The organism is Sporolactobacillus sp. KGMB 08714, assembly GCF_036598985.1.
GTDB lineage: Bacteria > Bacillota > Bacilli > Bacillales > Sporolactobacillaceae > Sporolactobacillus.
The window spans coordinates 1-57,671 of the sequence record NZ_JAUUBW010000011.1 but is presented as its reverse complement, the minus strand read 5'-3'; the positions used below and the strand labels follow the sequence as shown (position 1 = coordinate 57,671).

Genomic DNA, 57,671 nt, shown 5'->3' with positions numbered 1-57,671 from the left:
ATTTACACTTCTTTATCTGTATAAGAAAAAACAGGAGCATACTTCCGGCTTCCGCTGTTCATCATATCTTTGTCCGTCCGTTTGAACTTTTTTCGAGAATCATTTGACCGGTTCAAAGGTCCTGCAATCTGTCTCTTCATGATCGGAAGCCTGTTTGCCTTTATGGCTGACAACATAAATGGTATCGGCCGCACATTTGTTCCCGCTACCCCAAAATGTGCAGTTGCTCACTTCACAAAGTACGTCTTTAGCCAAGTTTCTCACCTCCTCGGCGCTTAGTATAAGCCGGGCCGGGAAGATTGATTCTTTAAAAGCTATAAAAAGCACTCGAACCGTTGCGGCGTTCCGAACATTTGCATCAATAACTGAGCCCGTGCCGATGATGGTTATGTTCTATATGCCGGTGTTTCAGAGAAGGAAAAATACATTTATCAAAAATGCCGACCAGCGGGCCCTGAAACAAGAGCGAAAAAATGGTGCCCACATTAACTGCAAAAAGATGGTACGTCGTGATCCAGCAAACGATAATCACCAGGATAGGCGGTACAAAAGTAACTAACTGAGCAGCAGGCGCACTTCCCCTCAAGTACTTAAAACGGACAATCTGCATGAGATCGTCACACGGATGAAGCAGCCAATTAACCCGCTGATAAATCGAAACGGCCAGGGAAATAAGACATATACCTGCGACATCCAAAATAATCCGCACAGTAAGAGGCAGTGCATCGATGCCCAGACCGTTTAAGAAGACGCTGAACATCCCGATCAGATAGCTGAACGGGCCTAAAAAAACAAGATTACCCAAAACGCGGCGCCAATCAAATCTGCCGATGATCAGCACGTTGATCAAGATAACGATAAGGCCGTAAACAAAAAGAACTAAGTCCAGGGGAACGCCTGTCATTTGCGTAAAATTAACTGCCGAAGCGGTCCATAACGCACTTCCCAAATTTAACGAAACCGTCAATGCATTTCCCAAAGCATTGAAGAAAATTGACATCGTAAAATAAGCGATGTTCTCAACGTTTCCCATTTGTACAGAATGTTTAGCTAACACGCCTATTTCCTTTCCGTATCAAAAAATATTTCAAGCTGCCTTTCCGTTTTCTGCAACCTTTTTATAGTTTAATCCTTTTCCCTTGAACCGTTCAATACTTGATTCCGCAAAATTATCCGCTCCGACTACGGCCGCCCGCTAACCCCTTTAAAAATCGATACACAAAACGCCCGCTTGATTCTCTGCGGCCGTTTCAGAAACAGCATGCATACTGATTGAAAATGAAGTATCGGCCGTTTGTTTTTTTCAGGCAAAATAAATTTTTACAAAGGGGAAAACGTACTCGGCTTGACGGTGTCGCAATGAAGCACATTTTTCTGACACACAGCTTCGAACCAGTTGACAAGATTAAGCGGGCATTATACCATAGTTCTATGAATATAGAACAGCAAGATAAGAACCAAGTACTCGTGCCTTTATTTAAGGCTTTGGCTGACGAAACACGATTAAATATTGTTCGAACGCTACGCGACACGACTGGAGAATTAAGCTGCGGTGACATCGGCGAAAGGATGAACATTGCAAAATCGACCGCCTCCTATCACTTCCGGACGCTGAGAGAAGCCGGACTGATCAGCACACGTAAAGACGTCCGAACCAAATATGTCAGCCTGCGCCGCGATGTTTTTGATGCTTGCCTGCCGGGTTTCCTGGATTCCTTGTGAATCCGGGTATTTATTTATTCGTTAGTTCCATTATTGTAGAACAATGAAATAATAAGGGAGATCCTAATGAAAAAAATTCCGCTGCTATTTTTTACGACCACATTTATCATCGGAACTGACACATTCCTCATTTCACCGCTCTTACCGGTACTTAGCCATATATATCATACGCCGTCCAATCTCGCGGGCTGGATGGTCAGCGCCTATGCATTAGGCTACGCTCTATTTGCATTGATTGCCGGTCCGTTATCCGACGGTATGGGCCGCAAAAAAGTCATGATCTTCGGTTTGTCTGGTTTCACCCTGGCTACCTTCTTATGTGCCGTCTCCCCCAGTTTCCCGACAATGATTCTTTTCAGGTTCCTGGCCGGCATTAGTGCCGCTTTTGTCACCCCGCAAATCTGGGCAGCCATCCCGCAGCTTGTCGCGCCAAAATCAATCATAAAAACAATGGGCGTCGCGACGGCCGGACTTTCTGTTTCCCAAATGATCGGTCTTCCCGCAGGCAGCTATCTTGCCGTCTTTTCATGGCGGGCCCCTTTTCTGGCCCTTTCTTTTTCTGCACTGCTTCTCAACTTTGCGATTGGGTCCCTTCTGCCTTCCCTTTCGACCGTTCGAACAAATAGGAACAGGCACATCGACCGGATTTATAACTCTGTTATGAAGGCGCCTCACGTCTTTAACTATTTTGCAGGCTATTTCATGTTTCAAACCGGTTTTTTTACCTCATACGCTTTTTTAGGCATCTGGTTCACTCAGGATTTTTCTCTGAATGTCGCTTCTATCGGCACGAACATGATCCTGCTTGGGCTTGGCAACTTAATCGGATCGCTTTTCGGCAGCAGACTCGTCGCCAGAGCGGGCGTGGCAAAATCCGTCCTTTTTTCCTTGATTTTCCTATCCATCACTTACGTACTCCTTCCGCTCTCGGGATCACTGTGGATCGCCGAAGGCCTGTTCCTCCTCATTTTCTTAGTCGGCGGCTTTATTTTCCCCGTGCTGATGAGTACTCTTCAATCGCTCGCTCCATCGGCCCGAGGCACAATTTCTGCCTTAGCAAGCGCCGTGATGTACGCCGGCACTACAGTCGGAGGCGTTATCGGCGGGTTCTTGTTTGACTGGTTTCACGGTTTTATCGGAATCGGACTTTTTGCTGCAGCAATGAATGTGATCCCTCTCCTTTTCTTTCAAAGAGCAGGGCTGTTTCATGATAAGAAAGAAAAAGGCATGCGCCGATAGTGCCGGCGGCATCCCATTTGACATTCCGCTGCTTCCGGTAGTTAAATGTTTTGTAGAGAGCGCTGTTAATGATCCGGGCGGCACAGCTTTACCCCCCTGCCAGTGTCCCTTTCATACCGTTCATGATGCGGATCAACAATCTGTTAAGCCGCGTTCAGGCGGCGTTTCCCGTTATCGCGATACATATCAAAGCAATCATTATTACAATTAGGAAAGGAAATTATATCTTGGCAACTTATCTGCGCAGAACGACCGACAATGATCTACCCGAGATCGGCAGAATTATTGAGAGTGCTAAATTACTGCTGAAAGCAAACGGTATTAATCAATGGCAGGACGGTTATCCGGACGAGACAGCTTTACAGAACGATATTAGGCAGCAAGTCAGTTACGTGTTGATCATCGACGGTCAAATCGCCGGTACCGGCGTCATCCTGAACCAAGTAGACCCGTCCTATGAAGAAATTGAAGAAGGCAGCTGGGCGGGGCCTGAAAAATCCGCTTACAGCTCAATTCACAGGACCGCCATGTCTCCTGAATTCCGCGGCCGCCACTTATCCTCGCTATTGATGGGATACCTGATCTCCGCAGCCGGATTAACAGGGCACGCTGATATCCGGATTGACACGCATCCTGACAATCAGGCGATGCAGCGTGTGATCAGAAATGCCGGATTTGATTACCGGGGCATTATTTATCTAAATAAGCCCGATGGCAAACGCCGGGCCTACCAGCTCTTATTGCCTTAATTCCGAAACAGGAAGGCACCCGGATCGGGCATCGTTCCATTCATCAAAAGCATACTGCTCCGGAATTGAAAAATGCAAAACATGTACACGAGACCGATTCTCTGCGACATCCGCACCGATCGAAAAACTGCGCTCAACGACCGATGAATCGAGCGTGACGGCCGATAAGCTCCCGGCGGCGACCGATACCGGGCATATAATGACCGATAAACTGTTCAGAACGACCGATAGACTCCGGTGATGATCGATAAACTTCCGGAAGGCGATCAATAAACGGTCCTTAACGACCGATGAATCGGGCACACTGGCAGTCTATTCAGATCTGCAGGTTGAAAACTAACTAACGTTAGTTTATAATTGGTATTAGCAATAATAGAAGGTGAAAAGTTGAGTACAAAGCAGGATATTTTTGATTGTGCACTGGCTCTTTTTTCAAAAAGCGGTTATAACGGCGTATCGATGCGGGACATTGCAGGCAAAGTCGGTATTAAAGGCAGTTCAATCTATAACCACTATGCGGGAAAAGAGGCGATCATGGATGACATTTGCCAGGCTTTTGTAAGAACGCTTGCCGTTTCGCGCCCTCCTTTGGAGAAAGTGGCCGAGAGTATAGATAAGACGAACGCCGCAGATGTATTCAAATCTTTAATCGTCGCTTATGGCAGACGGATCAATGAACAGTGGACACAGATGGCACGCTTAGTCTTTTCGGAGCATTTCTACAACCAAAAGGCCGGGGACATATTTGTCAGAGAAATTCTTGAAAATAATGTTTCCTATTATGTATCCGTTCTGGCAGAGATGGAACGTAAAGGAAAAATCAAGAAGATCGACAAGCCATTCATCGCGGCTCTGTTCAATAATGAGCAAGTCATGCTTTCCATGCAGTATGCACACTGTCAAACGGATGAACAGAAAAAAAAGGTCGCTGAACTGATGATGAAAAGTGCGGATTATTTCTTTCAGAGATTGGAGACGAAAAAAGATGCAGGCAGCAGGCAATAAAAAATCGGCATCCTGTTATGTATTGATCCTTTTACATTTTTTACTGGGCATCGGGGCATTGATAGGCGGGGGATTATTAATTTTAGCTCCGGACGGATCGCTTCTCAGCATGCCGCTCTCGCTTTTAAAATACAGTACATTTCACTCTTTTTTAATCCCGGGAATGATCTTATTCCTTGCGCTGGGCTGTTACCCCCTGGTGGTCGCCTTGTTTCTGATCAATGAAAAACCGTTCCGTCTTGCAGAGATATTCAATTTATATAAAAATACGCATTGGGCCTGGATGCATTCGCTGTATGTCGGTTTCACGCTCATTATCTGGCTGACCATTGAGATTTATATACTGCAGGGAATTGGCATCGTTCATCTTGTTTATATGTTTCTTGCGCTGGCTATTCTGGCCGTTACCCTGCTTCCTTCAGTAAAAAGATATTACACGCATTCCTGATTCCGGACGGCGGAAATACAATCATACTGAAATTATAGAAGAGGACGTCTCAAGAGTTGATGGATCAACGATGGGACGCCCTCATTTTATAAACAGAGGTCAATCAAAGATTTTGATCGTCCATCTCATTCATCAACGGCTCTATTCGGCAGAACAGCACCGCATTCTGCCGTTGAAAAAAGCGGCCGCAGCTATTAAAAATTCACTTGCTCACGATCCGTTAATCTATTTTTAATTTACAACATGTATCTTTAAGAAGATTTATTTGTATTGTCCATTTTAGGAGAATAAAACACCCGATCGTTTTTAAATTCGTCTATGCGCCTTTTTTACTTTCAATCAAGAATTCCGAGGGTGATCTATCACTTAGCATTCCTGCAGGTCCTCCGGCTTCCGTTCTGTCCATCTTCAGGGTACATGGCGAAGTGACCTGTTCCTGCAGAAAACCGTCGCAGAATTTCCGGGTTTTGTTTCTCAATCGCTGACTTTCATCAGCTATGTTTGCTTTCAATTCACTATTGTGTTCCTTATGCTTTATCCGTTCATAATGAGCACACGTTGAAAATCCGATCCTTCTGTAAAATCTTGTCGGAACATGATCGGAGGCGTCCGGGCATAAGCTTTAATCTATGTATAAGGGGAAGATCTGAAACTCACAAATGAACAAAACGGCATTTTTCAATGAATGGCGGTGATCGGAACCATAAACGCTTCCCTCTTAACGGCCGGATCTCCTTTTCCGTGAGAAGAAAGACAGCAAATAGAGGAAACGGACATTGGCTCGGCCTTAACGACACTGAGGAGACCTGTATACCAATTTCTTATATCGCCTAACAGAATTCAGGAAAAAACGAAACATTCCGAGGGGAAGTGAGATTATGAAAAAATACCGCCGGGTCATGTGGCGGAAACTGCTGATTGCTTCGATGATTATCGCTGTCCTAATCGGACTGCTCTGGGCAGGCGGATCAGGCGTGTGGAATGTTGCCCTGACTGTATTAAACTTAGTGTTCCAGCTGTTTTTTGCCGTACTGATGATTATTATCCAATTTGCCGCGCTTTTTTGGTTCCTGGCCAGAGGCCGGACATACTGGATCATGCCCGGCGAAACCGGATCAAACTGGAATGATTACCGGGGCAATCCTGAAATCGTTGAGAATGCCAAACGAATTGTCACCTTGCTTAAAGGGGTCAGAGACTTTAAGAAAATGGGAGGCGAAGCGATACGGGGTATGCTGTTGTGCGGATCTCCGGGGACCGGCAAATCCTATCTTGCCCAAGTGATCGCCAATGAAGCCCAGATCCCTTTTGCTTACGCATCGGCTCCAAGTTTTCAAAACATGTTTTTTGGCGTCGGCAATTTAAAAGTCATGAGCCTTTATAGAAAAGCGAGGAAACTGGCCAGGACATACGGTGCCTGCATCATTTTCATCGATGAAATCGATGCGATCGGCATGTCGCGGCAATCAAGCGGCGGCAGCGGCGGTCTCGGAGCGCTGTTCGGCATGGGCGGTTCCGGTTTGCTTAACGAATTGCTTCTGCAGATGGATCCGCCGAATCTCGATCATTCACGTTTCGCCAAATTTCTCCGTTCGCTTGGGCTCCGCCATAAAAAAGCGGAACGGAGCGCCGTTCTGACAATCGGCGCCACGAATCTGCCCGACGTGCTGGATCCGGCCCTGCTTCGTCCCGGCCGGTTTGACCGCAAACTCTGGGTTTATCCCCCGGACTATGACGGGCGGGTGGATGTGTTCGACTATTATCTTAAAAAGGTGAATCGCAATCATACATTAACTCCGCAAAAGGCGGCACTGGACACGATCGGCTACAGTCCGGCGCAGATTAAACATATTGTCAATGAAACGATTATCATTGCCCACCAGCGCGGTTCCAAAGACGCCGGCTATAATGACTTCCGGGCGGCCATGGAAACTTATGAGTGGGGTCTTCAGCAGCCTCTTCGTTCCATGAGTGCCGACGAGCGGCGCAACGTAGCCTATCATGAGGCGGGCCACGCGGTTGCCCAATATCTGCTGAAACCCCATGAGCGTGTCTGGAAAGTGACCATTATCCGCCGGGGCGGTGCGCTCGGCATTGCTGCAACAAAGCCGACACAGGAGCGGTACAATCAAAGTGACAGCGAAATGCTGGCAGAAATTCAGGTCTGCCTTGCTTCACGGGCGTCCGAAGAGCTTTTTCTGGGGAAAAAGCTAAATGGCGTCACGTCCGATCTGCAGCAGGCGACTCTGCTTGCAGGCGCCTACCTCGGCGCGGTCGGAATGGGCGATGAATTATTCAGCTGGCTGTCCATAGGTTCACAGACCGATGCGCTCAAACAGTTGCGTCCGAAGATCAATGTCCTGTTAAAGGATCAAATGAATCAGGTGAAAATTTTAATTAACGAACAAACGGATTTCGTTCATGCCATTGCCGAAGAATTACTGAAACGCGGAGGGCTCACGGGAGAAGAAATTGACGAAATCTACGTCGGGCTGAACGGCCACTCGCGGCCTGAAGTACCTGAAATTGCATGGGTCGATAGCGCCGATACGGAAGCGCCGTCTGAAAAAGTCGCCGATCGGGAATAGCGGCAAGGGCGATCATTTCTCAAAGCCGGAGAAATGATCGCCCTTTTTTGCTTGAATTTTTCCTCGCCTTGCGGCACGCCGCCCGGATCCGCTGTCCATTCTCTCATGTCTTCCGCATTCAGGATCGATCCCGATTTCTTTTTTCTTTCAAAAGGTTTTGAAACTCCATTTCCAATTCTTCAGACGGCTCGATGCTTAAGCGGCTGAGCACTTCTGTTATTTTGGTCTCGAGTAAAAGCCGCCGGTCATTCTGATTATCCTGATTCTTTTTCGGCTGATCCTGCTTATATTGCCGATAGGTGCCCTCAAATAAATGGATCTTCTGATCGCGGATTTCCAGAATGCGTGTCGCAAGCCCGTCAATGAAGCGGCGATCATGGGAAACGAAGAGCACGCTCCCCTCATACTCTTTGAGAAGCGACTCTAATGCGCGGGCAGCCTCTATATCAAGATAATTCGTCGGTTCATCTAAAATCAGCATATTAACGTCACTTAAAAAGAGTTTGGCAAGCGCCGCCCTTACTCGCTCACCGCCGCTCAAAACCGCAACAGGTTTAAAGACATCCTCTCTAAAAAAATGCATGCGTGCAAGAACCGTCCGCACCGTCGATTCGTCCTGCTTTGAAGTCGAGCGGACGTTCTCAATAATCGTCTTTTCTTTATCCAATATGTTTAGATTTTGGCTGAAATAGCCTGGTTTCAATGATGGTGAGCATGTGATGCCGGGCGCCCGGCCGACGATCTTTCTGACCAACGTCGTCTTTCCGCTGCCGTTGGGGCCGATAATCGCAAGCTTCTCGCCGCCGCGGACAAAAAAGCTTGTTTTTTCCCAAAGTACCCGTTTGCCGATTCGTCCGGATATATCCTCCGCACGAAGAATGATCCGATGCTTAAATGTTTCTGCATTCGGCAGATCCATCTTCAGCGGCTGAATCTCTTTCACTTTTTCTGCCTGTTCAAGTTTTTCCAATCGCGTTTCCATTGCATTCGCCGTTTTCTGCAGCTTCTTTTGTTTCTTGGCATAGTAAGGTTTGGCCGCCCCTGATTCCACATGACCGGGCCTCTTTGCGGCCCGTTCTGCTCTTCTCTCCTTTAACTTCAGTGCTTCTTCCAGCTGCCTCTTCTTTTTCACATAAGTTTCATAAGCGATTTGTTCCTGATGACGTCCGGCTTCTTTTTGTTTTTCATAATCGCTGTAGTTGCCGGCATACGTGTTTATCCTGCCTTCATCGATTTCCCAGATCGTTGTGCACAGGGCATCCAGAAAAGCACGGTCATGGGAAACGAGGACAAATGCTCCCTGCCGCTCATTCAGTTTCTTTTCCAGCCATTCGATATGGTCCGCATCAAGATTGGTTGTCGGTTCGTCTGCAAGCAAAAGTTCCGGATTTTTAGCAAGCACCTCCTGAATGTATTTCTGCGTCACTTCACCGCCGCTTTTTGCTGCCGCCGTCCGCTTCAGCTGCGGCAGCAGCTCACATGATACATGCCGGATCACGTTTCCCTCTTCAGACGGACTTTTTCCCGCCAAAATGCGAAGCAGCGTCGTTTTCCCGCTTCCATTCCGGCCGATAAGGCCAACCCGGTCATTTTTATGAACCCGTAATTGATCGACAGCAAACAGCAAACGGTCTCTAACGTACTGTTTTATATTCAATGCTTCTAACAAGATCATCGAATCATCCCCGCTTTTTCATTTTTCAGGGACGCAAAAAGTCCCCCATCCGTTCTTTCAGAATAGGAGGCACCTATAGGCAAATACCAAAAGAAGAACGCCCTTTTGGCTCAGCCGCCGAAAACCCATCCTATCCTGAAAACTCCGATTGAAGACATGGAAACAGACTTACTCCTTTTCTTCCAGACGCCTTCAATAATCGGATTTCAAACATAGGATCAGTTTTTCATTGGCCTTGATTCACCCTTCCGTTCGTTCGATTACATTTACTGTATGCGATTAATAAGGCATTGTCAAATGCTGCAGGAGAGACAGGCCGCTTCATCCCAATGGGGACAGTCATTCTCCGAAAGACGTTTTATGCATAAAAGCGGTACCTGGCAGTTTGAATGCTTTCACACATGCCAATCTTAAGACAAAGTTACTGTGATAAAGCTTAGACTGATTTACAATAAACGGATATTGCGCAACAGCCCGGATCGGATTCTGGACCCAAGCATTGAAAAAGCGTCCGAACATGAGCGGTCGCTCCGATCTGATCAAGGGCGTCCGAATTGCTGGATAGTCGCTCCGAACCGTCGGAAAGTTGGGACCAGAATCCGGGCAGCCGCTCCGAAGCATCGGAAAGTGGCGCCGGAATTTTGAAATGCTGTACCGAATAGGAGCAATCGTTCGGTTTGATTCGATCGGCAGGCTTGATCGTTAAGCCAGCCGGTTTCGATTTCTTTGAAGACACTCTGTGCTACCTGATCGAAAAAAGACTGAAAGATTAAGAACTATTGTATGCCTTCCAGAAAACAAAACGGGAAGGGCTTTCTGTCCTGTTTTATCTCCCATTCACACCACCTTCTTTATCTGTTACCTCTTGTAATAGGATAATCCGTGATGTATTAATAAAATAACAGATCAGAGGAGGCACTAGAATTGCAAAGAGTTGTTATCACGGGAATGGGAATCATTTCACCGCTCGGAAACGATGTCCGTACGTTTTGGAACAACTTAATTGCCGGGAAATCAGGTATTCGAAAAATTGATACATTCGATACAGAACCATTTAAAACAAAAATTGCCGGCCTTGTAAGAGACTTCGATCCAGCGGACTGGATTGGAAAAAAGAATGCAAGGAGGCTCGATCCCTTCTGTCATTATGCACTGGCTGCCGCACAGCAGGCCTGGGACGATGCTCAGCTGAACAGTACCGGGATCAGCTCCGATCGCTTCGGCATTTTTGTAGGTTCGGGAATCGGCGGAATTCAAACTCTGCTCAACAATGCCGAGAAGCTGCGCGCCCGTGGTCCGCGGAGGGTGAGTCCGATGCTTATCCCGACAATGATCGCCAATATGGCGGCTGCCGAAATGAGTATCAAATGGCATGCGACAGGGCCTACTATGGCCCCTATTACTGCCTGTGCAATCGGCAATACTTCAATCGGAGAAGCCTTTAAGCTCATTCACAGCGATGAAGCAGATGTCATGTTCGCCGGCGGAACAGAAGCTGCGGTAACAGAACTTTCGTTGGCCGGTTTCGAAAATGCGACTGCCTTGTCAACAAGAAATGAACAGCCCGGAAAGGCGAGCAGGCCCTTTGATGCGGGCAGAGATGGATTCGTTATGGCCGAAGGGGCAGGAATTATTATTCTGGAATCACTGACCCATGCCTTGAACAGGCAGGCATCCATTCATGCAGAGATCATTGGCTATGGGGCCAGCTCGGATGCTTATAACAGAGTCGCTCCCGATCCGGAAGGTAAGGGAGCATACTCGGCTATGAAAAAAGCACTTGACGACGCAAGAATATCTACCGGCGAAGTAGACGTAATCAGCGCGCACGCAACCAGCACAAAATCGGGTGATTTATCGGAAACTGCGGCTATTAAACATCTGTTTGGGAAAAGAGCATACGACATCCCGATTACAGCCAACAAATCAATGACCGGCCATATGTTCGGTGCAACCGGCGGTGCAGAAGCCATTGCGCTTGTAAAAAGTCTACAGAATGACATTATTCCTCCGACCATTAATCAGGAAGAGGCAGACCCCGAATGCGATTTGGATTATACTCCGAACATCGCTCGAAAGCAGAAACTGAATATAGGCCTCTCCAATTCTTTTGGATTCGGCGGACACAATGCTGTTATCGTCTTAAAGAAATATTCCGTATAAATGAAGCTTCATACGTTTAAACAATTTTAAAAGCTGCCTTTAAAAGGGCAACTTTTTTAATGACTTATCGCAGTACTGCGGCTATATTAAACTAATTAAATAAACAATTGTTTAATACGCGGTTATTTCAATTCCGCACATAAAATCCTGTACTGAAAACACAGCAATCGGCTGAAAATCGACAGTAAACGGACCGGAATCAATAATTGCAAATAATCAGAGCAGTAAGATCGCCCTTGATTGATGGATCAACTGCGGCTGGAATTTTATTAACTTTCGGCTGAATTCGCAAGGTTATCGGCCGTTGCCCCGCTCCTTCCGGCCAAATTCAGGGTCCTATCGGCCGTTGCCCCGCTCCTTCCGGCCAAATTCAGGGTCCTATCGGCCATTGCCCAGTCTCTTCCGGCCAAATTCAGAGTTCTATCGGCCGTTGCAGGGAGTTTATCAGTCGTTGCGTCCGATTCCGTAGCACCCGATCAAATCATTGCAGAAGTTTGATCGCGGACACGCTCTTCGTCTCTCAAGAGATTGATGGTCTCAGGGAAAGTCGATCATTATCTGACGGCCCGGCAGGAAAATGAACTGAAGAGAGATATCCGCATTACTGAATTTTATCGGTCATTCTGAGATGGTATCGATCTTCAAACAAATATATTAACCATTATGGACATTGCCTGTCCCACAATATTCAGTTCTTTTACAGCATAGCTTTTTTTATTCTCTCTTCCTAACATTCTTTTCCCTGCTCATAACGTAAAGGGCAGATGCCGTCAAAACAAGAGGATCCATATACCCGGGCCTTTTCTTGCCCCGAAAAACTTTATGAACCGGGACAGCTATTGCCGTTCTAAAATAATGATTGATAAGAAAATTCGGCATTTATATTGACAAGAAACATTTCTGCAGGTATATTATTTAATTGATAATGATTATCGTTACCAAATAAAACTGTAGGAGGTTTCTAACTTGTCTCGACGACTGAATATAAAATCCGTCCTTGTTCTTGCAGGCGCTTTGATCATCATAGGTATTTTGACTTGGCAGGGCATTATTTACGGAGGAAATCCGCCGGATCCGTCGGAACAGCATATGAGTGAAACTGCGGGTATTGTCAATACAGGCATTCTTGTTTTTCGTGAGGGCCTGGAAGCAATCCTTGTACTCTCCGCGCTTACCGCAGGCCTGATGCGTACAAAACAAGTATTCTGGAAACCGATTGCTTTCGGATCCGGTGTCGGCTTTGCGGCTGTACTGACAACTTGGTTTGTTTTGGTCGGCATTATTTCGCTTGTTGCCGCGACGACATCGGAATATACTATTCAGGCTGCTACAGGATTATTAGCCATTGCCGTACTTTTACTGGTCATGAACTGGTTTTTCCATAAAATTTACTGGACGGTCTGGATCGGCGCACACAATAAGAAAAAGAGTGAACTGATCAGATCTTCTTCTTCCAAGAGTGCGTCGGCTACATACATGGGCCTGGCAATGCTCGGCTTCTCAGCTATTTATCGTGAGGGATTTGAAGTGGACCTCTTTCTCCAGACAATCCGCATGCAGGCAGGAGGAGAAATTGTTTTACTTGGTGCCATTGCCGGCCTTTTCCTGACGCTCATTGTCGCAGCGCTTACTTTCGTTGCTCAGCGAAAATTACCCTACAAAAAAATGCTGGTATTTACAGGTATTATGCTCGGCATGGTTTTGATCGTCATGGTCGGTGAGAATATACAGGAAATGCAGCAGGCCGGCTGGATCGGGACGACCGGTATCGGATTCTCACTTCCTTCCTGGTTAGGCATGTGGTTTGCCGTTTTCCCGAACTTCGAAGGGATTACCGCTCAGATTCTGGCTGCCTTCTTTGTGATTGCTTCTTATTTTGTCGCAGAATACATGCGGTCATGGAGGCCGCGGAAACAGGCCAGGCTTAATCAGGCCCATTAATGCATCGTCAGGAGTGCACAGTGCTTTTTCGTCCTGCTTTTTGATTGATTGTCAGCAGCGGGCGTACAGATTATCGCTTAGTGACCGGCTCGCCTCTGCTCAGCAGGCCTAAGCCTCCATGATCCTGCGGAAAAGGTAAAATTTGATTTTTAGGTTGAGGTTAAATTCTCATAAGTTGATAATTGAAGGAAACAAAAAGGTGTCATTCAAATGGCAGAATGACATCAAAAAAGAAGAACCGAAGAGGAATTCTCTACAAATTTCTCTCCGGTTCTTGAGTTTTAAAAGGCTTTTAAGGAAGCTTCTTTTGCAACAAAACAGGTTCACACTATCAAATTGGCCATTTTATGTTCAAATTTTCAATAATCGATATAGATGGCCAACCCGAAGCTTAGTTAATTTTACTGAACGGCAGCCGCTTTGCCAATGACCGCGCCGTTTTCAACCATGCCTTTGGACGCATCGACTCTCAATTCTTTGAGTGCCTCGGAATTTGTAAAAACAATCATGACCGTGTCTTCTTTTTTCGCCGCCCTGACTTGATCCAAATCCATGAAGGCCAATTTGTCGCCGCCCTTAACCGGCTGCCCCTCTTTAACAAAGACTTCAAAGGGAGCCCCCTTCAAATCAACCGTGTTAATGCCCAGGTGGACCAACACTTCGAGCCCATTTTCCATTTTTATGCCGATGGCGTGTTTTGTCTCAAAGACGGTCATGATCCTGCCGGAGACGGGACTTGCAATCGACCCATCAGCAGGTATGATGGCAAATCCATCTCCCATCATTTTAGATGAAAACACCGGATCATTCACTTCTGCCAATTGGATGAGTCTTCCGCTGGCAGGAGCGTATATTTGATCATCCGCAACAGCCGTTTTACGAAAAAGTTTAAACATGAAGATATCTCCTATACTTTGCTGATTTTTCTGCAGAAAATGTGTTTCATCTGATTGGGGCCGGACCTTTTCTGAGGCCTGAATGTATCCCTATCCGGTTTATTTTACCCCGGCGTGCCTTTTTTGCGATCATCTGTAAAAAGCCGATCTTCCCTCATCCGCTCGCTGCCGGAGATCGAAAGTTTCCTCCCCAACGATTATGCGGCACAGAACCTGTATCAATGCCGCCCGCTTCTTAAAAAGTGAATGGATCAGCTGTTTTCTTTATGAAAAAAAGTTTGAATATTAATTTTCGACTCTCTGAGCATATTCATGATTTTCTTGGAATGCCGATTTGCATAAGCGTAATACAAAACGTCAACCGTGAACAATTGTGATACCAAAGAAGTCGTCGCGGCACTTCTTAGCATGACCGCTTCACCGCCGCTGTGAATAATAGGCAGATCCACCAGTTTGGCCAAAGTGCTGTTTCTGTTTTGCGAAATGCCGACCGTGCAGAATTTTTTTTGTTTAGCAATCTGTGTCAGTTTGACCGCTTCATTGGTTTCTCCTGAATTTGATATGGCGACAAACATGTTGCGGCCTTCAGCACTGATTAATGAAGAACTGAGCAAATGATGATCAAGCATATTCACAACGGGTTTGCCGATTCTGGAAAATTTCTGCATGAAATCTTCGGCAACGACGTGTGAAGCCCCCAGTCCATAAACATAGATGGTTTTACATATATCAATCATTTCTGCCATTTTTTTGATGCTGTCTGTATCCAGATTATTGGATGTTTGCGAAATAGACTGATTGAACCGCAGGGCCAGTTTGTCTACGATCACCCGTTCATCCTCATCCGGTGTGATATCGGTGTACAGTCCTTCATTTACATCGGAAGCGTCGGCATACAGGCGGATTTTCAATTGGGAAAAACCCGATAAGCCGATCGAGCGGCAAAAGCGCACCACTGTGGCCGGACTGACGCCTGCTTTTTTCGCCAGTTCGCTCGTATTATCGCTGACGGTTTCCACCGAATGACGAAGAACATATTCGCCGATTTTTTTTTCTGTCTTGGAAAGTTCGTTTAATTTCGATTTGATTTGCAGAATAATATTTTCTTCCACAATGATCCATCCACTCGTTTACTTTGATTCTTCAATAGCATCCTTTGGAATGCCAAAGAAGTAAGTGACAACAAAACCGCCGACATACCCGGCCAGCAGACCGATGACATAGCCCAGCCAGTGCCCGTTCGCAATAAGCGGGATTAAGGGAATGCCGCTCGGGCCGATGGCAATCGCGCCGATATTGCCGATGCCGCCGACAACGGCACCGCCGATCCCGCCGCCGATGCACGCGGTGATGAACGGACGGCCGAGCGGCAGCGTAACCCCATAGATCAACGGTTCTCCGATCCCAAGGATGCCGACCGGCAGAGCCCCTTTAATCAACTGAACCAGTTTTTTATTTTTTCTGCATCTGATCCATAATGCGAAAGCCGCTCCGACCTGACCGGCACCGGCCATCGCCAAAATAGGCAAAAGGGGCGTCGCACCGGTTTTATTAATCATTTCAATATGGATCGGAGTTAAAATCTGATGCAATCCGAACATGACCATCGGCAAGAATAAGAGACCTAATATAAACCCGGAGAAGGCACCGCCGACATGCAGCACCCAAGTAATCGATCCGACCAAGGCACTGGACACGACGCCCGCAACCGGCATGACAATGAAGATAGTAAAGAGTCCGACAACGAGCAGGGCAACGGTGGGCGTGACAATCATATCAATTGAATCGGGAATGATCTTGTGCAGTCTTTTTTCAATAATTGCCAATATCCACACTGCAAAAATAACACCAATAATGCCACCCTGTCCAGCCGTCAGGGCGTTGCCGTTAAAAATATTGATCAATGGGGCCTTCAGATCCATTCCTGTCAGCAGAACGGAGGCGCCGATAACCCCGCCCAGGCCCGGTGTTGCGCCGAATTCATTGGCGCTGTTTATGCCGACGTAAATAACCAAAAATGAAAACAGTCCGTTTTTAATCACGTTTAATGTGGTGACGGTGCCCGCCCAGTTCTGCCCAATGCTGCCGGCAGTCATCAGGTTGGACAGGATCGCTGCAATACCGGCAATCATACCGGCACCGACGAAGGCAGGAATCAGCGGAACAAATATATTTGAAATCGACTTTAATATCCTTTTAAAGGAAGAATTGTTATTATGTTTCGCTTTCTCGCGTGCTTTTACCTTTGCGGCGATCGCTTCTACCTGCTGACGGTCCGTTAATGCCGGCCCGTTCTCCGGCTGTCCGGCCGGATGATCGGGGAAGGGTTCTCCCAGCTTAACGCCTGCTTCGGCAACCATAATGTTGGCTACTTTATTGACAATGCCCGGGCCTAAAACAACTTGTAAAGTTTCATCCTCGACAATGCCCAAGACGCCGTCCACCGCTTTAAGGCCATCCATATCTACTTTATGATCATCCTTAATGGTCATGCGGACCCGCGTCATGCAGTGAATCAGCTTGGTGACATTATCGATACCGCCTACATTCGCATAGATTTGCCGGGCTAATCTTTGTTCTTTAGATTCCGCCATTTTGTTCTCCCCCTCAAACGATTTTCCTGATGAAGCCCTTAGCTTTATTTAGTCTCTGCTCTGCTTCTTCTTTTGAAAGATCTGTCAGCACCATCACAATCGCCAGTTTAACGTTTTCATCGGCCGCGTGAAATGCTTGATCAGCCGTGGCATAATCGCACTCTGCGGCCTGCATAATAATCGATTTGGCCCGTTCCACCAGTTTTTCGTTTGTCGGTTTAACGTCAACCATTAGATTTTTATACACTTTGCCGATGCCGATCATTGCGGCCGTGGAAATCATATTTAAGACTAATTTTTGTGCGGTTCCGGATTTCAGCCGTGTCGATCCGGTTAAAACCTCAGGACCGACCGGTATCTCTATAGCCGTGTCCGCATGTTTGCTTATTTCGGCATTTTCATTGCAGGCAAGACTGGCCGTTGCCGCGCCGATCTGGCACGCGTAATCCAGAGCCCCGATCACGTACGGTGTCCTGCCGCTCGCAGCTATGCCGAGTACAGTATCTTTTTCCGTCAAATGAATATTTTTCAAATCCTCCGCGCCCAAAATCGGAGAATCCTCTGCTCCCTCGACAGCTGCAGTCATCGCACGAGGGCCGCCGGCAATTAATCCCTGTACCATGGAAGGATCCGCACTGAAAGTCGGCACACACTCAGCCGCATCCAGTATTCCCAGACGGCCGCTTGTTCCCGCACCGACATAGATCAAGTGCGCACCGCTGTTAAAGGACTGTTCAGCCGCTTCAACGACCTGTTCAATTTGCGGCAAAGCCTTTCTTACACTCAAAGGAACGCTCTGATCTTCTTCGTTCATAAGGCGCAGTACATCAAGGGCCGATAAGGTGTCCAGGTTCATGGTGCTTTCGTTGCGCTGTTCGGTTGTAAGCTCTTCTAAATTCATGGTTCGTCCTCCTGGAATGTCGGTTATCTTAAATTTTGTACCGGATTGTATCAATTCGAGAAGCGGAAGGTCGCTGTCAATGATCTGCCCGATGACATTGACCCTGATATCGGAAGGCAGTTCTTTCTTTACAATTTGCAGTTCGCCCTTATATCTCTTGTAAAGATTATTATCGATTGTGATGCTTCCTTTTCTTCTGAGCTCCGTATTTTCCGGCTGAATATCTTCATGTCTGTTCCTCATCCTCGACGTTTCGCTGCGTATGACATATTTGCCCGGATCTGTTCTGTTCCGATGTTCTCTGTACATGTACGGATCCCATTTTTTACAGACAGAAGCGGCATGCAGAAGCAGGACGTTATGGTCAAGATACTCGCGGAATTGACCACGCGATACATTGGATAGATCCGGATCGCCGATATAGACACTGTCAACCTGATAATTGTTCATCAGCGACAATGCCGAAGCCAGCGGGCTCCGATGTCTGTGGATCTCTAAAGTAGGGAGCGTCTCATAAAGCGGCAGACGCAGCGCCTCGTCACCCGGTGCGAACGCGGTAATTTTAAAATGCCTGCTTTTCAGCCGGCGATTTTTTTCCAGGAACCATGTTTCATCCAGTCCTGTCTCGGGTCTCGGATAGTAATTATGCCAGGCTTCAATATTGTTAAAATCGGCATGGTATTGCACGAGCTGATGATAATCGTTTTCGGTTAATGTACTGGCATTTAAGCCGACGGTCAGACGGTTTGAAAGTCCGGCAATCGCTTTCCAGCTAATGCCGCCATCCATTCTCAAGCCATTGATTCCGCTTTCAAGGACATGCAGAGGATTATCGATTGAAAGACCGATATGCTTCAGCGCATCCCCGGAAATGTCGATCATCAGTTTTAAATCTCTTCTTTTTGCAATTTCCAACAGATGGGTCAAACGATCAAGATATTTCGAAACATCGTCTTCCGGGATATGAAGGGAAGTAAAAATCCCCTTGAATCCACAATCAGCCATTTTGTGAATATACTTTTCTTTCTCTTGTGACCAGTCATTAAGATATACGGAAAAACCAAACACATTCTCACCCCCCTTTTAAGCGTTTTCATTATAGCATGTATGAAATATAGTTTCAATAAAAAGATAATATTATATCATTTATAGAAATATGATTTCAAAAACAAATTGATACTGCTGCTCATTCAATACAAACCATTTAAAATGGTCCGCCCAGTTTCTTTTATCTCTTGAGATACTGAATTTCATGCAGCCTGATAAAAAATGATCCGTTTCATCGACCGTTGCGAATCACCGCGCCGGCTGAAACGGACTGGGAAAAACTTATTTGTCTGTCAAGTGCTGCTCTGCTTAATACAGATATTGTCTTTTTTAAGCCGTTTGATTGCGGAGGATGCCGGATCGAACGATTTTTTCGTTTCATTTATGATATCTGCAGAGCACGGCTCTCGCCGATCGCTGACACAGATCCAGACGAGGAACACCCCTTAAAAGATGTCTGGATACAGTAAAAACCAGCGCTTTTTTTAAGCGCCGGCCATAGAAATTTATCGTGTTAGGACAGATCGGCAAAAGACGTTCGGATTGTTGCTGTTCAGCAATTTTTTATTCTGCCGCTTTTTTTGAATCGTCTTTTATAAAGAAAGACCAGATAATAACGATAACCAGGAAGGAAAGGATTCCTATGGTGATGCCCAGCTGGCCAAGGTGCCCGATATTACCGAGGATGATGCCGCCGAACAAATAATCAGTATCGGCAAACGTCGAAGCCGCCAGTCTTAAGCTTCCCAGTACCGGGAGAATAAACAGAGGCAGCCAGCTGATGAGCAGGCTGTTAACAGCCGAGCCGATGACTGCCCCCCGACGGCCTCCGGTTGCGTTTCCGTAGATTCCCGATGCTGCGCCGCAGAAAAAGTGACCGACGACGCCCGGTATGATTACGACGGTCTTGAGAGCAATCATGACAAACATGCTCAAAGTTCCGACGATAAAGCTTACAAAAAAACCGATCAGAATGGCATTCTGCGCATAGGGAAAGATAATCGGCACATCCAGAGCAGGTTTGGCATTGGGCACGATTTTAGTAGCGATACCCTGAAAAGCCGGGATGATTTCACCGAGGATCATCCGGACGCCTGCCAGGACAACATAGAATCCGGCGGCAAAAGTACCGGCCTGAGTGAGCGAATAAACAAGATAATTCGTGCCGGCGCTCAGTTTGGATTCAATAAACTGCGGACCCGTGACCAGCGCCAGTATCAGGTAAACGACACCCATAACTAAAGTGATGGAAACCGTTGAATCCCGGAGAAAACCAAGATTTTTAGGAAATTTGATGTTCTCTGTAGATTTGCTTGCATCACCGAACCATTTTCCTATTAAACCGGCTGTTGCATAGCCGATATTGCCCGTATGTCCCATCGCAACCTGATCGCTTTTCGTAATTTTTCTCATGAACGGCTGGCAAATGGCAGGCGTAACGGTCAACAATGTTCCTTCAAAAATTCCGCCGAGAATGATTGTCCAGGGATTAACCTTCATGCCGGTAGAAATGAGAACGACGGCTGTGAGACAGGACATATATAACATAGCCTGGCCCGTCAGGAAAATATACTTGAATTTTGTAAATCTGGCCAGCAGCACGTTAACGATCATACCGGCCAACATGATCAGGGCCGTCGGTGTGCCGTACTGCTGCAGGGCAATAGCAACGACGGCTTCGTTCGAAGGAACGACGCCTTGAACGTGAAGAGCGAATTTAAACATGGCCGCAAATGGATTCAATGCATTCACAAGAATTCCCGCGCCGCCAACAAGCACCAAAAAACCAACAAATGTCTTAATCGTTCCTTCAACAATCTTCGTTGCCGGTTTTTTTTGAATCCATAATCCCAATAACGCAATTAATCCGACAAGCAGTGCAGGGGTACTCGCGATTGAAACAAAGAAATTCAGAATGGCCTGCATAGTATTCACCACCTATTTTTTTCATTCATCAGGAATGTGGGATGTTTTCTTTATCGAGTATCTCATTCACCTTTCCTCTGAGTTCCTCTTTGTCGATCAGGCTCTTGAGCAGATAAACCCGATCCTTGGGAAGGCCCGAAGCCCGATCTTCCAAGTCGCTGCCAAGGAAAAAATAATCGGCAGCCTGTTCGTTTAATCCGCCCGTATCAAAATGAACCACTTCAATATCGCCGGTATCTACATTTTCTTCTTTTAAAACATTTTCGATATTCATCTGAACCATAAAACTGGAACCTAATCCGGATTGGCAAATCGCGGCAATTTTCATTTTTGGGCTTCCTCCTTAAATTGTTCAGCCATTTCAGCAACTGATGCGGCATTTTCAAGCTTCTGTACGTTATTTGAATCTTCGAGTAAAGTAAGCAGTTCTCTTAACGCCTGTAAGTGTTTCGTATTATCCACAGCTGCCAATACGAAAAACAGCTTAATGGGGTGATCCGCATTGACAAGATTAACAGCCGGTTCGACCTTCATGAGGGACATACCCATTTCATTGACCCCATTTTCAGGGCGGGCATGAGCAAGGGCAATATAGGGCCCGATATTAATGTACGGGCCATTTTTTTCAACCAATGAAATCATTGTCTGAACGTACGACTTCTCGATTTTGCCTGTGTCGAGCAATGGTTTGGCCGCTTCCTTAATAGCCTCGCGCCAATCAAGATGATGTGCACGCTGAATTTGGATGGTCCGTTCGGTTAAAAGGCTGGATAACATATCTGCTCCTCCCTTCTCCTTTTTCGTTACAAGATGATCATACAGACTACATAGAACGCTTACAAGTAAAGCCGGTTCATTCAGATCAGTGCAAGTATTGAACCCCTTCGGTAAAAGAATTATTATTAATTTGAAAGTGTCTTTGTATGACCCTTCCTTTCGCCAGTGAATCGGAAATGTCCCGTCCCAGACCGGATCCTGTTTTTTAACCTCGGATGGGCGGATTCATGGCTCAATCGTATTCTTCCTTATGAAAGGTGCGGTGACTTCCAATATGCTTAATATTAGTAAAAAACAACAAATTAATGCGTTAGTCTCCATCCTGCACAGGGAAACAACTTATAAGAGTCTCTCTGACCTGGAAAACGAACTGCATCTGTCACGGCGGAGTGTCTTTTACTGGCTGAAACAGTTAAATAACCGACTTGAGAAAATGGATTTAGACCCAGTTCAGCATCTCATACAGGGCGGATATTTCTTAACAAAACGGACTGAAAAAGCACTGATCAAGTTCACAGATGCGGATTATTTCAGTCAACTAAACGGAGACGAACGGCGGGCAGCCATGACCTGGCTGCTGATCCAGCATGTTCCGCGGCTCTCATTAACCGATTTATGTAACCGTTTCAGCATCTCCAGGAACACAGTGATCAGAGATTTAAGGATGATTAATTCTGCACTGCCGGACCCTGTGTGTATTGAAAATACGCCTCATGGAAAAGTTTTAACCGGGGATGAAAAATTACAGCGCAGGTGGGTATATGCGCAAATTCTTAAAAGAAATCCGGCGGTTCTTCACGATCTCGAGAAACTGCCGCAACTGCAAGAGACGGAACAAGCGCTTTATTGGCTTCAGCAGCAGACAAAGAATTTATACAGTGAAGATTCTGCAAAAACGCTAACCTGCTACATTTCCTGGTTACTCGCGCGTGTCAGCAGTCTGGGCCCCCTTCCGGCAGATGTTCAGGGCTGCCGGACAGACACGATCGGTCTGTGGTGCCGGCACTTGTTTCATCGATACGTAAAAGTAACGAGTGGTGAAGCAGCCTATTTGCGTGAAGTGCTGCTGACGGCTCAGCTTCAGAGTACCGGCAGTCAGGCACCGATTATGAAACAATTAGTTGCCCTTTCCAGGCAGGTGGTGAACAGATTCCATATTATCTCCGGCGTCGATATTTCATCACCTGGGCTGATCCAGTCGCTTGCCACTCATTTGCTGCCCACTTACTACCGCTTTCAATATGGGGTGCTTTACCGCTACCCCAATTTATCCGGCATCAAGACCAAATACGCCTACTTAATGCAATTAACCAAGTACGCGATCTATCCTTTTGAAAAATATATCGGCAAACCATTAACCGATGACGAGCTTGCATTGATTACAGTCTATTTTGGCGGTGAGCTTAAAAAAATGCCCGCATCACTGATTACCTCTGAGCCTGACGTTTTTCTAGTCTGTACGAGCGGCATTGGCACATCAAGGCTTTTATCTCAACAGCTGTCCGTACAATATCCGGAAATTGTCTTTACAAAACCAATGAGCATTAAAGATTTTCAAGCCTGTCATTTAACGGAACAGGCTCCCAAGGCGATCATAACAACAACGCCTTTAGAATCTGATCATGATATTCCCGTGATTCATGTGCAACCCATTCTTTCAGATTATGATTTTCATAAATTGGATCTGGCATTCAGGAAAATCGGCCTTCTTCATCTTAATAAAAAAAGTGTTCAGAACACGGTTAAGGATATATTAAATATTGTTTTTGATTATGCCAGAATTGAAGATTTCAACGGTCTGACAAAAAGTCTGACCAACTATCTAGCCGCGGATGCAAAGGTCGATAGTTCAACCGTTCTTCCCAATCTTTCAATTTCCGAGCTTATTCCTTTAAGCAACATTAAGATCATCGACAAAGTCAATGACTGGAAGGACGCGGTTTATCAATCATTTGAACCGCTGATTGTCCATCAGGATGTAGGCCTTAGATATGTTAGAAAAATCATCGAGTTAACTGAACAAAAGGGGCCTTATATGGTTGTACAGGATCCAGTGATGCTTGCGCACGCTACCCAACAGGAGGGAGTGAACAATCTGGCCATGTCGCTGCTGCTTTTGCATCATTCAGCGATCATTCAACACTCAAATGTCCAGAAAGAAATTAAAGTTATATTTTGTCTCGCTCCGATTGATAATGTTTCCCATGTTAAGGCGTTAAGCCAACTACTCAATCTTTTGCAGAATAATGAGTTGTATGAACAGTTGATGGATGCGGACACTCCGCGTGAAGCTCATTTAATTCTTGAAAAACTTGGGAAAGCAGAGAAAGTTTAACGGGGATTAATCCATTCGAATTCTGAAATTGTCATTGGAGGCATCAGGGAATTCCTGAAAACCTTTCTTGTAAAAATCCACGTCCATGTATATAGGCTGCGAGGCTGACGAATGCCCTTGGGGGCGATATAACGTATGTCCCGGACAAATCTTCCGCTGTCAGCTGGAAAGGCTTGTAAAAATGATGGTGGAAATTCCTATTTATTTTTTGCATGCGGCCGGCCAGCCGTCAGCACCTTCATGATGCCGCTCTAAATGTTGCTCAGAGCTGAAGGCCAACCGCCCCTGACGGCGATTTTATGAGATTTCAAATTTCTTTTTCTGCTTAATCCCATAGGCTGAACTCCTGTCCGCTTTTAGACAGAATGAAAAAGCGGTCGAATACCAGGCTAGCTCCGCAACCATTTTGTCCCGTCCATCGATGCGTCTCATTGTCAGAACCGTTTATACATGATAATGTATAGACATTAGAACATATGAATAAAATAAGAGAAAAAAGCAATGGAGGGTCTTCATATGATGCGCAACTACAGAAAAATCGTCAAGATGGGAAACAGCTACGGATCTACAATCCCCCCAAAAACATTAGGCCACCTTGGAGTTAAACCGGGAGATGAAATCAGTTTTGAAAATATGAAAGACGGGACCGTCCGGATCAAAAGAAAAACCACTCGCCTCCCAAGCGGAATCGATGAAGACTTCGTTTCCATGGTCGATGGCATCATCCAGGACAACGACGCCGTTTTCAAAGGACTCGTCAATCGATGACCTGCTATCTCGCCAAAAACCAGGTCATCTTCCTCAATGCGCTGCTCATTCAGACCTATTCGCCAACTGAAAATATTGGAATCAAAAATCCGGCTTTGTTAGACAGCGCCGTGAACCGGTCCCGGCAGTCCGCCTTCGGCAAAGACGCCTATCCGACGCTTTTCGAAAAGGCGGCGGCGCTCTTCCAAAGCCTGGTCCAGAACCATCCATTTTACAGCGCCAACAAACGGACGGCCTATGCGGCTCTTGAAGCCTTTCTGAGGATCAACGGTTTTAAAATCCAGACGGACGACAGGGAAAAAGAAGATTTCACCGTCAGAATCTCCGATCAGGAAAACCGGATCGCCCTTGCAGAAATCCGGACCTGGATCGAAAACCATTCCATCCCCTTTTTACAACCGTAAATCATCCGGAATTAAAAAAGGACAGGAACGCATTGGGACACGAAAGCGGGCAGGCCCTGATGGAACACGGCCATGACATCCAAGTGGAATGCAAAGGAAAAGGCCGCATTAGAGGTTTTAAATGTACGGTGCTCCTTCGTAAAAAAAAGTGTATGCGGCGTTCTGTTATTTGCGGCGCGGTTTTGACATATACATTTTTCATCCGTTCATTTACGAGGTGCAGCATGGACAATCCGACTAATCAGCCCGTTCCGTTTCAATCAGTTCCGCAGCCGACTCGCAGCGACGGAGCGGGCAACATCGACAGAGGTCCCAGAGACCTGGAAAGGGATAGGCAGAATCCTGATTTATTGGTCCCTCCGGTAACAGACGCCGGACTTATTCCCAATTGCCGGTTTTCATTTTCCGATACACATATGGTCTTGAAACCGGGCGGCTGGTCAAGAGAAATTACTATCCGCGAGCTTCCGATCGCTACGACATTGGCAGGCGTCAATATGAGTCTGACGCCGGGAGGAGTACGCGAACTGCACTGGCATCAGCAGGCAGAATGGTCGTACATGCTGCTCGGACATGCGAGAATAACAGCTGTCGATCAAAATGGACGCAATTTTATCGACGATGTCGGGCCGGGAGATCTGTGGTACTTCCCTGCAGGAATTCCTCATTCGATACAGGGACTGGAGGATGGATGCGAATTTTTACTTGTTTTCGATGACGGCCATTTTTCGGATTTTAATACGCTGAGTATTTCGGATTATTTGGCTCATACACCGCGGGACGTGTTATCGGCAAATTTCGGTGTGCCGGCGGATGCGTTCAGGAATATTCCGACCGAACAGGTTTATATCTATCAAGGAAAAGTTCCGGGAACGATTGACTCGCAGAAGGTACAATCCCCTTATGGGATCGTGCCGCAAAGTTTTAAGCATCGGCTGCTGGCACAAACCCCGTTAAAAACGCCCGGCGGCAGTGTACGGATTGTGGATTCATCGAATTTTCCTGTATCCAGAACGATCGCGGCCGCTCTTGTCGAAATTGAACCCGGCGCGATGCGGGAACTGCACTGGCATCCCAATAATGACGAATGGCAGTATTATCTGGCAGGGCAGGGACGAATGACGGTCGCAGCGACAAACGGCACGGCAAGAACCTTCGATTACCGGGCAGGAGATGTCGGCTACGTGCCGTTCGCGTTCGGTCATTATGTCCAGAATACCGGCACGGAAACATTATGGTATCTCGAAGTGTTCAAAAGCGACCGTTTCCAGGATGTATCACTCAATAACTGGATGGCACTGACCCCGGCCGAATTAGTTCAGAGTAATTTAAATATCGGCCCCGAGCTGCTTTATGCCCTGAGAAAGAAAAAACAGCCGGTTGTGAAGTATGCCGGATACTCTTATTACCCGAGGTGATAGTTTAGAGGAGAGCGTACATTTCCGATATACTTTTATATCGCAAAGTCTGTAGTAAAGCCCGTTCTCTCCTAAGATACATACAAAGAAGCCACTCAATTGCCCGGTATACTTTTTTTTACGATCTATTTTTCTTATGCTATTATTTCTCTTTCTCTTCAGATAAAATGGACTGCCTGGCCATTGCCGAGGCAAGACAAAAAAACTGTTACTATGATCTACTCGCATAGCAACAGTCTCAGCAGAAATTTATTTTTTGCAAAGGTTCATTGAATAACGGTTAAAAAGCAACGTTAAATTTAGTCTGCGGCTTGAGCCTGATACCTGGATTCTCCGTTTAAATAAGTTTCGCTTAGGCTCATATCATCATTTAACACCAAAAAATCTGCATCGCGATTAGGCAGAATACTTCCACAGACGTCTGCAATATTTGAACTGCGTGCAGGGACATAGCTTGCCATCAATACAGCTTCTTCAGGAGTTGCAATATTCCAATCGACAACATTCTTAACTGCATTCTTTAATTCCAAAATACTGCCGGCTAAACTATTACCAGCCTTCATTCGCGCCATACCATTCTGAACATAAACCGGAAATTCTCCCAATACATAATCACCGCATGGCATCATACCGGCCCGCATGCAATCAGTGATCAGAATAATATGCTCAGGTGTTTTATTTTCAATCAATGACCGTACAGCAAACGGATCGACATGATGTCCGTCACATATTAATTCATCATCAACTAAGTTCATGCTCAATGCAGCCCCTACCATCCCAAGGGCTCGATGATTCAGCCCACTCATACCGTTGAATGTATGTGTAAAGACCGTAGCACCCGCTTCAACACACCTTTTCGCCTGTTCAAAGGTCGCGTCGCTGTGGCCAAGAGCTACTACAGTTCCTGTCTGAACAACAGCTTTTGTAAAATCGGCGGCTCCCTGGCGCTCTGGTGCAATTGCTATCTTTTTCAGCAAGCCATGTGCCGACCCCTGCCAATCCCTGAACTCTCTAATATCCGGATCCTTGAAATATTTTGGATTCTGCGCACCTTTATGCTTTTCGGTGAAGTACGGACCTTCAAAATAAATTCCTTGAATCTTAGCACCCCGAGCTTCCTTATAATGTTCGCCTATTGTCTTGCACACAGCATTCAGCTGATCGAATGAAGCCGTTAATGTTGTTGGCAGCCAGGAGGTTACGCCGGCTTTCAATAAGCCTATGGACATTTCCTGAATCTCATTCCAATCATTGTCCATAAGATCATAATTCAACAGCCCATGGATATGCGTGTCAACGAGACCGGGTGCAATCCATTTGCCGGTGTAATCAATAATTTTTCCAGCCGGCCTCTGTCCTTCACCTAAATATTCGCCAAACTTTCCATCGCTCGCTACTTCGAGGTATCCGCCATTTTCAGTCGTATTGTGTAGAAAAAACTTTGCCGCATGCAAATAATAAGACATTGAACCATTAACCTCCCCACTTTACAAGCGTTTCGAAGATTTCCCCTGCAAAAATTTTCATAACAATTGTTGCGTTTAGAAAGCAAACAAATGGGTACCGGCCCCAACAAGTCCGATCACGACAGTTATAATGATCAAAGTCAGCGGCGAACGCCCTTTCTTTAGCATCCAAAAGCAAAACAGAGTATACAGCAATGGCAGCAATTTCGGCATGATCTTGTCAATCACGCCGGCTTGCAATGCAACTTTAACACCGCCGGCATTGATCTGTGCCAATGAACCGTCCAATTTAAAAGTGATGTAAGTTGCCACCAATGCCCCGACAACCATCAGCCCGACAATGGAAGCAGCACGAGAAATCTTTTTTGTGTTTTCCCGCATGGCCGCTATAGCCCTTGTACCTGTGTTATATCCATAATTCATTAACCAGAACAATAAACTAAAATGAACGGCGTTGAAAAGAATTAAAAATAGAATGGGGCCAAAAACATTACCCTGCATCGATAGTGAAACACCGATACCAGCCGTGATCGGCAGCAGAGTCAGCCAAAACAGAGCATCGCCAATTCCTCCCAGGGGACCCATTAAGGCAACCTTGACACCACGAATCGTGGAACGGTTTTCCTTGTTTTCCTCCATTGCCAGGATAACTCCCTGAATGAAGGTTACCAGAAATGGATGCGTGTTATAGAATTGTAAGTTATCCAATAAGGAATAGCTCAGATCTTTTTTGTTAGTATGAATTTTCTTCAACCCGGGGATCAGACTGTAAGTCCATCCCCCGCCCTGCATTCGTTCATAGTTAAAAGATGACTGCAGTAACAGTGAACGCCATACCATGTTATGAAGATTTTTCTTTGTCAGCACCTTTCTTGGCGTGGGATCTTCATAGGTATCAGGAATCTGAAGTTGATTAATATCCTTTGCTGTTTGTTCTTCAGATGCCATTGCTGTAGCCCCCTTCATCATTATCTGTATTCACTGCAGGCACAGCCTGAGGTGTATTTCCATCATGACTTGAACCTTTGAAGTAATCATATACAGCGATGCCCACTCCAATAATCGCGACCGCCAGAATCGGCAGACCGGCATAAGCTGCCATAACAAGTCCGAATGCAAAGAATGGCACGTACTCATTTTTCCACATGATCTTCAGCAGCATGGCAAAGCCAACAGCGGGCATCATTCCACCGGCAACCTGCAATCCTCCGAGGATCCATTTAGGAACTTCCTGAACCCAGACAGCAGCTTTGTCTGCGCCAAAGAATATGGGTAAAAATGAAATAATAAAATATCCGACAAACAGAATAGCGGGTTGGATCCAGGCCATGCGATCCAATTTTCTTGTATCGGCTGCAGCAGCAGCTTTGTCCATAGTGTGCATGACAGGAGAAAAAGCTGTGAACAGCAAGGTTATAATCCCTTGAACGGCAACCGCGAAAGGAACGGCGATCCCAACAGCAACCGTTGGTTTAACTCCTGTCAATATGGCAAATGCCGTTCCAATGATACCGCCGATAACCACATTAGGCGGCTGTGCCCCCGCAAGCGGCACCATTCCTGCCCAAACAAGCTCTAATGTCCCGCCGACAATCAGCCCTGTTTGAAAATCCCCAAGAATTAAACCAATAACAGCCCCGGTGACAATCGGCCGATGGATGTGAAATAATCCATTGTACAGATCAATTCCTGCAATACCGGCCCAGACGGCTATTAGTATTATCTGAATCACTGTGACATGCATTTTTCCAGCCTCCCAAACCAAAATCTAGCTCTACCTGTAAAGTTCACTGCACCTTTTTAAGCAAAGTCATCAGATCTGTCGCGCGTTCATTTGGAATTCCTTGAACTTCCAGTCGGATTCCCATGCTGTGCAAGCGATTGAATATTTCAACATCCTCTTCTGAAACTGATACAGTTGCCGACAATTGCTTCTTACCTTCCGCAAAATGAAGATTGCCGATATTAAGCTTTTTGATCGGGACACCGCCTTTAATCAGCGTAAAGGCGTCTTGAGGAGTTTTCATGACCAGTAAAATTTTTTGAAACGGTGCGGCTTTGCTTATGATTCGGATCGTCTTGTCCAATGTGAAAAAGCGAATGCCTACTGTATCCGGAATCACCATTTCCATCAGATTCTGCTGGACTTCATCCTTAGCCACCGCATCGTTGGCGACTATAAGCAAATTTGCACCGATCGTGTTGACCCAGGTCATGCCGACCTGGCCGTGCACTAATCGATTGTCAATTCTTGCGACTAAAATATTTGGTGTTCCCACGCCGAAGCCCCCCATAATTGATTTCTATGCCCGCACCTTTGCAGCCGGCCGGTCATTCCGCTGAATACGGATACAGAGTTACACCCTTCACAACCCGATTAACCGTTCCATTTGAAGACGGTGTATCCGGTTTGTTGCCCACCTTAATAGAACTGAGCAGAGCTAAAGTCTGTGCAAATAAGATGTCCGGCAATGCCAGATAAACGTCAGGAAGATCCGGGTCGCCTGTTTCAAAAATAAAACTGTCGCCCGTGAAATTTTTACCCTTCCTGATGCCGACAGCTACAGTACGCTTAGCAATCTGATCCTTACGAATCTCTTCCAAAATATCGATATCATACTGGCGGGTATAACGATCATTGCTAAGAAAGTCGAATACTAAGGTCTGTTGATTGATAAAAGATTTTGGCCCATGCCTAAATCCCATGGAAGAATCGAAGATCGTCGCTAACTTTCCCGCGGTCAACTCTAATACCTTCAACTGAGCCTCACGTGTGAGTCCGGCTAAACTTCCCGAACCCAAATAAGCAATTCTATTAAAGTCTTCATCTACCAAAGCCTGAATTTCAGATTCACGATCAATCAGTTCATGGGCCATTTCAACGAGTGTGTCAATATATTTTTTCTTCTTTTCCATATCGAGCTGATCAAAAACGAGCAGCGCCGTCAGGGTCATGCATGAAAAACTGCCCGTCATGGCAAAGCCCTGATCATTCGCTTCAGGCTGTAACAGAATTAAATTCTCAGCTTTGTTCTCCATCCGCTGAACTAACTTTCCTCCCGCATAACAAGTGATTGTAAGCTGGTACAGCTGCTTGACAATTTGCTCGGCCAGTTCAACAGCCGCTACACTTTCCGGAGAATTTCCGCTTCGCGCAAATGAAACCAAGAGTGTAGGCGTATCGGCCTCAAGGTAATCGTAGGGGGCAGAAACAATACTGGTCGATGGTATTGATTCGAAACTAAAGTGGCTCCGATCGCCATTTTTTGTTAAATAAGGTACTATTGTGTCTCCGACATAAGCAGACGTACCTGCCCCAGTAAAGATTACTCGAACACAGCCACCCGTTTCGGCTTTAATCTTATCTATAAAATTAGCAATATTTGAATTATTTTTGACGAAGTTCTGGAATGTTTCCTGCCAAAGCTCCGGCTGCTGTTTAATCTCTCTTGTCGTTATTTGTGCACCCATCGTGGTGAGTTCTGTCTCATCTGTATCAAACATTGATATATTCCTCCCAGTTTTTAATTTATCTATTAATGGGTAAATAATATTCAGCTCGTTACCCTTTCAAAAAGTGACGGGAATTCCTGTTTCTAGGATTTGCCCTTATCCGCGCTGTCTTTCTATGACCAAATCGATACCCACCTTTTTTCACACTTAAACTGACTCTGCAAACTATCACAACCAGCTAAAACAAGAATTGAATTTAATTTCTTTCTGAAGGGAGTCATTTGTACAAATCAAGAACAACTTTGTACATAAAATCATTCAAATGCCCTCTTTGCCCTCTTCTTCATTGTTTTGTTTCTTATTGCAGCGTTGATGAAAGCGGACAATACCGTCTTGACCTGCAGTAACGGCAACCTTGATGAATCGTTCCATATTCAGGCTGCGCTGAAAAACTATTTCCATGAGCATTGGAATATTAGTTCCGGACAGAATTTCAATGTTCTGATGTTTAAACTTACTCGCCGCAGCCTGATTAAATGGAGTCCCTCCCGGAATGTCGGTGAAAAAGATTATGCCTTCACTCGAATCCATTCTCTGAATCGCTGTTTCAAATTTCTGATGCAATTCGTCCGCGGTCATCCCCTTTGTAAAATCAATCGGAACAAATTTTTCTTGCTCACCTCCCAACAATTGGATTGTTGAATAGATACCGCTCGCAAAGTTTCCGTGTCCTGTTAAAACAATGCCTATCATTTTCATGGCTCCTTAAGGATCATTAAAAAGTCTGTAAAGAATGGATCTGTATTCTGTGTCTATTGGTACCAACCACAGTACCATTTTAAGCGCAATTATAGTATGTGTCAACTTGATCATTAAAAATATATAGCAACCATTTTATCGAGAAATGATGATTATTGAATGAACATCTCTTATTTATCAGTAATTTAAAGGCTTGATTCTTAACAGGTCTATCTTTTTTAAATCATTTTTCAATACTTCCAGTACTCATTAAATATGTTTTCATTTGGTACCAGTTATCCCATTCTACACTGATGTACCTAAAAGTGTAAGAAACAAATTTATAAACGAGCGGTTGCATGCGGATTACTCAAAAATCAATCTTTGACATAACATCCGCGGCTATTTTCAAGTTATTAAGATCATTGAAAGCTTAATCAAATATTTTCGGAAAATATAACAAGTGAGCCAAAACGCCGCATCAGACCTCATTGGTATAATTATACAATGGCTCAAAAAGGCCTTAACGTCAGGATTTCTCATGGCCCTCGGTATAAGGACATGGGAATGCCGGTTTAATGAGATTGATCAAGTAGGTGAAATTGATGAATATTGATAATGAAGCAATGGTACATCGACAGCCCTCAGGCCCAATCGGGCACACGGATTGCAGTTATTTTATTAAAATCCTGGATTGACGGCCATCTTAATGTTGAGGCGTTCTCACTAATTGTTGCATTCGGGCAGAAACTATCGGAGAAAAAACGTTTGCTGTATTCTTTTAATATCAAACATGAGGATTAATTTTAGAAAAAAGCATTTGAAAATTGACAGAAATACAAGAGCATATTTTTTCATTGGTTACGCTCTTAAAAAATTATTGATCAGGCATGTGACGAACACTATAAACGAATTGATCGCTCCGAGCTACACTCAGTGTATACTCAATGATCTGGTTTTTTTGATCAAATGAAGTACGTGTTAACTTTAAACAAGGAGAGCCATCGGGTACCTCTAACAATTTCGCATCGTTCCCGCTGACAATACTGGCACGAAAAGTTTCATCCGCTATGTGAACTTTCTCCCCATAGTCTTCTTCAAAAACCTTATAGAGCGCACGATAAGCCAATTTATCAACCGAAAGGCCTAAAAATAGATGCTGCGGCGAGTACGTCCGCTCAACCATCATAGGCTGATCATCAGCAATCCTGACACGTTTTAATTTATAGATACGTTGGCCCAATGAAACGTTCAGCTTCTCAGCAAAAAACTTATTTGCAACGATCGATTTAAGATACAAATTTTTCGTTTTGGGTTCATGTCCCAAACTGCGCATCTGTTCACTGAAACTATAAGCAGCGCTTAAGTTAGTCATCTGCCGATTCTGATTCGATACAAAGGTCCCCTTACCGTGACGGCGGTAAATATATCCCATAATTTCCAGCTCATGCAGAGCCTGCCGTACGGTGTTGCGGCTCAATCCATATTGTTTAGAAAGATCACGTTCTGAAGGAAGCTTTTCATTGGGCTGCATTTCATTATCAATTTTCTTCCGCAGCAAATTGACTAACTGATCATATAAAGGACTTATCATATGCATATTAACCTTTCTGTTAGTGGTACCAACCACAGCTATTGTAGACACATCTCAATAGTATGTCAACATGGATCTACTCATACTGACAATCAATCTTACTTTGAGGATGTCATAATACCAGTACTGATGCAGAAGGGGCGTCTCATGCTTGGGAAACCCTATTTCCCTACTGATCTAATCGAATACTGTCAAAAGCACGTCCGTTATCCAGATCCACTTCAATTTGCAAAATGACATTAACCATGTAAAAATTGATCGGCCTGTTAGAGCGATGCGGGTCGATAATCTCAGACTTAACTTGATTGCATTCTGTTTCAGATTTCAAATCATCGAAGTATTGCGGATTTTCAATCGACGTAACTTCTTTTGTCACTAGTTACAAATTCAATATCAGATATGTAAAAATTCACTTAATTAGTTTCATTATATGCCCCCTATCTAGACATGCCATTTCAGCCATGTATACTTGTTCATTTTCCACATACTTATCTTTCATCCAATCCAATTCATCATCTAGGTAAGATTAAAAATAAACAAAAAGGATTGAACGTGAACAAAATCATTCAATCCCCCATCAAGAATACTTAGAATTATGCTACTTTATTAATCTGCCCGAGTCAATGTATGAATCGCCTCAAGCCGATTCCTTTGACCAAATATAGCTGATCCGGCAACAATAATCGATGCTCCCGCTTTTAGACAAGGTGGTAATGTCAGCTTATTAATTCCTCCATCAACTTCAATATCAATTTTCAGCTTCCCAGCATCGATGAATGACTTCACCTCACGAATCTTCTGGAGCATAGAATTTATAAACGTCTGGCCACCAAATCCGGGATCCACGGTCATAATAAGTATATAATCCAGATCCGACAGGACAGGTTTAATTTGAGAAAAGGGTGTTGCTGGGTTTAAAGCTATACCTGCTTTCACACCGCCGTCTTTTACAAGTTGTATGGTTCTATGCAAATGTCTGCACGCTTCGGCATGTACGGAAATCATATCAGCACCTGCACTAAGAAATGACGGGATAAGATGATCCGGCTCCTTTACCATTAAATGAACATCAATATCAAGTGTTGTCTCTTTTTTTAAAGCGGCAACAACATTAGCCCCAAATGTGATGTTCGGCACATAATGTCCATCCATCACATCAAAGTGGATTAAATCAATGCCCATATGTTCAACATCATGAACTTCTCTAGCCAAATGAGCAGCATTCGCAGATAAGATTGATGGTGCAAGGCGCATTTTTTTCCCCTTTCCTTATTTAATCAATGTTATGGTCATCAAGAAAGCGATTCGTCTTTTTCAATCTGAGTCATTTGATCCAATCGTTTTTGATGCCTTCCACCTTGGAATTTGGCATTCAGCCACACATCTATTATCATTTTAGCCAGTTCCGATCCTATTACCCGTGAACCGAATGCGAGTATATTTGTATTATTGTGTTCACGGCTCAATTTCGCGGAAAAGGGCTCACTGCAAGCAACCGCACGAATTCCATGAATTTTGTTTGCCGCAATAGAAATGCCAATTCCTGTTCCACAAATCAGGATACCTAAATCTGCCTTGTCAGATATAATATCAATTGCCACTTTTTTCGCATATTCAGGATAATCGACACTTTCTGAGGAATATGTTCCCTCATCAATTATTTCAATTCCCTTTTCAATTAAATAATTTTTAATAGTGGGTTTTAAATCAAATCCTGCATGGTCACAACCAATAGCAATGCGCATTCATATCACCTCACATTGTCAGCTTTCTTTTGTCTGTTTTTTATTAACTCAGCCGTTATCTTAGTTACGTTTTCAACGGTAAAGCCAAATTTATTAATAACAATAGGCCCGGGAGCTGAAGCACCAAAGTGATTTATCGTCAACAAATGCCCTGATTCTCCCACGAATTGTTTCCATCCCATAGGCGATGCCATTTCAATAGCTACACGGTTTAAAAGTTCAGAAGGTAAAATGGATTCTTGATATTCACGAGACTGCGAATGAAACAATTCCCAGGAAGGCATACTTACAACACGTACTTTTATATTTTTTTCTTCAAGTTTTTTTTGCGCTTTAATTGCAAGTTCAACTTCGGATCCTGTTGCAATCAGTACAGCATCCGGAGTGCCTAATTCTTTTGAAACGATATATCCTCCCCTTTTAACACCATTTGTTGAACCATTCTTTTCTCCTTCAAATGACTCGACATTCTGGCGGGTAAGTATCAACACAGTAGGGCGGTCAGTACTCTCTAAAGCAATCTTCCACGCTTCTCTGGTTTCATTTCCGTCGGCCGGTCTTATGACGTTCAAATTTGGAATAGCCCTTAGCCCTGCCAGTTGTTCAATTGGTTCATGTGTAGGACCATCTTCCCCTACAGCAATACTATCGTGCGTAAAGACAAAAATAGACGGAATTCCCATTATCGCGGCCAGACGAATAGCTGGTTTAGAATAATCTGAAAATGTAAGAAATGTCGAACAAAATGGAATTACGCCTTTATGAAGAACCATTCCATTCACAGCAGCCGTCATTGCAAATTCACGGACTCCAAACCAGATATTTCTGCCTACATAATTATCAGATAGAAAATCTCCGCCGTATTTTATTTCTGTCTTTGTAGAAGATGCCAAATCTGCAGAACCACCGAATAATTGTGGAATAGCCTTCGCAGCCACATTAATGACTTCACCAGATGCTGCACGGGTAGCTTTGTTAGCTCCCGCTTCATATACAGGAAAATTATCACCATATCCTTTTGGAAGTTTTCTTTCAATCGTATCTTTTAGTATTTTGGCTTCATGAGGATATCTCGCTTCATATTCGGTAAATCTATTATTCCATTCACGCTCTTGGTCTGCACATTTTTCAGCCAGTTTATTAAAATGTTCTTTTACTTCTTCCGGAACATAAAACGGATCATATTTCCATCCATATCTTTTTTTGGTCTCGACTGTTTCTGCTGGTCCCAGTGGATTTCCATGAACCTTATTTGTTCCCTGAACATGAGGAGCTCCGTATCCTATCACTGTTTGTACTTCAATTAAAGTTGGGTGATAAGGGTCTCCCTTTGCTTTACTAATAGCCTCCTCAATCTTGTCCGCATCGTTTCCGTCTTTAACTAGTAATGTTTGCCAGCCATATGCGTTAAATCTTTTCCGTACATTCTCGGAAAAAGCCATGTCTAATTTACCATCCAGCGACACTTTATTCGAGTCATATAACATAATCAGTTTTCCAAGTTTCAGATGTCCTGCAAGTGAAGCTGCCTCACTTGATACTCCTTCCATCAGATCGCCATCTCCACAAATGACAAATGTATGATGATCTATGATTTCATAACTGTCTCGATTGTATAATGCCGCAAGATGTGCTTCCGCTATTGCCATGCCAACGGCCATTGCTACTCCTTGACCAAGAGGTCCCGTCGTAGCCTCGACACCGATCGTATGTCCAAACTCCGGATGCCCGGGGGTTAGACTTCTCCACTGCCTAAAATTTTTTAAATCCTCAATCGTCAATCCATAATGGAATAGGTAAAGCAAACTATAAAGTAACATTGATCCATGACCTGCCGAAAGAACGAAACGGTCTCGATTAAACCAGTTTGAATTATACGGATTATGCTTCATTACCTTTGCCCAGAGCGTGTAGGCCATTGGCGCTGCACCCATTGGAAGACCTGGATGTCCTGATTTAGCTTTTTCAATGGCATCTATTGAAAGTGTCCTTATGGTGTCAATGGATAATTGATCAATGCTTGAATTCATTTTCCCAGCTCCCTCTTCCATGACAATCCTTAATCAATCACGTAATTATTATAGGATTGAATATCCCAGAACTTTAATATCTTTATTGAATCCCTTAACCGTATCAAGAGAAGCCTGTTCAAGTGGTTTTCCTAACTTTTTTAATTTTTCAATAATAGATGGTGTACACGTGATTATATCAACGCCCAACCGATTAGCTTCATATACATTAAAGAGCTCGCGGGAACTTGCCCAAAGAAGTTCAGCTCCCTTGTTCTGCTGACAAAGTTCAACTGATTTTTTCATATACGGAATTGGATCTCTTCCCGTATCGGCAATTCTACCCGCAAATACGGACACGATACTTTCGACATTTGGATTGAGAGCCATGACTGTTTCCTCAACTTGTTCAATAGTAAAAATAGCTGTAACATTTAATGAGACTCCCTGTCCGGAAAGCTTCTTTATCAATGGTATGGACGATTCACCCTTTGAATTCGTGATTGGAATTTTCACGAAGACATTATCCCCAAGAGAGTGTATTTTAAGTGCTTCCCTTTCCATTATTCCAAAATCATCCGCAAACACTTCAAATGAAATAGGAAGATCATTAATTTTATTTAGTACTTCTCTGGCAAATCCAAGATAATCTTTGACTCCTGCTTTTTTCATTAAACTAGGGTTGGTTGTAAATCCCCTAACAAATCCGGTTTTATAGGCATTCAGCATGTCATGGATATTAGCACCGTCAGCATAAATCTTTATGCTTAAATTATCCCATTTAAATTTCTCCAAAATGTACCATTCCCCTTCTACACAATCAAAAAGTATCCTTAATTTTATTGCTATTATAATGAAAGAACAATTTGAATCTGCCTTTAATTCCATTCAAATTTCAAAACTGCCTTATTCCATTTCTTTTCTTCTATAATCTTTTTGAATGCTTCCTGCAAATCTGACGCGCTTTGGATGAATGTTTCATTTTCAGGCAACAGTTTGGCCAGAGCTTCACGGTATTTTTCATCTTCACCCAGCGCTTTCACGACAGCTTTAAAATCCTCTGTTGCAGAACGGCTGGTACCATATAGTGTCAATCCTTTTTCCAAAACGTTGCGCGTATCAATTGGAACCAATTCCTCTGAAACACCCATTAAGACAAATTCGCCACCGCGAGAAATAATTTTTATTCCTTCATTGATTGCATTAGAACTAAAGTGACCGCCAGTTGCTTCGAAGATCACGTCATATTCTTCATCCGAATGTTCAAAGTCATAGTTTTGAACCATTTCCCTGCGTGCAAATGTAAACTTATCCAAACGATCTTTTATAGCACCAAATACAGTAAATCGTGAAGCATCGATACCATAAATATATCTGATGACTGCTGCAGCCATGTAACCTACAGGTCCATCGCCAAACAAGGCAACTCTGACATTCGGTTTCATCAACGTACCTTGAACATGACTGGCGGCATGATAACCGACTGTACTTACTTCTGTCATTACAGCAATTTCATCAGGGACAGCTTCCGGAATGCGAACCAGACATTGTTCAGGTTGAACCAAATCGCTTTGAGCGATTCCGTCATAACCGCTGCTTAAAAAAACACCATTTTTATCATAGTTATCTGGAAGATTACTAGTTTTTTTTGTGCCATTTAATACATAACCGGGAATGTTTGGGACAACCGCCACACGTTCCCCCACCTTAAACTTATTGCTCAGGCTCTTTTTAACGATACCAATTCCTTCATGAAGCAGTGCCATTGGCAATTTCTTGGCAAGAGCCTCCTTACGCCGCTGACCCGAGAAATAACGTGTATCGGCATGACAAACACTTGCCATCACAGGCTGAACAACGACCCACCCTTCTTTCAGATTGCGTTCCACGTTAACTTCTTCAATGTCCAACGGTTGCACTAGCTGAAAGGTCCTCGAGTTCACTTTTGTTGCGATTTCTTGCATAATAATTGATTCCTCCTGTCTCAATCGCTGTAATCATTTACAGTGGATATTATATGACCTTTGCATATTGTTTGCAACTATTTGCATTAACATTATTTTATTGGCATATAAAAAATCATCGTGTTTGCAAACTGGTTTCCATTTGAACTTTAAAATGTAGAATCCCAATTTTAACCACATGAATTCAGTTAGAGATAAAACTCCGGGAATTATATATGACAATATTGGCCAAATATTATTGGCGAGTATTTAGCTGATTTGAGAGGGCAATGATATTATCTCAGACCATATCGGCCATTGATTTATTAAAGCAGCTATGAGGTTTCAAAGCCGTGGAGAAGACGGCCCCATTGGATTTAGATTTGACAGCAACGAGGAAAATCTATATTTTTGCTTCTTTGCTTTATGGTATAGCTTGTAAAATATAGAGACGAATTTCCCGAAACCGTAAATACAGAAATTCGGGATATTTTTCTACTAAGAAAACATTTTGATCATCTGATTATTGACAGCCAGCTTGAGAAGCGGGCACTCGTTACCGCTGAAATCTGATTTATTTTAGATAGTGTCCAACATTCGAGTCAGCGATTATATAACTGTTAAAAGCGGCAAGTCAATGGTAAGGGTGCCGTTTTAATATTTTTACGATTGAGGACTGATCAATTTTGTACCCGCCAGGTTAACGGCCGAAGCAATTGAATGATCGACCAGCTTATCTGTTATAATGCAATCAACGTCTTCAAAATTAGCGGTTTTATATAGTGCTGTCATACCAAATTTCGTATGATCAACAACCAAAATGCTTTTCTGTGAATGTTGAATCATTTTTTTTGAGACCTCGATCTCACTAATGTAATGATTAGTTATTCCAGAATCCTTTTCGATGCCTCCTGCTCCGAAAAATCCAACATTCACAAAAACGGTTTCACTGTTTTGAAGCGTCAATGCTCCTGATAACGACTCCTCACTTCTTCGCACATTGCCACCTGGAACAATAATGTCATATGTTGATCCTCTCAGCAATAAATCAATAACCGCAATTGCATTGGTGACGATCGTCAAATCCTTAAAGCCGCTAATTTGAATAGCCCGTGCGACTTCATATGTGGTTGTGCCGTAATCGATATAAATAGAGTCACCGTTATGAATGTATTTGATTGCCTTCTTTGCTATAAACTTTTTCCCCTCGACATTTTGTTTCTTTCGCTTTTCATATTCCGTTTCACGGTTTGGTGCAATTTTAGTTGCACCTCCGCGAACGACTTTCAATAGACCGTCATCTTCCAAATTATATAGGTCTTTCCTAATTGTTTCTCTTGTAACATTAAGCGCCTTACTTAAATTTGAGATTTTGACCAAATTGTTTTCTTCGATTTGCTTAAGAATATACTGTTTGCGTTGTTCAAATTCCATTTTCAACCTCACTCTTATCCCCTATAATTATTTTGCTATTACACAATTTCCATTAAATTTTTGCGTATTGTCCAATTGGCAAAGGATTGTGCAATATTCATGATTTTTTACCAATCACAGAATAAAAAAACAGCATAATTATTATATAAAAGAACTGAAAATAAATAAATGTGGTGGATAAAGTTAAATGTAAGTCGGTATTTTTCAAAAAAGAAAACCTCGCTTAAGTACAATAAAGCTGTTCAAGGACCACTAATAAGAAAGGACTCTCCATAACTCATTATAATAAATATCTTTCGCCAAAAGAAATCGGACAGATTATATTCCAGACCTTCAAGAAATCAATTATGATAGATTTCAAATAATTAAATTAAACATTTTGTGTTTGAGGAGATAAAATGACTTGATTTATTCAATAAATGCAAAGAGTTGCAAACATTGTGCAAAGGTCATATAATATCCACTGTAAACGATTCCAGCAATTGGGACAGGAGGGATCCATTATTATGCAGGGAATCGCAATAATAGCGAACCTGAAAACCTTTCGGCAAGTGCAACCGTTGGACATTGCAAAATCAACGTAGAACGCGATCTGAAAAGGATGAGAGTGCTTTTGATGACAAGTGTTTGTCATGTTGATACATGTTATTTTTTGGATCAACGGATTAAAGAGGCCCTCGTCAAAAAATTTTCACTGTTAAAAAGAGCCAGAGCAATATGTTTAAAAGCGGGAGAATGGATGACGTCTGTTCCAAGTATTCCCAATAATGTATTGAAATAGAACAAGGAAAACTATTAATCTTCCAGACTTACTAGTCATCCAAAACACGCAAATCTGCAGAAAGCAAAGACAGATTCAAAGAGGAGGAACAAAATGATCGGTTTTGTTATTGCTACACATGGAATTTTTTCAAACGGGATTATTGATGCTATTAACTTGATTATGGGAAAACAAGAAAATGTAAAATGTTTAAACCTAAATCACGGTGACAATATTGATGAATTTGGTAAGAAAATACAGAACGCCATTATAGAATGCAATCAAAATAATGAAGGTGTAGTTATATTCACGGACCTATTCGGTGCAAGCCCATATAACCAATCCGTACAGTGTTATAAGAAGGTAGGAGCAATCAAATATAAACTGATCACGGGTTTGAATTTACCAATGCTTATAGAGGCGTTCGCTGCGCGTATGTCCGGCGGCGATTTGGAAGCGGTTAAGAATGCAGCACTATCAGCAGGACAATCAGGTATTAAGGAATTTTTTGACGAGCTGACAAAAGTAAAATGATATAAAAATCAAGGGGGATAAATAATGTCGCAAATTGTTTTAGCTCGAGTAGACGATCGTTTGATTCACGGACAGGTAATGACTGCTTGGTTGCAATTTACTGGGGCAAATCACATCGTTATTATAGATGACGTGACCGCAAACGATGAATTCTTAAAATCCGTTATGGAAATGTCTATTCCCCGGAGCATTAAATTTAATATATTTAACACAGACGATGGAAAGAATTATTTACTAAAAGATCAAAATCAGGATAAATTATTACTTTTAGCTAAAGCTCCGGAAACATACTTAAAATTAATTGAAAACGGTGCCAATATAAAAAAAGTAATTGTCGGAGGAATGGGTGCGAATAAACAACGCACAAAACTTTATAAGAATATTTCTGCATCCGAATCTGAAAGAGAAACGTTCAGAAAAATTATTAATCATGACATAGAGGTTAAAGTACAAATAATTCCTACTGATAAAGCAATCGATGTAGCCGGATTGCTGAAATAAAATTGTGAGAGGAGAAACACTATGCAGATACATCTTTGGCAGGCCATTTTGATCGGTGTTGTCTATTATTTAGGTCAAATGGGTACCCCATGGGTATCATTGGCGGGTACACATACTATTATGCGCCCATTAGTAAATGGGGCACTTGTCGGATTAATATTGGGTGACCCAGTCCAAGGGGCCATTTACGGAGCAGCCATCCAGCTGCCCTTCATTGCCTGGATTGGTGCCGGTGGGGCTGTACCAATGGATACAGCATTAGCTGGTACTCTGGGAACAACATTCGGAATGGCAGCAGGCGTTTCACCTTCCGTAGCAATCACTCTTGCAGTGCCTATCAGCTTAATTGGGACTATGATCTGGGTATTGCATATGACTGTAGACATTACATTCGTTCATATGGCTGATAGCGCTGCGGAAAAAGGTAATCTAAACCGCATTAACTTATTGCATGTATGGCCGCCACAAATTACAATGTTTATATTTTCCGTTGTACCGGCCATGCTAGCTGCCTTTTATGGTTCAGGTCCTGTAAAAGCAATTATCGGTGATCTAAATGGTACGCCGCTCCATGTGTTAACTGTAATTGGCGGTATTCTGCCAGCGTTGGGGATCGCTATGAACTTAAGAGCAATGACAAACAAAGGTGTCTTGATATTTTTCCTTTTAGGTTTCATGATTGCCGTTTATTCAAAGCTGGCTATTTTAGCCATCGCAGTATTCTCGGTGATTATCGCGTATATCTATACCACACTGTTTCTTAAAAACAACGCAGAAGGAAAGGTGTGATTTTTGATGGATGAGAAACAAAGTATGAATGAAATAAAAAAAGAAGATTTACCGGGAAACAGCGAAAATAATACTCATAAGCTTAAAAAGAGCGATGTCGTTCGGGCATTCTGGCGCTGGACTTTTTTCTCCCATGCAAATTACAATTACGAAAGACTTCAAGCTACCGGAGTCATTCATGCACTTTCACCAGTTTTTAAACGTTTATATGGCAATGATCAAAAACAGATGGAAGAGGCACTTCAGCGCCATATGCAATTTTTTAACACTGAACCTCATTTTGGCGGTGCCATATTAGGAATGACCATAGCAATGGAAGAGCAGAAAGCTAATGGTGCTCCTATTAATACTGCCACAATTAATGGTTTAAAAACCGGATTAATGGGACCTCTCGCAGGAATTGGCGACACATTATGGCAAGGCACTTTGATTCCCATACTGCTATCGTTTACTATCGGCTTTGCCTCTCAAGGCAATATTCTAATGGGGCCAGTTTTGTTCGCAGTTCTGCATCTAGGTATTATTTGGACAATTGGTTACATCAGTTGGATGCAAGGGTACTCATTAGGTAAAGAGGGAATAATAAAGGTTTTAAGGGGATCATTACTCCCGACTGTCATGACATTTGCTCAAACAATGGGACCGATTGTCATTGGAGCATTGGCAGCCCAATTTGTAAAAATCTCCAGCCCATTAAAGATACAATTGGGTAAGGGAACACTAAATGTCCAAACCGGTATTTTAGATAAGCTGATTTCTGGACTGCTCCCACTGGTAATAACCTTGCTAACTTATTATTTGTTGAAGCGGAAATTTAAACCCACTACTGTACTCGTAATACTTATTGCTATAGGAGCAATAGGTGGCATTTTTTACATTATTTAAGTTAAGTTTAAATTTTCTAAATTAATTATATTGGTGATTGAAATCCGAAAACTATCGAGTTTTAATCACCAATTTTTGGCTTTCAAATTACCAAATGGAATATAAGAAGTCTCAAGGGATATCACTCATTTGTTAAATGTCTTCTTAGCTAATTCTTTCAATATATCATTTTCTCTTGGGTGTTACTTCTAGAAAGATGTTCATATCTTACCTTAGAATTTCTGTACCCTTAAAAATTTTCTTTTAAATGGCCAGTTGTAAAATCCATTTAGCCAGTTAAGTCAATGAATATATTTTAATCAAATACTGTCCCAATTAAATGGTAATTATGGATTATAAGCTGCGCAAGGTTTCACTTATCTGTGCAAAAGAAGCAATGAAAACACAAATCGATTTAAGTTTGTTTTCACCCCAACGCACGCTTCATGGCTGGACATCATTGAATCCTTTTTCGCGAAAATGAGCAAAAGCTGCCTGCGTCCTATTCGTTCAGAGTAGAGCGTATATTTTCGCTTGGGAGCAGCGTGAGTTGGGAGAATTGATCGAAGAATATACTGAAGTAGTACCTGGAACTACAGGCATTCCCGTCGCTACATCATCCAGAAAGGGATTATTTTTGCAGGATGAGTACTTCAATGGGGGACGAACAGGAATAGATGAATCGGTCGATTTTCATCGTGTACCGCAAGGATATATCACCTATCGGCATATGTCAGATGATTCAATTTTCCACTTTAATCAAAATGGCTTGGGGACTGACGTGTTAGTATCTAAAGAATATCCAGTGTTCAAGTCAAATGATTTATCTGACCAACGTTTTATTCTTGCCAATCTAAATAATTCATCATCATTTTTAAACTTCTCAATGATGCAAAAGAAGGGCGGAACTCGTGTCCGTTTGTATTTCGAAATATTAAAAAAGTACGGTCTAAAAATTCCAATAATTGAAGAACAAACTAAAATCGGCACCTTCTTCGAGAAACTTGACAGCCTTATCGCTGCAAATCAGCGAAGACTTGATAAGCTGAAGTTACTGAAAAAGGGCTATTTACAACAAATTTTTGAGCAAAAACTTCGATTTAAAGGATACTCTGCACCATGGGAGCGGCGTAAGTTGGGAGAAGTCGTCCGTGAAATATCGGGCAATAACGGTAAAACTAATTTACCTATACTTACAATTTCTGCTGAAAATGGTTGGATGAATCAAAAAGATCGTTTTTCACAAGTGATTGCTGGTTTGGAGTTAAAGAACTATACATTACTTTCCAAGGGACAGCTTTCCTATAATCACGGTAATTCAAAGTTGGCAAAATTCGGAGCCGTCTTTGAATTAAAAGAGTACGCTAAAGCACTGGTTCCTAGAATTTATCATAGTTTTGAAACTACAGATCAATCAGATGCAACATTTATTGATTATCTATTCTCGTCTAAACTCCCGGATCGCCAATTAGGAAGGCTAGTTACTTCAGGAGCACGAATGGATGGATTATTAAATATTAACAAGTCCGCCTTCTTTGGAATTTCAATTAATATCCCATCAATATCTGAGCAACACAAGATTGGACAGCTATTTCAAAAATTCGACAATCTTATCATTGCAAACCAACATAAACTCGATCATCTTAAAAAATTAAAGAAAGCCTATCTGCAACAGATGTTTATTTGATTAAGAGCACAAGCACTTTAAAAGATAGCGTGCTTGTGCTCTTGGTATTTAATCACAGCAAAGTGTGCTGCTACAGTCCGGATAAAAAATGGGCAGGAAAACCCTCACTCATCTCTTAAGTTAGTAGTCGGAAAACTTAATCTATTTTTTATTCGATCCTCAGCTATCCCGAACACCTGATCATCTTCCCGTTTGTTGGTGGCAATGATCTGCACAACCTGTATCTGCCTGCCAATTAATCGAAAAACAATCCGAATGCCGATATGTCTGAGTTTTATTTCCTTACACTGATAAAGATTGCCGGATAATGGTTTTCCTATTTCATCTGCCCTGTATTCTAATCGTCGATAAGCCTTCTGAATGATTATGCGCACAGAACCGTCAAGATTATAGAATTCTTTTTCCGCCTGTGCATTGATATACTCGATCTTGAACCTAGCCATTATTAGTCCTCAAACAACTCGCTGTCAGGAATATCATTCGGATCCATCTTTTGATAGGCTTCATATTCTTTTTTAGACATACTGTCTTTTAACGGGATTGACTTCGTCTTACCAGAATCTGTGTCTTCAATACGCCTAAGCACTTCCTGGTAAAACAGGTCATCTTCTAATTTGTGCAGCCGGACAATCAGATCTTCATACTGATGATAGTCCAGTATGACTGATTCGATTTTATTATTTTCGGAAATGAACTGCGGAGCCTGTTTTGCTTTTCTGCGAACAGTTCCCAGGGTTTTGGAAGCGATGGAAGCCGGAACAATCTGATCCTCACTGAACTTTGGCTTGATCATTGTTGAACCCTCCATTTTTGCTCTCATCTTCCCTTATTATTTGCTTTTCATATGAATTATACACATGAACGAGTGAAATGTTAAGTAATAAATCACTCTAAAAACGGAGTAATCAAAAGCCCACCATGATGGATAAATGCAAATGTTGTAAGGAATTAAATGCATTCGCTTTTTCCATTTTCAAGTTTTAGTTAAAAGCACAGGTACACATAAAAGTATGTATCTGTGCTTTTTCTGTTATATCAATGAAGTAAGGTAACGCATAATTTTGTCGTTGTCCTGGCTCTCCAGTTCTTGAATAATGTGTAAATAAGTATTCTGTGTAGTGCTCATGTTGGCATGTCCCAAACGTCTTGCCACAGAGGCAACGGATACGCCGGCATAGAGTAAAAGCGATGCGTGGGTATGGCGTAAGCCATGGATACTGATGATCGGAATTTTTGCACGTTTGCATAACCTTTCGAGATAGTCGTTGGCTGTTTCATTATAAACCCGTTGTCCCTCTCGTATAAAAATAGGTTGATCTTCTGGTAAATGCCGGATAAGCTGTGAAAACTGCATTGCTGCTTGCCAATCCAGAGGGACTTTTCGCATTGATGAACGATTCTTGGTTGGCGCGAAACCACCTTGTTCGGATTTATAATCCCATGTTTTATTGATGATTAATTGTTGCTTCGAAAAGTCAAAATCTGAGGGCGTAATGCCAAGCGCTTCGCCAAATCGCAGGCCGGTTTTAGCAATTAGTAGAATAAAATAATCCCACGAAACATTTTGATTTAATTCAAGCTTCTCAAGCAGTTGTGTTAATTCACGCTGGTGAAGGAATTTTACTTTGTGTGATCGCTGCACAGTCCCTTTAATCACTGCTTTACGCGTGGGATCACGCTTAATTAAGCTTTCATCAATAGCGTCTAGAATGGCTGCCTTCAAATGATGGTGAAAATCCATCGTGGTCTGCCGCTCATGATTAAGTGCAAAATCATTTAATAACGCCTGATAGGACTGCCGATTTAAATTGGAAAGTTTCAAATCAGGCGCTAGTGCCTTCAGGTGTTTGTGCGACATTTCATACTTTCGATACGTTACATCTCGAACTGCGCCTTGCTTATAAAGCCGCATCCATTCCTGAAAATATGCATGGAAAAACTGATTCTTATGTGCCATCCGCACACCTCCAAATAAAAATAGCGACATAAGCCGCTATTTTAGTATAAAGAAGATGACACAAACGCGGAAACAAGTTTAATCCAAATCACAATCATATGAACATCTGCTGTAAGTAAGCTTTTTTCAGTTCTTGCAATTCTTCTAGTTTACGCTGATGAAGGGTGATGAGGTGGTCTAAACCAGCAAAAAGTCTTCCGATTTGCGACTGCTCCTGCTCTGAAATCGGATAGAATACTGTAGTCTTGGCAAGATTCGTTCTGCTAATCGAAAGCACTTTGATTCCCTGCATTAGCGGTAATAATTGCTGATGATATGAGGGCGAGTTCATATAGTATCCCAAATAGCAAGGTTGCATTTTCACTTTTGGTCTGCAAGCGATAGTATGCAGTCCCGATACCACGGGAATGTTGGAAATTCCTGCTATTTCAGTAGCTTTCCCGACTGTTTCATCTTCGGCAGCGTCGGCTATTAAAATATCTCCTTCTTGGAGAAGTTGGCTCCGATAATCAAAAATTTCTCCCCCTGTTATGAAAGGAATCTCATCTCTTCTACAATCTGTCACAGCCCCATATTTGATGAGAATGTCCCCATAGTGAACGTTTTTAATCTTACCAATTGTATAATTTAAGTTCGCTCTTGAAAGCGTGTTATTGGGTATAGGGGCAAACACCGCATCGAGCCTCCGCTGTTCCCACGCATTAGTGAATCCAGCAAATCTCAGTTTTGGCTTATTTTCATCTTTTGAGGGAAACATTTCAGAAAGGTAAGCAGATTTTAGTGCTTTGGTCTTTTTCAATTTCCGTTGATTTGCAGCGATAAGGCTGTCAAGCTTCTCGAAGAAGGTGCCTATTTTGGCCTGTTCATCTTTTAAAGGCGTGATATTAATAGGCGTCTTTTTACCACGTTCAATGGTGTAATGAGAAATTGTCCCAATATGTGCCGTCTTCTTAATATAGTCTTGAACTAGGTCACTTATGAACGAATAAAACAAAAAATTACCGTTAAGTGCGCCTTTATTTTTAAACCAAATTAGATCAGCATCTTTGAAATATAGTGGTTTATCGGTCTTTACAAGCATAGGAACACCGATAGACCCACCACCAGTGACCAACAAGTCTCCTATTCTCAACTTACCACTTTGTGCAACCAGCACATCATAATGTTCTTGAGAAATAAAGACCTTTTCATTTTCTTTATGATTGAAAGCTGCTACGACATCGCTAGAGCGTAAAAATGGAACTCCAGATTCTGTCCATTCTGAGCGATGTACTCGCTTAGCAGATGAAACTTCCATCAATTCTCCCAACTCACGCTGCTCCCAAGCGTTCGTAAAGCCTTTAAAACGGAGTTTTGGATAGTTTTTCTTCGGCATGTTTACTTCTCCGTCCCCTTGTCTGTTTCGACTAATTGAGCCTCCATGGCAGCGAATTCTTTCTCTAGTTTGGCAATTTCCGTGTCAATGTCGGCTATGTCTGCCTTCACTTGCGCCAAGTCAATCGGTTCTTCTTCTTCAAATGTATCGACGTAACGCGGAATGTTCAAATTGAATTCATTTTCCTTGATTTCATCCAATGTGGCCACGTGTGCATATTTTTCAATATCTATACGGTTTTTGTAGGCTTCGACAATCTTGCTAATATCTTCATCGCGCAGGATATTCTGTTTCTTTCCTTTTTCAAAATCCTTACTGGCATCGATAAAAAAGATATCCTTAGTTTTGCGGCTTTTCTTGAATACTAGAACCGTTGTCGGAATACCTGTTGAATAAAACAGACCTGCCGGCAGGCCGACTACGGCGTCTAGCTGATTTTTTTCGATAATCGTTTTTCGTATCTTGCCCTCGGCCGCACCGCGGAACAGAACACCGTGCGGCAGGACAATGGCCATTGTCCCGTTATCGTTCAAATGGTAAATGCCGTGTAAGACAAAAGCAAAATCAGCTTTACTAGCCGGAGCCAATGCGCCATAATCCTTGAAACGCGGATCCTTGAGCTTTTTAGGATTATTATCCCACTTCATTGAATAGGGCGGATTCGCAACAACAGCGTCAAAGCTGCGCGGATGATCAACACCATGTGCATCCGTTCCGTCCGGCCAGTCTTCTTCTAATGTATCCGCGTTACTCAAAGTCATATTCTGATAATCAATCCCATGCATCATCAGGTTCATTCTTGCGAGATTATAAGTCGTCGTATTTAATTCTTGTCCGTGAAAACGGACCTTACCCGGCTTCTCTCCATGCGGCAGTTCACTCTTGACTGTCAGCAATAGCGAACCCGAGCCCATGGTTGGATCATATACGGTAAAGGGCTCGTCATCATCCGGCGCGCCCAGGGCTACGAGTTTAGCCAATACTTTAGAAACCTGGTGCGGCGTATAGAATTCACCGGCCTTTTTACCGGAATTACCGGCAAATTGAGCGATTAGATATTCATAAACGTCACCCAGGATGTCGTGCCCCGCTTCATCGTTATAGTCAAAACGGTCTACTAATTCAACGATACCGCTCAGAGCCTTTGCACGAGCCGTTGTGCTGTTCCCGAGACGCGTATTGCCGAGATTGACATCGGTAAAAATTTCACGAAAGTCATTCTCGGCACGAACGTTGATCACAGCATTCCTGTTGAAATCATCAAACATATCCTGAAAATCAGAAGGAGCAATTTTATCATTATGTACTTTTTCAACAATAGTTGCCCAAGTGTTCTCCGGTGAAATTGCGTAGCCCAGGACACCGGCGATATCTTCCAGATAATCTTGCAAATCTTCTCCGGCCGCTTCCGAACGATAGGCGTCATTGACAGTCTGCCCGTCCTCAGGTGACAGGATATCTTCTGACACTAAATAGGTTTCCTGGTGTTCGGACAGATAGCGGTAAAACATAAATCCTAGAATATAGTTGCGGAACTCGCTGGCATCCATGTTTCCCCGCAGTTTATTGGCCATCGACCACAATTCACTCGTAATATCACGTGCTCTATCAGCTGTACCCATACTTACCTTCTCCTAGTGTAAAAAATCTAGAAGTCTTCCAATTAGTTATAGACTTCCAATTATTTAGTATATACTATCTGATAATCTGTAAAGAGATTTAGCCAAAAATTTAGTTGGCATACTACCGGACTCGCTGTTCGCATTTCTCCGAAAAGAAGTGTTAAAGAAGTACCCCAAGGTCATAAAGTGACGCTGAGGCACCCCGGTTTGGTCAATATTAAAGAAACTTTTCTGCTCATCAAGGCCTCTTAGTATTTTTTCTTGATTTTATCGGCGAACGTTGTAAATGCATGACGCAATTCATTGCGGTATTTGACTTTGCTTAAATGATGCACCTCATCAAGCTCCGCATCTTCCTGATAAAATGCCTGCCCTTCCCGGATGATCGTATTGAGCTCTCCGGTCTGGTTTAAATCATCAGCCCCCTGTGTGTGCTTATCAATCAGTTCATTTATTAACTGAGTATTCTTAATGTCGACAAGCCCCCATTGCCGTTTAAATCCTAATATTTCAGCACGTTCATGACGGGCCGTATTACTACGGATCAGCTGTTTGACATGGGACACCTGAACGGGATATTCAGAAACCTCTGCTGAGCCGTCAACCAAGGCGCTTGTTGTTGCCTTAATCTGTTGCGCGTATTTTTGATCCTCCAATTGATCGGCCAGCTTATCAACTTCTTGGCGCGTTGACTGAGCGCCTACAAGATCATTGATATGTACCTGATTAGCCAGTTGGGCAATGAGCTCCTCAAGATAGTCGTAATTGACTTCAACGTCTTTCACGTGCTCCATGCGAAGCGTTAGGTCTTCAATATCGAGATGGCGTTTCTTCGCGATATGCTCCTTCAACTCGTTGGCAAAAGTGGTTGTCAGTTTAATTTCATCATCACCGCTTATGCCCAGTTCTTGTAATAAGGCTTCCGGATTCTGATCATCATACCGGTCATCCTGCTTTAATTTAGCCATCGTCCGGTTATAATGATGCAATAGTTCATACATACGTTCTTGTTGGGATTCACTGCGCGGCAGATTTTCAAAACCATTAGATAAATCATTTAAATCTGAAACTATTTGTTTCATTTCCGACATCAATTCATCAAAAGGTTTTTCCAGAATACCGTCACCGTCATCAATATCCAGTTCTGTCTGAACGTTGGCTGAATTTCGATTGGCATATTTGGCCAGCGCCTCTTTCATCAGCTTTTCCGAATTTTGGGGCCAGCGATAGTTTACAATTCGGCCAAACGGCTTATCTTGCATGTTCTGAACACGATTGGTTCGCGAATAAGCCTGAATTAAAGCAGCGCCTTTAAGTGTTCGATCCACATACAATGTGTTTAATTCCGGAGCATTAAACCCTGTCAATAATTGATCCACAACAATGACCAGATCTAGGTAACGACCGTCGTCAGCCGTTTTGTTTAAACGCGAGACTACACTTTCGGTATATTCCTTAACCTGGCGATCATCAAAATGACTGCCAAATGTTTCATTATAATCCTGCATCGCGCGGTGCAGCGATTCATTCGTTTCCAGCTGATGATCCCCATTCGAAGTATCCTGACTAAATGTGATCCCAATCTTTAGCGGACGTTCCGTGGCTGCGTTCTGCTTTTTAAATTCATCGTAATACATCATCGCCATCGGCGTTGAGGCTTTACCGCCGCCGACATGTGTTGTAAACAACGCATTGTATTTATAATTATTGGAACGTTTCTTCCAATTTTTCAGTACATCCGCAACGACCAGACTGACGTGTTTCGGATTCATATCATAGACACTCGGCACGATGGTGTCGTCCATATCTTCCGGCGCCAAATGCGCAATGCGCGCCTGGATTTCTTCATCATTCCATTGCGGATAACGGTATTGAAAATATTGAGGCAGATAGTCTTGGCGCATGACCTCATCGGATAAAGTCGTTTCAAAATCAACTTTAAAACCTAACACATTGCGATCGGCAATCGCATCGCGAATGGTATACGCATGCAGTAAATCTCCGAAAATTTGCCGGGTAGTCGGACCATTGTTCGTATCAAAGACCGGAGTCCCCGTATAGCCAATCCATGCGGATTTGGGAAAGGCTTCTTTAATACGCTTTAACATGTCACCAGACGTCGAACGATGGGCTTCGTCGACTATAAAAACGACATTCTTATCTAATTTTGGGAAGCTTTCACGGCGAACCAGGCCGTCCATTTTCTGAGTCGATGTGACAATAATGCCGGATTTCTTGGATTTCAGTTTTTGTGCCAAGACTCTCTTATTAGCGGTTTCGTCAACAACGCCGTTTTTGCCGTCTTCACCGGAATCAGGATCATAAGCCTTGTACTCATCGACTGTTTGATTCGTCAGCGCAATACGATCCACTAAGAATACGACTTTATCAACATTAGGCAGACGCGATGCCAGCCAGGCGGCTTTAAAGGAACTAATCGTTTTACCTGAACCTGTTGTATGCCAAATATAGCCGACTTCCTTAGCGTCCATACCAAATTGATGTTCGCGCAATTTTTGAATGACACGACGTGTCGCATATACCTGATAAGGTCGCATCACCTTAATCATTTGCCGATTCTTGGTACCGTCCAGAATCATGTAATTCGTCGCCATCCGGTGCGCCATAGGAATGGACAACATCTTATTAGCAAACTCTCGCCAATCACGAACGGGAACGTTATCCTCTTCTCGTTGCCATCGGAAGGCAAAATCCGTATTAAACCGGTCGGCCGTTGTATTTGCCATGTAACGTGCATCGTGCGGTGTTATCGCGACTAAAATTTGGACAGTCGAAAAAATATCAGTATATTGTTTTTCCTGAATATACTGGTGCATCTGATTTAGGGCCTCTTTGGCGTCATGACCATCGGCTTTTTCTTCAATTTGGATAATCGGTAAACCATTAATCAGTAAAGTGACGTCAAAACGCCGTTCCTTCTTCCCTGATACGACAGCCGGACGCTTAATTTGTGTTACGATTTGATAAACCGTATTTCCGGCACCGATTTGATCTTGATCAAATACTGTCAAGAAAACGTGCCGTCCGTCATCCAGATCCACTTCGATTTGCGAAACGCCGTTCAAACCGTATAGAAATTGACCGGCCTGATAGGGCGTCATTAAACTGATAATCTCGGACTTAACCTGACCAAATTCCGTTTCAGATAACGGTTGATTTAGTTTGTCAGGGTTATTTTTTTCAAGAATTTGTTTAAAGTTAATCCATAACTGTGCAGTCGTTTTTATTTCAGGAGTAAAACGCCACTGTTTCGTACCGCCCAGGTTAGCGAGATGTTCTACTAACTTACTTTCAAAGACTTGTTCGTTATGTTCCGCTGACATTTTTTCTCTCCATATTATTTGTTTTGAATAATAATTACTTACTTTAATTGTAAATGATAGGCGGATCATTTTCAGCACTAAAATTACAGAAAATTACTATTTAAAGAATAAGCCCCTTGGCATAAAATCTGATATTTTCAGTTATAAAGATTCAAACAGACGATATTCGAAAGAAAATATCGCCTTTCCACATTGGTTCTTCGGTCGTCGGTAAGTTTATCGATCGTCATACACGATTTTTCGGTCGTAATGCACGGCTTATCGGTCGTCACGGCAAGTTTTTCGGCCGGCGTGCATGGGTTATCGGTCGACATGCATGGTTTACCGGCCTGCCCATCCGGCCGATCGCGCTGAAAGCGCCGGCGGCCTTGAAAGCGGGGATCACGTCCAGCACGCCGAAGACGCCTTCCGTGACCCGCTCTTCCGTGCTCAGTTTCCGCCCGGAGATCAGGCTCGTCCCGGTGGCCGCATCGGCCAGCTGCATCGCCCCATAGGCGGCACCCGCAGCAATTCCGGCCGGCGGGCAGGCGATCGTCAGGATGACAACCGCCGCTCCGATGCCGAGGTTCACCCAGAACTCCCGGTCCATCTGTTTGTCTTTGATCGACCGGTAGTCGAAGCCGCGGCTGTACTGGATCCCTTCCTTGTACTGGTCGAAGGTCACGCTGTTGGCCTGTTTCCCGGCCGGCGGCCCGGTAGGCTTCGTATTCCTTTCTCAGCGCAGCCATCAGGCGGCTGTTGTTAAAGAGATCATCGAATGTGAGCGTCTATTTCGTCACCTGCACATAGGCAGCGACGGAGGCAAGCGGGCCGGCCGCCTGGCATTCTTTGACGTTCAGCGTGTTTGGGGTGTGATACCGGTGATCGACAGCTGCAATATTTCCGCGGTAGACGCGTCCATTTGTTTGTAAAAGGGAGCGTCAATCTGGCGGTTGACCGCATGAGGGGGACATTGAGCACGTCTTTAAGGCAAGTCAAACTCTTTCGCAGGCTTCAAAAAGAGTTTTAGAACTGGTTGTATGCTCTCTTGAATAGTGTAGGCACTAAATAATAGACACCTTCTCATGATTATGGGGTCAGAAGATAATTGCCTCTATCAATTCATCAGGAGAGTAACCCATGATAAGAGCGGAGCGACAATCCATCTGGAAAAAATGAATGAATGATTTCGAATCGAGTGGGCTAACGGGTGTCCAGTGATGCACGGATCAGGAGATTCCCCTAAGTGAATTGGCTGCACTAGTTGCTTTCCATGCGGCATTCTGCGCATTCAAACGCTCAATGGATAACCGATGATGTGAAAAATCAGGAAATGAATGTTCTATTCATTCACTTGGACCCGTCGAAAATTGAACCTTATGCCGGATTCGACCCGGATCTGTTCATGGACGCCATCCGTGCTTTGTGCCTTGTGATTTGGAAATCCGCGATCGAAACCGTCTCGTCTATCTGCCTAAGGGAAGATACGGATAATGACCATTATCTTTTCAAGGCTCATCTTCTTAGTACAACACGACCGTTGCAATTCAGGGAAACGGATATTGGGTACCCAGTTCCACGAGTTTTGTGACCAAATATGCGAACTGGATTAGGCTGCTTGCACTGACTCAATTTGCAGATCTTCTTCAGAATGCTTTATCAGGAACAAAAAAAGAGATCAGAAAATAGGTCACACGCTAACTCCGCCAGTGGATTTCAGGATTACCCACTATGTCAAATCCACCCGCCTGAACTGAGCTTTCGACAGTTAAGAATAATCCAAACATAATTAGTATCTATATCTTATTGAAATACACACATTACCACTCTTAGGGTCAACATATGATGTTACCTTACCCCATTGTAAATTGTATATTACCTCATTATCTCTAATAATGTCTGGAAAACCTAATAATTTCTTTAACCAATTATCATGACTATCTTTTTTTAATTTAACCTTATAATTTGACCAATTAGCATAACTATTACTTAAATTTTCGGCTGCATTTTCAAGTTCTACATATTGAATATTCTCTTTTTCAAACCCTACTATTATCCAAAATTCTATATCATAAATGCTATATTTTTTACTAAATATGAATAGATCTTCATTGCTATTATATGGCATTAAATCATCTTTAAAATAGTTAATAAATGAATTTTTATTTAATTGCTTATCAATACTTATATTATTTACAGGCAATTTTTCTTCTATTCTATTCAATGCACTTTCTCCTTTCCTTAAAATCCTCTTCCACCTAATGCTTTGATTTTTTCAATAATTTTTTTATACTCACTAAATGGCATTTCTGTATTAGTCAACTTTATTTCTGTCTCAGACAATCTTTTTAAGTACTTATTATGAATCAGTTCTTTTAAATCTGGCATAAAAATCTGTTCTAATCCACCTCCCCCAAACTGGGTATTATTTTTCGCTATCCCATTGGCACCAGTAATATCCACCTTTAATTCATAACCAACCATCTTATCCCTAAATACAGCATTAGACATTCCTTTCCCCCAATAGGGTTTAACCTGCAAGCCTTCAAATACTTTATGTGCATCAACCCCAACATTATCTAAAACTTCTTTGGTTGTAAAATATCCTGTAGGAAATGGCTCGCCAGCATATAAAACACTGCCTTTTGGATATATTTTATCAGTACAAGCATCTATCCCAAAATATGGATCTCCGCCCTGCCATTCTGCAGCTTTTTTTGATGGACTATAATCCTCTAACATCCTACGTAACTTAGGAGTATTAATTCTTTGATGTAACTCTTCTGAACTAAGCTTACCAAATTTATTTCTTAAATAATCGATTCTACCTATTTCGGAATCACTTTCTTTAATACCACTGCCCATGTCCTTGGTTATACTACTTATATTTTTGGAAGAGATGTATTGAACTGGCTGTTTAATGTTTCTTAGATTATCGACGAAGCTCTCTCCGTCGCCTGCGCTTCAACCCCCGAAGCCCCCGTAAACTCCGGTTGCAGGCCGCTCAGGGAAAGCTGGTCTCCCGCGTTGGCCGCGGCTTGTTTCAAGCAGTCTATCCCTGCACAGCTGATCTGTTTCAGCTGGATCAGCCGCCTTCCGGACGCCCGGCCCATCGTTTTCGTTAGATCGCCCAGGGTCGTCACGCTCTTTGTGCCTATCCGGCCGATTGCGCTGAAAGCGCCGGCGGCCTTGAAAGCGGGGATCACGTCCAGCACGCCGAAGACGCCTTCCGTGACCCGCTCTTCCGTGCTCAGCTTCCGCCCGGAGATCAGGCTCGTCCC

At 43.4% G+C, this 57,671-nt stretch carries 52 protein-coding genes and 2 pseudogenes; 18 read left to right on the top strand and 36 right to left on the bottom strand.

Features of this window, described 5'->3' with window-relative positions; translation table 11 throughout:
• Positions 1–99 precede the first annotated feature (99 nt).
• Positions 100–255: a DUF1540 domain-containing protein gene (locus tag Q6A92_RS05960; protein WP_332237395.1), complete on the bottom strand. Its 156-nt coding sequence runs from the start codon at positions 253–255 to the stop codon at positions 100–102.
• A gap of 103 nt (positions 256–358) precedes the next feature.
• The gene (locus tag Q6A92_RS05955) at positions 359–1,057 is read right to left on the bottom strand and encodes a hypothetical protein (protein ID WP_274401235.1); all 699 of its coding nucleotides are present in this window, start codon (positions 1,055–1,057) and stop codon (positions 359–361) included.
• A gap of 374 nt (positions 1,058–1,431) precedes the next feature.
• Between Q6A92_RS05955 and Q6A92_RS05950 the strand changes: the two genes are divergently transcribed.
• From Q6A92_RS05950 to Q6A92_RS05940, 3 genes are all read left to right on the top strand, one after another.
• Positions 1,432–1,722, top strand: coding sequence for an ArsR/SmtB family transcription factor (locus tag Q6A92_RS05950; protein ID WP_274401322.1), 291 nt, complete (start codon positions 1,432–1,434; stop codon positions 1,720–1,722).
• A 66-nt stretch (positions 1,723–1,788) separates the two neighbouring features.
• Positions 1,789–2,961 carry an MFS transporter gene (locus tag Q6A92_RS05945; RefSeq protein WP_332237394.1) on the top strand — a complete coding sequence of 391 codons (1,173 nt, stop codon included), beginning with the start codon at positions 1,789–1,791 and terminating at the stop codon, positions 2,959–2,961.
• A 68-nt stretch (positions 2,962–3,029) separates the two neighbouring features.
• A complete protein-coding gene (locus Q6A92_RS05940; RefSeq protein ID WP_332237393.1) occupies positions 3,030–3,710 on the top strand; it encodes a GNAT family N-acetyltransferase in 681 nt (226 codons plus the stop codon).
• Here Q6A92_RS05940 and Q6A92_RS05935 read toward each other — a convergent pair.
• Positions 3,699–4,013 (bottom strand): hypothetical protein, encoded by a 315-nt coding sequence (locus Q6A92_RS05935; protein WP_274401238.1) that lies wholly within the window; start codon positions 4,011–4,013, stop codon positions 3,699–3,701. The genes Q6A92_RS05940 and Q6A92_RS05935 overlap by 12 nt on opposite strands.
• An 84-nt stretch (positions 4,014–4,097) precedes the next feature.
• Between Q6A92_RS05935 and Q6A92_RS05930 the strand changes: the two genes are divergently transcribed.
• From Q6A92_RS05930 to Q6A92_RS05920, 3 genes are all read left to right on the top strand, one after another.
• A complete protein-coding gene (locus Q6A92_RS05930; RefSeq protein ID WP_274401239.1) occupies positions 4,098–4,715 on the top strand; it encodes a TetR/AcrR family transcriptional regulator in 618 nt (205 codons plus the stop codon).
• A complete protein-coding gene (locus Q6A92_RS05925) occupies positions 4,696–5,163 on the top strand; it encodes a hypothetical protein (RefSeq protein ID WP_274401240.1) in 468 nt (155 codons plus the stop codon). The genes Q6A92_RS05930 and Q6A92_RS05925 overlap by 20 nt, the downstream gene beginning before the upstream one ends.
• A gap of 878 nt (positions 5,164–6,041) precedes the next feature.
• On the top strand, positions 6,042–7,751 hold the full coding sequence (locus Q6A92_RS05920; RefSeq protein WP_332237392.1) for an AAA family ATPase: 1,710 nt from the start codon (positions 6,042–6,044) through the stop codon (positions 7,749–7,751).
• A 118-nt stretch (positions 7,752–7,869) separates the two neighbouring features.
• On the opposite strand, the gene Q6A92_RS05915 is transcribed toward Q6A92_RS05920, so the two are convergent.
• Positions 7,870–9,426, bottom strand: coding sequence for a Vga family ABC-F type ribosomal protection protein (locus Q6A92_RS05915; RefSeq protein WP_274401242.1), 1,557 nt, complete (start codon positions 9,424–9,426; stop codon positions 7,870–7,872).
• Between the two features lie 924 nt (positions 9,427–10,350).
• Here Q6A92_RS05915 and fabF point away from each other — a divergent pair.
• A complete protein-coding gene (gene fabF, locus Q6A92_RS05910; protein WP_274401243.1) occupies positions 10,351–11,589 on the top strand; it encodes a beta-ketoacyl-ACP synthase II in 1,239 nt (412 codons plus the stop codon).
• Positions 11,590–12,555: 966 nt separating this feature from the next.
• Entirely contained in the window at positions 12,556–13,530 is a 975-nt protein-coding gene (locus Q6A92_RS05905) for an FTR1 family iron permease (protein ID WP_274401244.1), read from the top strand.
• 401 nt (positions 13,531–13,931) lie between these two features.
• Here Q6A92_RS05905 and Q6A92_RS05900 read toward each other — a convergent pair whose 3' ends face one another.
• The 8 genes and pseudogenes from Q6A92_RS05900 to Q6A92_RS05865 form a co-directional block, all read right to left on the bottom strand.
• On the bottom strand, positions 13,932–14,426 hold the full coding sequence (locus Q6A92_RS05900; RefSeq protein WP_274401245.1) for a PTS sugar transporter subunit IIA: 495 nt from the start codon (positions 14,424–14,426) through the stop codon (positions 13,932–13,934).
• Positions 14,427–14,677: 251 nt separating this feature from the next.
• A complete protein-coding gene (locus Q6A92_RS05895) occupies positions 14,678–15,538 on the bottom strand; it encodes a MurR/RpiR family transcriptional regulator (protein WP_274401246.1) in 861 nt (286 codons plus the stop codon).
• Between the two features lie 18 nt (positions 15,539–15,556).
• The gene (locus Q6A92_RS05890; protein WP_332237391.1) at positions 15,557–17,020 is read right to left on the bottom strand and encodes a PTS transporter subunit EIIC; all 1,464 of its coding nucleotides are present in this window, start codon (positions 17,018–17,020) and stop codon (positions 15,557–15,559) included.
• 13 nt (positions 17,021–17,033) lie between these two features.
• Positions 17,034–17,921 (bottom strand): N-acetylmuramic acid 6-phosphate etherase, encoded by an 888-nt coding sequence (gene murQ / locus Q6A92_RS05885; protein WP_274401323.1) that lies wholly within the window; start codon positions 17,919–17,921, stop codon positions 17,034–17,036.
• A 36-nt stretch (positions 17,922–17,957) separates the two neighbouring features.
• Positions 17,958–18,989: pseudogene (locus Q6A92_RS05880) on the bottom strand (MupG family TIM beta-alpha barrel fold protein); the annotation flags it as partial.
• Between the two features lie 543 nt (positions 18,990–19,532).
• Complete coding sequence (locus Q6A92_RS05875) at positions 19,533–20,894, bottom strand: PTS ascorbate transporter subunit IIC (protein ID WP_274401248.1); 1,362 nt, start codon at positions 20,892–20,894, stop codon at positions 19,533–19,535.
• A gap of 28 nt (positions 20,895–20,922) precedes the next feature.
• Entirely contained in the window at positions 20,923–21,222 is a 300-nt protein-coding gene (locus tag Q6A92_RS05870; protein WP_274401249.1) for a PTS sugar transporter subunit IIB, read from the bottom strand.
• The gene (locus Q6A92_RS05865) at positions 21,219–21,671 is read right to left on the bottom strand and encodes a PTS sugar transporter subunit IIA (RefSeq protein ID WP_274401250.1); all 453 of its coding nucleotides are present in this window, start codon (positions 21,669–21,671) and stop codon (positions 21,219–21,221) included. Before Q6A92_RS05865 ends, Q6A92_RS05870 begins: the two co-directional genes overlap by 4 nt.
• A 274-nt stretch (positions 21,672–21,945) precedes the next feature.
• On the opposite strand from Q6A92_RS05865, the gene Q6A92_RS05860 reads away from it, so the two are divergent.
• The 4 genes from Q6A92_RS05860 to Q6A92_RS05845 all read left to right on the top strand — a co-directional run bounded on the left by Q6A92_RS05860 (position 21,946) and on the right by Q6A92_RS05845 (position 26,596).
• Positions 21,946–24,006, top strand: coding sequence for a BglG family transcription antiterminator (locus Q6A92_RS05860; protein WP_332237390.1), 2,061 nt, complete (start codon positions 21,946–21,948; stop codon positions 24,004–24,006).
• 501 nt (positions 24,007–24,507) lie between these two features.
• Positions 24,508–24,774, top strand: coding sequence for an AbrB/MazE/SpoVT family DNA-binding domain-containing protein (locus Q6A92_RS05855; protein WP_332237389.1), 267 nt, complete (start codon positions 24,508–24,510; stop codon positions 24,772–24,774).
• The gene (locus tag Q6A92_RS05850) at positions 24,771–25,178 is read left to right on the top strand and encodes a type II toxin-antitoxin system death-on-curing family toxin (protein WP_332237388.1); all 408 of its coding nucleotides are present in this window, start codon (positions 24,771–24,773) and stop codon (positions 25,176–25,178) included. Before Q6A92_RS05855 ends, Q6A92_RS05850 begins: the two co-directional genes overlap by 4 nt.
• Before the next feature lie 224 nt (positions 25,179–25,402).
• Positions 25,403–26,596, top strand: a complete 1,194-nt coding sequence (locus tag Q6A92_RS05845; protein WP_332237387.1) for an oxalate decarboxylase family bicupin — start codon at positions 25,403–25,405, stop codon at positions 26,594–26,596.
• Between the two features lie 299 nt (positions 26,597–26,895).
• On the opposite strand, the gene nagA is transcribed toward Q6A92_RS05845, so the two are convergent.
• From nagA to agaF, 6 genes are all read right to left on the bottom strand, one after another.
• Positions 26,896–28,062: an N-acetylglucosamine-6-phosphate deacetylase gene (gene nagA, locus Q6A92_RS05840; protein ID WP_332237386.1), complete on the bottom strand. Its 1,167-nt coding sequence runs from the start codon at positions 28,060–28,062 to the stop codon at positions 26,896–26,898.
• Between the two features lie 75 nt (positions 28,063–28,137).
• Entirely contained in the window at positions 28,138–29,010 is an 873-nt protein-coding gene (locus Q6A92_RS05835; protein WP_274401256.1) for a PTS system mannose/fructose/sorbose family transporter subunit IID, read from the bottom strand.
• Positions 29,000–29,806 (bottom strand): PTS N-acetylgalactosamine transporter subunit IIC, encoded by an 807-nt coding sequence (gene agaW, locus Q6A92_RS05830; RefSeq protein WP_274401257.1) that lies wholly within the window; start codon positions 29,804–29,806, stop codon positions 29,000–29,002. Before agaW ends, Q6A92_RS05835 begins: the two co-directional genes overlap by 11 nt.
• A 43-nt stretch (positions 29,807–29,849) precedes the next feature.
• The gene (gene agaV, locus Q6A92_RS05825) at positions 29,850–30,341 is read right to left on the bottom strand and encodes a PTS N-acetylgalactosamine transporter subunit IIB (protein WP_332237385.1); all 492 of its coding nucleotides are present in this window, start codon (positions 30,339–30,341) and stop codon (positions 29,850–29,852) included.
• 52 nt (positions 30,342–30,393) lie between these two features.
• Positions 30,394–31,566, bottom strand: a complete 1,173-nt coding sequence (gene agaS, locus Q6A92_RS05820; protein ID WP_332237384.1) for a tagatose-6-phosphate ketose isomerase — start codon at positions 31,564–31,566, stop codon at positions 30,394–30,396.
• A gap of 267 nt (positions 31,567–31,833) precedes the next feature.
• Entirely contained in the window at positions 31,834–32,268 is a 435-nt protein-coding gene (agaF, locus tag Q6A92_RS05815; RefSeq protein ID WP_332237383.1) for a PTS galactosamine/N-acetylgalactosamine transporter subunit IIA, read from the bottom strand.
• 603 nt (positions 32,269–32,871) lie between these two features.
• On the opposite strand from agaF, the gene Q6A92_RS05810 reads away from it, so the two are divergent.
• The gene (locus Q6A92_RS05810) at positions 32,872–33,057 is read left to right on the top strand and encodes a hypothetical protein (RefSeq protein WP_332237382.1); all 186 of its coding nucleotides are present in this window, start codon (positions 32,872–32,874) and stop codon (positions 33,055–33,057) included.
• Positions 33,058–33,130: 73 nt separating this feature from the next.
• Here Q6A92_RS05810 and Q6A92_RS05805 read toward each other — a convergent pair whose 3' ends face one another.
• From Q6A92_RS05805 to Q6A92_RS05770, 8 genes are all read right to left on the bottom strand, one after another.
• Complete coding sequence (locus Q6A92_RS05805) at positions 33,131–33,847, bottom strand: GntR family transcriptional regulator (RefSeq protein WP_274401261.1); 717 nt, start codon at positions 33,845–33,847, stop codon at positions 33,131–33,133.
• A 169-nt stretch (positions 33,848–34,016) separates the two neighbouring features.
• On the bottom strand, positions 34,017–34,223 hold the full coding sequence (locus Q6A92_RS05800; RefSeq protein ID WP_332237381.1) for a hypothetical protein: 207 nt from the start codon (positions 34,221–34,223) through the stop codon (positions 34,017–34,019).
• 230 nt (positions 34,224–34,453) lie between these two features.
• On the bottom strand, positions 34,454–35,101 hold the full coding sequence (gene rpe / locus Q6A92_RS05795; protein ID WP_332237380.1) for a ribulose-phosphate 3-epimerase: 648 nt from the start codon (positions 35,099–35,101) through the stop codon (positions 34,454–34,456).
• A 38-nt stretch (positions 35,102–35,139) separates the two neighbouring features.
• On the bottom strand, positions 35,140–35,592 hold the full coding sequence (rpiB, locus tag Q6A92_RS05790; protein WP_332237379.1) for a ribose 5-phosphate isomerase B: 453 nt from the start codon (positions 35,590–35,592) through the stop codon (positions 35,140–35,142).
• A gap of 5 nt (positions 35,593–35,597) precedes the next feature.
• The gene (gene tkt, locus Q6A92_RS05785; RefSeq protein WP_332237378.1) at positions 35,598–37,622 is read right to left on the bottom strand and encodes a transketolase; all 2,025 of its coding nucleotides are present in this window, start codon (positions 37,620–37,622) and stop codon (positions 35,598–35,600) included.
• Positions 37,623–37,670: 48 nt separating this feature from the next.
• Positions 37,671–38,489 (bottom strand): transaldolase, encoded by an 819-nt coding sequence (locus tag Q6A92_RS05780; protein ID WP_332237377.1) that lies wholly within the window; start codon positions 38,487–38,489, stop codon positions 37,671–37,673.
• Positions 38,480–39,565 (bottom strand): alcohol dehydrogenase catalytic domain-containing protein, encoded by a 1,086-nt coding sequence (locus Q6A92_RS05775; protein WP_332237376.1) that lies wholly within the window; start codon positions 39,563–39,565, stop codon positions 38,480–38,482. The genes Q6A92_RS05780 and Q6A92_RS05775 overlap by 10 nt, the downstream gene beginning before the upstream one ends.
• Positions 39,566–40,207: 642 nt before the next feature.
• Positions 40,208–40,978 carry a DeoR/GlpR family DNA-binding transcription regulator gene (locus Q6A92_RS05770; RefSeq protein ID WP_332237375.1) on the bottom strand — a complete coding sequence of 257 codons (771 nt, stop codon included), beginning with the start codon at positions 40,976–40,978 and terminating at the stop codon, positions 40,208–40,210.
• Between the two features lie 874 nt (positions 40,979–41,852).
• On the opposite strand from Q6A92_RS05770, the gene Q6A92_RS05765 reads away from it, so the two are divergent.
• The 5 genes from Q6A92_RS05765 to Q6A92_RS05745 all read left to right on the top strand — a co-directional run bounded on the left by Q6A92_RS05765 (position 41,853) and on the right by Q6A92_RS05745 (position 46,113).
• Entirely contained in the window at positions 41,853–42,272 is a 420-nt protein-coding gene (locus Q6A92_RS05765) for a PTS sugar transporter subunit IIA (protein WP_332237374.1), read from the top strand.
• A 24-nt stretch (positions 42,273–42,296) separates the two neighbouring features.
• Positions 42,297–42,773: a PTS sugar transporter subunit IIB gene (locus tag Q6A92_RS05760; RefSeq protein ID WP_332237373.1), complete on the top strand. Its 477-nt coding sequence runs from the start codon at positions 42,297–42,299 to the stop codon at positions 42,771–42,773.
• Between the two features lie 21 nt (positions 42,774–42,794).
• Positions 42,795–43,562 (top strand): PTS mannose/fructose/sorbose/N-acetylgalactosamine transporter subunit IIC, encoded by a 768-nt coding sequence (locus Q6A92_RS05755; RefSeq protein WP_332237372.1) that lies wholly within the window; start codon positions 42,795–42,797, stop codon positions 43,560–43,562.
• A gap of 6 nt (positions 43,563–43,568) precedes the next feature.
• Positions 43,569–44,447, top strand: a complete 879-nt coding sequence (locus Q6A92_RS05750; protein ID WP_332237371.1) for a PTS system mannose/fructose/sorbose family transporter subunit IID — start codon at positions 43,569–43,571, stop codon at positions 44,445–44,447.
• A 529-nt stretch (positions 44,448–44,976) separates the two neighbouring features.
• On the top strand, positions 44,977–46,113 hold the full coding sequence (locus tag Q6A92_RS05745; protein WP_332237370.1) for a restriction endonuclease subunit S: 1,137 nt from the start codon (positions 44,977–44,979) through the stop codon (positions 46,111–46,113).
• 104 nt (positions 46,114–46,217) lie between these two features.
• On the opposite strand, the gene Q6A92_RS05740 is transcribed toward Q6A92_RS05745, so the two are convergent.
• The 10 genes and pseudogenes from Q6A92_RS05740 to Q6A92_RS05695 form a co-directional block, all read right to left on the bottom strand.
• Positions 46,218–46,556 carry a hypothetical protein gene (locus Q6A92_RS05740; protein WP_332237369.1) on the bottom strand — a complete coding sequence of 113 codons (339 nt, stop codon included), beginning with the start codon at positions 46,554–46,556 and terminating at the stop codon, positions 46,218–46,220.
• A 2-nt stretch (positions 46,557–46,558) separates the two neighbouring features.
• Entirely contained in the window at positions 46,559–46,906 is a 348-nt protein-coding gene (locus Q6A92_RS05735) for a hypothetical protein (RefSeq protein ID WP_332237368.1), read from the bottom strand.
• A gap of 237 nt (positions 46,907–47,143) precedes the next feature.
• Positions 47,144–48,070 (bottom strand): site-specific integrase, encoded by a 927-nt coding sequence (locus Q6A92_RS05730; RefSeq protein WP_332237367.1) that lies wholly within the window; start codon positions 48,068–48,070, stop codon positions 47,144–47,146.
• Between the two features lie 94 nt (positions 48,071–48,164).
• Positions 48,165–49,445, bottom strand: a complete 1,281-nt coding sequence (locus tag Q6A92_RS05725) for a restriction endonuclease subunit S (RefSeq protein WP_332237366.1) — start codon at positions 49,443–49,445, stop codon at positions 48,165–48,167.
• A gap of 2 nt (positions 49,446–49,447) precedes the next feature.
• Positions 49,448–51,067 carry a type I restriction-modification system subunit M gene (locus tag Q6A92_RS05720; protein ID WP_274401270.1) on the bottom strand — a complete coding sequence of 540 codons (1,620 nt, stop codon included), beginning with the start codon at positions 51,065–51,067 and terminating at the stop codon, positions 49,448–49,450.
• Between the two features lie 248 nt (positions 51,068–51,315).
• Positions 51,316–54,411 carry a type I restriction endonuclease subunit R gene (locus tag Q6A92_RS05715; protein WP_332237365.1) on the bottom strand — a complete coding sequence of 1,032 codons (3,096 nt, stop codon included), beginning with the start codon at positions 54,409–54,411 and terminating at the stop codon, positions 51,316–51,318.
• Positions 54,412–54,679: 268 nt separating this feature from the next.
• Positions 54,680–55,075 (bottom strand): hypothetical protein, encoded by a 396-nt coding sequence (locus Q6A92_RS05710; protein WP_332237364.1) that lies wholly within the window; start codon positions 55,073–55,075, stop codon positions 54,680–54,682.
• A gap of 1,104 nt (positions 55,076–56,179) precedes the next feature.
• On the bottom strand, positions 56,180–56,614 hold the full coding sequence (locus Q6A92_RS05705; RefSeq protein ID WP_332237363.1) for a hypothetical protein: 435 nt from the start codon (positions 56,612–56,614) through the stop codon (positions 56,180–56,182).
• 17 nt (positions 56,615–56,631) lie between these two features.
• On the bottom strand, positions 56,632–57,255 hold the full coding sequence (locus Q6A92_RS05700; protein WP_332237362.1) for a hypothetical protein: 624 nt from the start codon (positions 57,253–57,255) through the stop codon (positions 56,632–56,634).
• A 62-nt stretch (positions 57,256–57,317) separates the two neighbouring features.
• Positions 57,318–57,671: pseudogene (locus Q6A92_RS05695) on the bottom strand (hypothetical protein); the annotation flags it as partial.

What these genes read in the sequence shown, in the direction of transcription:
- Q6A92_RS05950 (WP_274401322.1), top strand. Translation starts at nt 1,432, where the DNA reads ATGAATATAGAACAGCAAGATAAGAACCAAGTACTCGTGCCTTTATTT.
- Q6A92_RS05945 (WP_332237394.1), top strand. Translation starts at nt 1,789, where the DNA reads ATGAAAAAAATTCCGCTGCTATTTTTTACGACCACATTTATCATCGGA.
- Q6A92_RS05940 (WP_332237393.1), top strand. Translation starts at nt 3,030, where the DNA reads ATGATCCGGGCGGCACAGCTTTACCCCCCTGCCAGTGTCCCTTTCATA.
- Q6A92_RS05925 (WP_274401240.1), top strand. Translation starts at nt 4,696, where the DNA reads ATGCAGGCAGCAGGCAATAAAAAATCGGCATCCTGTTATGTATTGATC.
- Q6A92_RS05920 (WP_332237392.1), top strand. Translation starts at nt 6,042, where the DNA reads ATGAAAAAATACCGCCGGGTCATGTGGCGGAAACTGCTGATTGCTTCG.
- Q6A92_RS05915 (WP_274401242.1), bottom strand. Translation starts at nt 9,426, where the DNA reads ATGATCTTGTTAGAAGCATTGAATATAAAACAGTACGTTAGAGACCGT.
- Q6A92_RS05900 (WP_274401245.1), bottom strand. Translation starts at nt 14,426, where the DNA reads ATGTTTAAACTTTTTCGTAAAACGGCTGTTGCGGATGATCAAATATAC.
- Q6A92_RS05890 (WP_332237391.1), bottom strand. Translation starts at nt 17,020, where the DNA reads ATGGCGGAATCTAAAGAACAAAGATTAGCCCGGCAAATCTATGCGAAT.
- murQ (WP_274401323.1), bottom strand. Translation starts at nt 17,921, where the DNA reads ATGAATTTAGAAGAGCTTACAACCGAACAGCGCAACGAAAGCACCATG.
- Q6A92_RS05875 (WP_274401248.1), bottom strand. Translation starts at nt 20,894, where the DNA reads ATGCAGGCCATTCTGAATTTCTTTGTTTCAATCGCGAGTACCCCTGCA.
- Q6A92_RS05870 (WP_274401249.1), bottom strand. Translation starts at nt 21,222, where the DNA reads ATGAAAATTGCCGCGATTTGCCAATCCGGATTAGGTTCCAGTTTTATG.
- Q6A92_RS05865 (WP_274401250.1), bottom strand. Translation starts at nt 21,671, where the DNA reads ATGTTATCCAGCCTTTTAACCGAACGGACCATCCAAATTCAGCGTGCA.
- Q6A92_RS05860 (WP_332237390.1), top strand. Translation starts at nt 21,946, where the DNA reads ATGCTTAATATTAGTAAAAAACAACAAATTAATGCGTTAGTCTCCATC.
- Q6A92_RS05855 (WP_332237389.1), top strand. Translation starts at nt 24,508, where the DNA reads ATGGAGGGTCTTCATATGATGCGCAACTACAGAAAAATCGTCAAGATG.
- Q6A92_RS05850 (WP_332237388.1), top strand. Translation starts at nt 24,771, where the DNA reads ATGACCTGCTATCTCGCCAAAAACCAGGTCATCTTCCTCAATGCGCTG.
- Q6A92_RS05845 (WP_332237387.1), top strand. Translation starts at nt 25,403, where the DNA reads ATGGACAATCCGACTAATCAGCCCGTTCCGTTTCAATCAGTTCCGCAG.
- nagA (WP_332237386.1), bottom strand. Translation starts at nt 28,062, where the DNA reads ATGTCTTATTATTTGCATGCGGCAAAGTTTTTTCTACACAATACGACT.
- Q6A92_RS05835 (WP_274401256.1), bottom strand. Translation starts at nt 29,010, where the DNA reads ATGGCATCTGAAGAACAAACAGCAAAGGATATTAATCAACTTCAGATT.
- agaW (WP_274401257.1), bottom strand. Translation starts at nt 29,806, where the DNA reads ATGCATGTCACAGTGATTCAGATAATACTAATAGCCGTCTGGGCCGGT.
- agaS (WP_332237384.1), bottom strand. Translation starts at nt 31,566, where the DNA reads ATGTTTGATACAGATGAGACAGAACTCACCACGATGGGTGCACAAATA.
- agaF (WP_332237383.1), bottom strand. Translation starts at nt 32,268, where the DNA reads ATGATAGGCATTGTTTTAACAGGACACGGAAACTTTGCGAGCGGTATC.
- Q6A92_RS05810 (WP_332237382.1), top strand. Translation starts at nt 32,872, where the DNA reads ATGAAGCAATGGTACATCGACAGCCCTCAGGCCCAATCGGGCACACGG.
- Q6A92_RS05805 (WP_274401261.1), bottom strand. Translation starts at nt 33,847, where the DNA reads ATGATAAGTCCTTTATATGATCAGTTAGTCAATTTGCTGCGGAAGAAA.
- rpe (WP_332237380.1), bottom strand. Translation starts at nt 35,101, where the DNA reads ATGCGCCTTGCACCATCAATCTTATCTGCGAATGCTGCTCATTTGGCT.
- rpiB (WP_332237379.1), bottom strand. Translation starts at nt 35,592, where the DNA reads ATGCGCATTGCTATTGGTTGTGACCATGCAGGATTTGATTTAAAACCC.
- tkt (WP_332237378.1), bottom strand. Translation starts at nt 37,622, where the DNA reads ATGAATTCAAGCATTGATCAATTATCCATTGACACCATAAGGACACTT.
- Q6A92_RS05780 (WP_332237377.1), bottom strand. Translation starts at nt 38,489, where the DNA reads ATGGAATTAAAGGCAGATTCAAATTGTTCTTTCATTATAATAGCAATA.
- Q6A92_RS05775 (WP_332237376.1), bottom strand. Translation starts at nt 39,565, where the DNA reads ATGCAAGAAATCGCAACAAAAGTGAACTCGAGGACCTTTCAGCTAGTG.
- Q6A92_RS05770 (WP_332237375.1), bottom strand. Translation starts at nt 40,978, where the DNA reads ATGGAATTTGAACAACGCAAACAGTATATTCTTAAGCAAATCGAAGAA.
- Q6A92_RS05765 (WP_332237374.1), top strand. Translation starts at nt 41,853, where the DNA reads ATGATCGGTTTTGTTATTGCTACACATGGAATTTTTTCAAACGGGATT.
- Q6A92_RS05760 (WP_332237373.1), top strand. Translation starts at nt 42,297, where the DNA reads ATGTCGCAAATTGTTTTAGCTCGAGTAGACGATCGTTTGATTCACGGA.
- Q6A92_RS05755 (WP_332237372.1), top strand. Translation starts at nt 42,795, where the DNA reads ATGCAGATACATCTTTGGCAGGCCATTTTGATCGGTGTTGTCTATTAT.
- Q6A92_RS05750 (WP_332237371.1), top strand. Translation starts at nt 43,569, where the DNA reads ATGGATGAGAAACAAAGTATGAATGAAATAAAAAAAGAAGATTTACCG.
- Q6A92_RS05740 (WP_332237369.1), bottom strand. Translation starts at nt 46,556, where the DNA reads ATGGCTAGGTTCAAGATCGAGTATATCAATGCACAGGCGGAAAAAGAA.
- Q6A92_RS05735 (WP_332237368.1), bottom strand. Translation starts at nt 46,906, where the DNA reads ATGATCAAGCCAAAGTTCAGTGAGGATCAGATTGTTCCGGCTTCCATC.
- Q6A92_RS05730 (WP_332237367.1), bottom strand. Translation starts at nt 48,070, where the DNA reads ATGGCACATAAGAATCAGTTTTTCCATGCATATTTTCAGGAATGGATG.
- Q6A92_RS05725 (WP_332237366.1), bottom strand. Translation starts at nt 49,445, where the DNA reads ATGCCGAAGAAAAACTATCCAAAACTCCGTTTTAAAGGCTTTACGAAC.
- Q6A92_RS05720 (WP_274401270.1), bottom strand. Translation starts at nt 51,067, where the DNA reads ATGGGTACAGCTGATAGAGCACGTGATATTACGAGTGAATTGTGGTCG.
- Q6A92_RS05715 (WP_332237365.1), bottom strand. Translation starts at nt 54,411, where the DNA reads ATGTCAGCGGAACATAACGAACAAGTCTTTGAAAGTAAGTTAGTAGAA.
- Q6A92_RS05700 (WP_332237362.1), bottom strand. Translation starts at nt 57,255, where the DNA reads ATGGGCAGTGGTATTAAAGAAAGTGATTCCGAAATAGGTAGAATCGAT.